Consider the following 42533-nt stretch of genomic DNA (forward strand, 5'->3'; position numbering starts at 1 on the left):
CGTTACTCACAATGAATCGACAGCCTCTTTAAGTCCGTTAGGCTGGAGGCAGCACGCCTGTCGAACTGCCGAATGTCGAGCTGCCGAAAGCCGAATGTCGAATGCCGCATACCACATACCACATGCCACATACCACATACCACATACCACATACCACATACCACATACCACATACCGAATAACATTGGAGTATGTTAAGCCGTTCAGTACAGTCGCTACTTCGTCGTCCCCTTGAAGCCCAACGTCAAAATCTCGGCGGGTTTGACAGGGACCATAATGATGCCATCCGCCGCATCGAGACCTTCCAGCCGCTCCTCCAGGACGTTGCTCCGGTACCAGTCCTCGGCATCGCCAGCCTGGATAACGAGCGTCTGCGGTTGAAGCGTCGCATTGTACCATCTGGCGATCGTATCGCCGCGCTCTTCGTTGGCTTTGAAGGCGGTCAGCACCAACTTCTCGCCCGACCAGTTCAGCCAGGAGTGCCCGGCAGGCAGTTGGCCGGCTTGCACGGCAACTTGCCGCATCGTCCACGGGGTATGGAGCGTGGCAGCTTCGATGGCGGCTACATGCCGGTTCTTGCCACCCGCATAAGGAATCAGCAGCAGCTCCGCGCTTTGTTCGCCCAGACATTGCGCGCCAGGTGTCGGGAATACGCCCCAGTCGCCTAGCTCGCCAACCGAGCGAAGCAGCGTCATGGCAATCGTGTTGCGGCCGTCCCGCAGCAGCTCGTATTCGTTTAACCCTTTGTGGGCAACCGCGAGCCCTGCCTCCGGCTCGTCGATCGCGACGAAGGCTTGGTTATGCTGGCAATTGCTCGGATTGCTCCATATCGCCGAAGGTTCGTTGTCGCGCATGGCCGTTTCGTAGATGGAATCCGCGTGATGCACCTCGGACGTCAGATCGGTCGGGAACAACATGCGCAGGCGATGGTCGCGCGCCTGGTTGTTATAGCTGACCTGGATGGACAGCCCTTTGGCGCTTTTGTCCAGCGTCAGCTTCGTCGCGATAACAAGCGGGACTGTCGCGGCAGTACGTTGCGCCTGGCGTTCCTGAATCGGAACCATCGTCGCCGTCTCGCGGGACAGCAAGTCGTCGGCGCCGGCCGGAATCGCCCAGCGATGCACGATTTCGTATACCGTACGCAAGGAAGAATGCTCCAGTCTTACGATATCCGCCCGGAGCCCTTTGGTCGTCAGAGGGATATCGTTTTGAGGCTGCCTGAAAATATATTCGTTGCCGATATCCCCGACGTTCTCGAATATGCCCAGATCCCGGTATATTTTCCCGTTCTCTTTGTCGAGCAGCTCGAAAGTGCCGTCCTCCTGGATCGTGATCTTCAAATGTTCGTTGTCCATCGTGTTCGCCGCCGGTTCGGAAGCCGCGGAGATCGTCGCATAGGCGCTTGGCTGCCGTTCCTTCTTGATCCATGCAAAGGTGCCGTAGCCAAGAGCGGGGATATCCTTTGCCTCCAATGTAATGCGGAAACAACGCGCCATATAAGGCTGGCGGAAACGATTATCCGGCAAATCGTAGCCAAAACGGACGCCAAGGTCTTCGATGCTCGCGTCCACCGCGTTGCCGCTTGCGTCTATTACGGAGCCGAGAGGGAGTGGAACGGTTTCCAGACGATTTGCGATCTCCGCCGGCGACGGCTCGTACAGCGCCTCCCTCTGCAGCTCGAGCTCGACGCTGACAAGGCCGGAGCGTTGCCAGCCGGAAGTGTTAAAGACGACGAAAGGAACGGCATCCTCTTCGTTCGCGAACGCCGATGTATCGATGGCGCCGGCGACGGCCATCGCGCTTTCTTCCGCAAGACCTTCGGACATATGACGGCTTTTGGCGAACCGGGCCATCATCTCGTCATGCACCTCGTCCACGCTGCAGCCGCAGATGCTGTCATGCGGATGGTTCTGCATGAGCGTCTTCCAATTGTAGGTGAGCAAATGATGGGGGTACTTGGCGCCGACGGATTGGGCCATCACGGCTAAAGGTTCGACGGCTTTCTCCAGCAAAGCTTGGCAGTGCTGGTTGGCTTGTTTGATATACACGCGTGCGGAAGCGGTATTGACCAGCGTTCCCCAGCCGTCCGTCTGCTGGCTCCGAAGCTCTCCGCGCACGGTAGCCAGAGTGTCGGGGGCCGTTTCCCGGACGGATTCGATGTAATCGTTAAAATTCGAATGAATAAAGTCGTATTCTTTATTAAGATCCCTGGCTGTCCTCAGCGCAGCGGCCAAATCCATCTGAACCGGCTGATGATCGCAGCCGTTCATAAACAGCAGATGGGGCGTGGACGCATATTGCTCCACATTCCGAATGCGGCTTTCCCAATACGGAGCCGCTTCTTCCGGTTCCACCGGAATTTCCATGCCGTTATGATACCAGTTCGCGAACAGGATGCCGAGCACCCGCGAGCCGTCCGGCGATTCCCAGTACATTTCGGAGAAAGGCGACTCATAGGCGGCTTCGCCGACGGAATTGTTTGAGCCGGTCGGCTTTACACCGCGACCGAAGACGGCGTTGTCGATGCCGGCCTGTTGCAGAAGCTGGGGAGCCTGGCCCATATTGCCGAAGGAATCCGGAAAATAGCCGATTTTGGACACGGGACCGTACGTTGCCGCATCTCTATGCCCGATTAAAAGATTCCGCACGTTCGCTTCGCTGCTCGTCAGGAACTCGTCCTGCAAAATGTACCAAGGGCCTTGAATGAGCCGGCCTTCCCGAATATAATGCTCGACCTTGTCGCGAAGCTCCGGCCTGACTTGCAAGTAATCGTCCATGATGATCGTTTGCCCGTCGAGATGGAAGCTCTTGAACTCGGGATCGCGGTCCAGAAGCTCCAGCAAGCTGTCCATCAGCCTGATAAGCTTCAAGTGATGCTTTTCGTACGACATGTACCATTCCCGGTCCCAGTGCGTATGAGAAATAATATGAATTTTCTTTTTCATGGTTTCACGCCCCTTAATATACAAGTATACAACTTGAAGAATGTTGAATATATGACAACTTAAGCTTTATAATAGTTCATAAAGACGTCATTGTAAATAAAAATGTTGATGCATGTTACATTCACTTGTATACTTGTATTGTAAGGGGGAGAGACCATGAGCAGAAATGGCAAAAGCATGCCGATGTATGCGCAGATTCGCGAATATCTACTGGATGGAATCGAGGGCGGGACATGGAGCGGGGAGGAGAAGCTGCCCTCCGAGAACGAGCTTGCCGAGAAATTCGGGGTCAGCCGCATCACGATCAAAAAGGCGCTTGACGGGCTTGTCGAAGAAGGCATCGTCTATCGGATTCAAGGCAAAGGCTCCTTCGTTTCCGAGAACGGCAAACCCCGGCTGTATGCATCCGAGAGACTGCAGCATCGCAAATCCTTCGTTTGGCTGCTCATGCCGAGAGTAAACAACTTGTTTACGAGCAGCATTCTAAGAGGGGTCGAGCGTACCTTGGACGGAGCGGGCTGCAAGCTGATGTTCAGCAGCACGGATGATTCCCCAGAGAAAGAGAAGGAGCTGCTGGCCGAAGCCTTGGAGCTTGGCGTCAGCGGTGTTATCGTCTATCCCGCGGTGGGAGAAGCCTATAACGAGGACATCCTTCGGATGGCGTTATCCCCGTTCCCGGTCGTCATTATCGACCGTTATCTGCGCGGGTTTGAGACGAATTGCGTATGCACGGACAACGTGCAGAGCTCTTACGAGGCCGTAAAGTATTTGCTGGAGCTCGGGCATCGGTCCATCGCTTTCGTTTCGACTCCCGTTGAAGGAACTACCAGTCTGGAGGATCGGTTGACGGGTTACGAGAAGGCGTTGTCGGAGCATCTGATCCCCGTGGACCGGAGTCTGATCGTCGAACCCTTCGATGAGGAGAAGATGGAGCGCTTGCTGAAGGAGCAGCCCCGTATTACGGCCGTGTTCGCATGCAACAACGACATCGGACTGCGGGTCATTAGAGCTGCGGAGAAGGCGGGGAGGAGCATACCGGAGGAACTTTCGGTGCTGTTCTTCGACGACTTTGAAAATTCGGAGTGGTTCCGAATCCCGCCGAGCTGCGTCGTGCAACGGCCGGAAGCTATCGGCCGGGAGGCGGCTTCCATGATGCTCCGGCTGATCGAGAATCCGGGGGCGCCGCGGCAGCGTGTATCCCTGCCCGCGAAGCTGGTCGTCCGGGAGTCTACCTCGGCGCCGCCCGGAACGACAAAAACGACAGTCTGACGGTAGTCGGACTGTCGCTTTTTATTGGACGAATTCGCCCCTAGAATTGAAGGGCAGGAGGAGTCTAGATCTTCAACAAATGAGAGAATTTCTCGTTATCCAGAAAGTTGCCCACGTAGAAATCTCCGAAATCGGCGAATCGCGCGCTAACCTCGTCGAAGCGCATTTCATAGATAAGTTTCTTGAATTGCAGCGCGTCGTCCGAAAATAACGTGACGCCCCACTCCCAGTTGTCGAAACCGACGGAGCCCGTGATGATCTGCTTTACTTTGCCCGCGTATTTGCGGCCGATCATGCCGTGGCTGCGCATCATCGTCTTGCGGTCGTCCATGCTGAGCATATACCAGTTATCATTGCCGTCGCGGCGCTTGTTCATCGGATAGAAGCAGATATGTTTCCACTTCGGAAGGATCGGCTTAAGGCGAGCGACGATTTCCGGATTCTCCAGTGGATCGCTGCCCGGCTGAGCCATATAATTGCTAAGCTCCACGATGCTCACATAAGAGTGTACGGGATAGGTGAAGCTTGCGAACGTTGTTTTATTGAAAGCCGTCTCGAGCTCGTTCAACTCCTCCAGCGTCTCGCGAAGATGCATGATCATAAAGTCCGCCTTCTGGCCGACGATGGAATAAACAGCCGTGCTGCCGTTCTTCTGAGCTTCGACCTCCGCCCATTGCGCGAGGAATCCATGCAGCTCGTCCAGCGCCGTGGCTCGTTCTTGTTCCGTCGCGAGGCGCCATGCGGTCCAGTCGACGCTGCGGAAGTCATGAAGGGCGTACCAGCCCTCTAATGTTTGTGCGGCTTCGCTCATCTTGCGTATTGCTCCTCTCGGATTGCTTGTATTTGGTTGCCCCTATTGTAACGTAACCCGCGGCATGCGAGCAAATGACGGACTTGTGACATTTGGCGGGCGCCAATTGACTTCATATTTAGCATTCATTAAACTGTAAGAGGTATTGTAAGGAATGATTGAAAGGGGTCGTAAGGGCAATGATCGAAGCCATCCAAATTATTATCGCGACGGTGCTGTTTTTCGTTATGATGTTCGGCATCGGATTTATTCTGAATATGCTTCTCAAGACGACGTGGTTTCCAATCGGACTTTTTGTCGTCGTCCTGATCGGACTTGCGATCTGGGCTCCGTGGCCGGATGCGGACAATCCGACGTTTGCAAACATCGGCACTTACACGCTTGTCTATTATATTCCAATAACGGGAGCGCTCATTGGCGCTTATGTAAGCGGCTGGGCGATTCGGGCCCTGCGCAAAGGCGGCTACAAAATGTTTTGACGACAAAATCCCTCATCCGGGGGATTTTTCTATTTTTCAAAGCCGTCCTAAGAATCGACATTTATGCTAGAATGATAGGTAGTACGCAAGGGATGGAGTCGATGCAATGCGCATCCAGAATATATTGCAATTTACGGAACATCATCGCTATTACATATTTCGCGGATTCACGCTCAGCAGCACAGATGACAAAATGTTGTCCCTCATCTATCAGCCTATGGTCGGCGCCTTCGCAATCGCCTTATATAGACAGCTGTATCACGGCGTTCCGGAGGACCGAACCGGCTACTCCCGCCTGGAGCCTCAGCGGCGGCTGTTTCTTGGGCTCGGTCTCGAGATGAACGAGCAGAGCCGCAAGTTCGTGGTCGAACAGACGTCCAGGCTGGAAGCGGTCGGCTTGCTTCAGACATCCAGGCTAGGCGGCTCCGAGTTGGCGGAGGTTGTCTACGAATACGAGCTGGAGCAGCCGTTGTCGCCGATCGAATTTTTCCGCAATATGCATCTCGCGATGCTGCTAAGGGACAAAATCGGCAAATATGCCGTTATCGAGCTTAGGGAGTCGTTCGGAGCGAACGAACCCGACGAGCTGGCCGGCGCGGAGTTAACAAAGGAAAATATATCTGTGCCTTTCTATGAGCTGTTCAAGCTGAATATGCAGTCGTTCGATACGGAGCTGGAACAAGCGCTGACGGAGGTGGCGCCTACACGGCAGGCGGTTAGGTCGGACCCGACTGCCACGGCAGGCATACCTTATGGCGAGCTTATTCTCCACTTCCCCCGCTCTTCCGGCAATCGCGCTTACGTGGAGCGGCTTCGCGGAGATGCGGACGGCATGTCCCAAGTGAACTATGTTGCCTACAAGTATGCGCTGACGGTCGTAAATATATGCCGTCTGCTGGATGAATCCGGCGTTTTCGACGCCGCGGGCAAGCTGAACGTGGACGAGCTGCAGCTCAAGGCGAGCAGTATGTACCGCCAGGATCGGAAGCGCGAGGATGACCGCCAGCGCGTGCTGGCCAAGACGAAGGTGTTCGCGGAGCCCGATCAGGTAGAAGAAGAGGTGGAGGAAGTGGCGGTGGCGGAGCAGGATTATTTGCCCGTGCCGAACGCGCTTGCGGGCCGCTGCGATATTCAGCAGTACAATATGCTGATGCGCAACGAGCCGCATACCCGCTTTATCCGCCGCTTCTTCCCCGGCGCCATTCCCGGCTGGCTGGAGCAAGTGATGGAGCGAATCGATCTGAATTATCGGCTGGCGGAGCCCGTCATTAATGTCCTAATCCATTATGTTATCGGTGGAACGGACGACAGCCGGATTACGAAGGCATTTCTCGATCATGTCGCGTCCAACATGCTGATGAAGGGCGTGGATTCCTTCGAAAAGGCCGTTCAGTACGTGCGTCTGCAGGCCCAACTGGAGCAGGACAAGGAGAAACGCAAGGAAGCAAGCGCTGGTTCGGGCGGGGGTTACGGAGGCGGAAGGGCTGCCGGCAATCGCGGAGGTTCCGGAAGGGCGGGCATCTCGCGCAAGCCGTCTATTCCTATCGTGGGAGAGGCGGAGACGTCGTCCGTTTCGGCCGCGGAGCTGGAGGAGCTTCGCAAGCTGGCTCGCAAGCTGGACGGCAAGGGTTGATTGGAAGCTTGTTGTTTGTTGAACGGGAGACACGAAGGGGGAGAGGAAGATGGAATCGTTAGGCGAATTGCTGAAGTCGTGGCCGGCGGGTCAATCCTTGACGGAGCAAGCGGAGCGCAAGCTTGCGGAGCTGATGCGCGAGCCGCTCATCGGCAAGCTGCTGGACAAGTATCCCGATCTGAACGAGGATGTTCTCCGGTTGAACCTGAACCGCGTCTACCAATACGTGACGGAATACCGGAATTGCTCGAACTGCCCGGGACTCGACCAATGTCCGAACGACTACGAGGGCCATTACACGCTCCTTAGCTCGGAGACGGTGAACGGGCTTACCCAGCTTTACGACCGCAAAGTATCCTGCAAAAAATATTTGGCCCGCCAAACAGAGGATGCAATTCGCAGCCGGATTCGCAGCTTCTACGTAGATGATTCCGCGCTGCGGAGAGGCTACTCCTCAGATGAAATTCTGACGACGGATCTGGAACGCGCCAAGGCGGTCGGCCAGGTTTTGCGTTATATCGACCGGACAAAGGACAGCGGCCTGCAGGAGGAGGGGCTGTATCTCGCCGGACGGTTCGGCACCGGCAAGACTTTCCTGATGTGTTACCTGCTGCAGGAGCTGGCGAAAGCGGGGTATTCCGGCGTTATCGTCTATATGCCGGATTTCGTGGAGGACTTGAAGGCTTTAATGCATGAGCCGGGCAAGCTGAAGGAAACGGTGGAGATGATGAAGGAAACCGATCTGCTTATCTTCGACGACATTGGCGCGGAGAATTTGAATCCATGGGTGCGCGATCATGTGTTAGGCGCGATATTAAATTACCGGATGGAACGGAAGCCGACCTTCTATACGTCTAACTATGATTTGGACGCTTTGGAGCGGCATTTCAGCTTCACGAGCAAGGACGGAGACGAGCTTCACAAGGGACAGCGGCTGATGGATCGCGTTCGTCCTTATGTGGAAGTGGTCATGGTGACGGGAGAGAACAAACGCGGGCGCAAGTAGCTCGCGTTTTTTGCGTAGGAAAATATGCACCCTACCAGACTTGTAAACAAAAGGCTGAAAATAAAATCTAACAGACACCAGCAACTCTATTAGTCCGGATACTTTCGAGTCATGCAGGCGGTATCGCTGGTCCCGGTGTCATTTAGTCTAATTGACTGACATGCTTCATGGAGTCTGCTGGCGACATTTGATCTTTAATAGGTATTGTGACAACGAAGCGCAGTCGCCGGTTCGCGCACCTGTGCATTTTAATAAGGGGTTTTCTGCTGTCTTCGGATGAGCGGAAAACCCTTTGTCTGTTTATTCCTGTTTACTCCATGACCATAATGCTCGAAACAAAAAGATTTTTATCCAAACCTGACATGAAGCGCTTTCTTTTCAGTTTGCAATCAGTGTGCATAGGTAATATGGAGGAGATTGCGATCTGGTTTTTGTCAAAGGAGACGAGTCGATGCTGTTTAAAGTCATAGCTTCATACATGCGTTCGGCGCCACTCCTGTTTGTTGGCATTGCCGCAGGGGGACTGTTTGAACTAACGTTCCACTACTTGTCCGCGCTCAGCTACAAATATTTGATCGACAAAGCGCTGTTGCCGAAGGACGTATCGGTGCTTGCGGTTATCGTCGGCGCGCTGCTCTTGCTTGGACTGCTTAATGTCGTGCTTGGTCTAACAGGCGATTACGCGAAAGCCAAGCTTGGCAGCCGATTGATATTCGATTACCGATTACGGTTATTTCGGCATATTCAGAAGGGGACCGGCCGCTTCTACCAGCGGTTCCCGGTCGGAGATCTGATAGCCCGGTACACGGACGACATCCCGAACATCCATAATGCCGTCATGCAGACGGTCTCGACCGGTTTCGTATCGGCGTTTAGCGTTGCAGCCGGTCTTGCAATTCTGTTCGGGATCGAATGGAGGCTGACGCTCGCCGTAATCGTCGGTTCCGTGCTGCTGGTTCTCCCTTACCGGCTGTTGAAATCCCGTTCGCTTCGTCTCAATATCGCTTATTCGGAGAGGTTAGGACGCTTCAACGGGGCTATCGACGAAAATTTCAAGCTTCATAACGTCATTAAGGGGTTTGATTTGAGAGAGTCAATAAGAGAGAAGGTAGAGGATAATCTGCGCGCTATGTTAGCTATTGGCGTGAGGAGAAGCTTTATCCATGCGAACCTGCAGCGGCTTCCGCTGCTCGCGGTGTCGCTTCTGGGTGCGATCGTGCTTAGCTATGGAGGATATCTGACGTTCGCGGACCAAATCTCGATCGGCTCCTTTATCGCATATAATTCGATCTTTATTACGGTCGGGCAGTCCTTGTTCGGCCTTGCCGCGATCATTCCGTATCTCCTCTCTTCCCATACAAGCTTTCGGAGGTTGCAGGAGGTCATGGATGCGGATCCGGGCGCGATTCCTCGAGGCGCGAGGGAGCTTGCGCCGATAAGCCGGGAGCTTACGCTGAGCGGCGTTACGTTTGGTTATGTCCCCGGCGAACCCGTATTGCGAAACATGGATCTTGCCATTCCGGCAAAGGGGTATACGGCCATCGTTGGCGCCAGCGGCTCCGGCAAAAGCACGATCCTGCAATTGCTGCTTCGGTTCGAGGAGCCCTCGATCGGTCGCGTTCTGTTTGACGGCGTGGATATTCGGGATTGCGACGAGTCGTCGCTGCTGCGGCAAATCGGCGTTGTATTCCAGGATTCGCTGCTGTTTGACGGAACGATCCGCGACAATATCCGCATCGGCAAACCGGAGGCGGTTCAATCGGAGGTCGAGGACGCTGCCCGCGCGGCGGGCATCCACGATACAATTGCCGGATTCCGGGATGGCTACGACACAAACGTGCACGAACAAGGCGGGAATCTGTCCGGCGGACAGAAGCAACGAATCGCGCTTGCCAGGGCGTTAATCCGGCAGCCGGCCGTGTTGCTGCTGGACGAAGCGACGTCGGCTCTGGATGCGGAGACCGAGCAAGCCGTTCGGGCCGCAATCCATGCGTATGCGCGGTACGGCGCCGTCGTATCCGTTACACATCGATTGACCCAAGCCTTAAGCGCCGACCGTATCATCGTGCTGGAACATGGCCGCGTGGCGGAGACGGGAACTCACGAAACTCTTATGGCAGATATGGGGGTCTACCGGCGCGTGTGGGAGCTTCAGAAGGAGGAAGGGAATCGCGGCGCGGAGTCGCGAGAGCACGTTTTGGCTTAAACGATCTGCAAAAATTAGGGGAGTGAACCGCATGTCAACTTGGACGATTGCAGTGACGGAAGCGGAAAGGGAAGAGGCAGCTTTATTTATTTGCAAACATAGCGCCGAGCTCGGTCTGCGATACAACTGGTGCACGATAATGAATTCGTTGGTGTATTGTATCGAAGACAACGGCCTGCTGATCGGCAGGGGACAGGACGGCGGCATCACAGGCGTCCTGGCGCATACCGTCGGAACATTGGAGGACGGCTATAAGGATCGAAGCCGGATCGAGGTTCATCTTCTGTTTGTTGAAGGAGGACGGAGAAAAGGCGCGGCGATACTGCCTGCTGTCCGCTTATTAACCCGAAAGCTGCTTGAGCAGCCGACGGAGGTGAGCGAGATCGTGTTTTTCGCGCCCGCCACGGAAGACAACAGGTGGAGGTTCGGCGGAAGCGCGGAATTAACCAAAACGACTGAACCTCCATGCGGGAGGCTGGACTTTTATACCGTCGCGTTCGACCGTATGCTTAAGCTCGATTATGCGTAAAGCGAGGTGAAACGGCTGCGCCGTCCATTGGCGGCGCAGCCGTTTCACCTTGAAGCAGGTTTTTAATACTGTGCTTCGTCGCGTTCTATCGTGCCTGCCATAGGCGCGTTGCAAGCCGGAGCTCCCATATCGTTCACCACCTTATAAAGTAATTAATAGAAATATATACTATTATTTTAAATTATGCAATACTTATTTGAATATATTAATAAATAATGAAGGAGATTGTCGGATGAAAATAAAAATATGTGAAAATAATACAGACTGGAGTCGATATACAGAGTTTTATTTAATGAATAGACATGATGTTATTGCTGGATACACAGTGAGCAACGCGATGCTCGACGTCAAACATTTCATCAGGCACGGCAGAGGAGCGATTCTTCTGGAGGAGCCGGATGAAATCATCGGGATCGGAAGCTTTGTGCTCGGGCTCGAGGAGCGGAAATTTGACCGCAAAGAAATTGCGGTGCTCGGAAATTGTTATTTCGTGGAGCGGCATCGGAGCACCCGTACATTTATCCGCGGCTTGCAGGTGCTGGCCGAGCAGATCGGCGCGTCGAGCGACGGCGTCCGGGAAGTACGTATTCCGGCATTGGCCGAGAACCGGTATACAAATAAACTTTATAGCAAAATTGCCGATAAAATAGAGACAAGAGATTCGGCCTACGGCCCCGTTAACATGTATGCGACCAGCTTTCCGGCGTTCGTCGCCTATTGCGATCGGTTCCGCTGATATCAAAATTAATGAATCGAGGTTCAGCTACTTTATGAAAAATGTCAAAACAGCGCTCTTTTTACTTGCCACACAATTTTTGTACGTATTCGGCACTATATTTTGGGCGATTTTCGTGCTAATGACGTTGTTGATGATGGACCAGGCGGATGATATCAATACGGTTCAGATGTTGTCGATGATCATGATGTACCTGTTCCCGGCGGCTTCGATCGGAGCGCCTATCGCCAGCTGGATATTCTACCACAAACGTCAATTCGCGAAGGCCGCATGGATCGGCGCGATTCCGCTGCTTTGGGTGTTTCCGTTTTTTGGTTTCTTCGAGTAATCGTATTGGACGGTGAAATTCGAGATGTTACAGAAGCGGCCCGTCAGGCTGGCGGCGCTGATTGCGATTGTTCTCGCGCTGATGGCCTCGATCGCGCTCCCACTCTCCGGGGTGGCAATCGGCGAGGCAGAACCGAGGGCGATAGATGGCGTGCTGGATTTGAGCAAATGGAGCCTGGAGCGGGATGGATCGGTTCGTCTGAACGGCGAGTGGTCCTTGTTCAGGGAACGGCTCGAGACGAAGAAAAGCGGAATAACCGAGGCTAATAACGGCTTGTTGGCGAAAGTGCCCGGGGAATGGACGGCATACGGTCTGCCGGGCCGCGGTTATGCGACATACCGGCTTCAGGTGGCGACTGCAGACATCCAGGGTTCTCTCGGCCTGCATATTCCAGCCATCGCTCCGGCGTACCGGATCTTTGTGGATGACCTGGAGATTGCCCATGCCGGAGCGGTAGCGACGGATAAGGCGGAGACGCGTTCCGCTTACAAGCCGCAGACTGTCATCTTTTCTCCTCCGTCCGAGACGTTTGAGCTGACGATCCAAGTCGCCAATGTGATTTACCCCGAAGGAGGCATCTGGTACAGCATGACGCTCGGCACGGAGCGGGAAATGTTGAGCCGGGAGAAACAAAGCTACTTCGTGGATATGGCCGTATTCGGCGGATGCGCCTTGCTCGGCTTGTATCAAATCTCCGTGTTCCTTCTGCGCCGTTCGGAGCGTTCGACGTTATACTTCGGCATATGCTGCCTGCTCGGCGCGATCCGGCAAGGGGCGGTCGGGGGCATGTACTTGGTCGAGTTATTTCCGGATATCCCCATTCGGATGATTATTCAATTGGAGTATTTGACTTATTACGGCGGGGTTACGATGGCTCTATGGTTCGTGAGAGAGCTGTATCCCCGGGAGTTCGGCGGCAGGCTGATCAAGCTGCTTGCCTGGATCGGCGCAGGGTTCATCGGGACGGTGATCCTGCTCCCCGCAGAGACGTACACAGGCTTGATCGGGTATTTCAAAGCGCTCTCGTTATTCGCGCTTGCCTCCATTCTTTTTGGCTTCGCGCTGGCGTTATGGCGGGGGCGGGCGGGAGCGCTGCTGCAGTTGACGGGCTGGCTCGTTTTCGTCGCGGCGGCGGCGCATGATATTTTGTACAGCAACGGCCTGATCATCTGGACCGATATGCAGCTCGTACCTTACGGGTTCATCCTGCTGGTATTTATCGAGGCGCTGGAGCTGGCCAGACGATTTACAAACGCTTATAGGACGATCGGGATGATGTCGGACGAGCTGATCGCGACGGATCGCATGAAGGATGAATTTTTGGCCAACACCTCGCATGAACTCAAGACGCCGCTTCACGGCATTTTGAACTTGTCCCAAGCGTTGTCGGAAGGCAAATCGGGGGCGATTAACGCCGTCCAGCAAGAACAACTGGAGGTGATCGTGTCGGTCGCCCGCAGAATGTCCAATTTAATTAATGATATTTTGGATCTGTCCTTGCTCAAAAATAACGGCATCCGATTGTCGAGAAGAGCTGTCGACGTTCGCGCGGCGGTGTCCGCCCAAGAGGAGGTATTTCGCCATTACATCGGGCAGAAGCCCGTCCGGCTAAGGCTCGAATGGCCGAATTCGCTTCCCGATGCATTTGCGGACGAGAACCGCCTTCTGCAGATCGTGTACAATCTGATTGGAAACGCGATTAAATTTACGAAAGAAGGAGAAGTGGTCGTATCCGGATGGGCGGACGGAGGGATGCTTCATATCGCCGTCGCCGACTCGGGAATCGGCATTCCGGCGGATAAGCTGGAGACGATCTTCCGCTCCTTTGAGCAGGTGGGCACTTCCGTTGCCAAGGAATACGGCGGAACCGGACTCGGGCTCGGCATTGCCAAGCGGCTGGTCGAGCTGCACGGAGGCCGCATATCGGTCACGTCCCGCGTCGGCGAAGGCTCCGTCTTTGCGTTCACCCTCCCGATCGCGGACAGAAACGCAAAAGTTTCGTCAACCGAGGCAGCCCTCCGCGCTTCCCATACCGGCGGAAGCACGCGTTTGCATGCGGGCTCGGCCGAAGTCGCGGCGTCTTCCGCTACGCCTTCCGAAGCGTCGCGCGCGCCGGCGTTATCGGGGGCGGCGCGTCTCCCCGTTCGCGCCGAGGGAGAGGCGCCGAGCGCGAGCGAAAGCGGTCGTCATTCCGCAGAGGCTATTCTTGCCGTCGACGACGATCCGGTGAACCTCAAAGTGTTGCGGACGTTGCTGGCGGATGAACCTTACGAGGTGTTGACGGCGGAAAACGGACCGGAGGCATTGGAGCTCCTGGAGAAGATGGGGAGGCGGATTCGTCTCGTCATCCTGGACGTTATGATGCCGGGATTATCAGGTTACGAAACCTGCCGCCGCATCAGGGAGACATTCGCGTTGTCCGAGCTTCCGATATTGTTAACGACGGTAAGGAACGACCCGGAAGATCTCATGTGCGGCTTCGAAGCGGGGGCGAACGACTTCTTGCCGAAGCCCTTTCACCCGCATGAATTGCGGGCCAGGGCGCGCACCCTGCTGGAGATGAGATGTTCGGCGGAAGAAGCGGTCCGTTCGGAGATGGCATTTTTGCAAGCGCAGATCAAACCCCATTTTCTATATAACGCGCTCAACACGATCATCTCTTTGTCGCTGGACGAACCGAAGACGTCTCAAAATTTGCTGATTCATCTTAGCCGTTACTTGCGAGGCAGCTTCGACTTCCGCAACAAACAAAAGCTCGTGCCGCTCCGCAAGGAGCTGGAGCTGACGGAGGCCTACATGCAGATCGAACGAGCGAGATTCGGCGAAAGGCTTACTGTCGTTTACGATGTGGAGGACGAAGCGGCATGCCTGCTCCCTCCGACGACCTTGCAGCCGCTTGTCGAAAATGCCGTCCGGCACGGCGTCACGAAACGGGCCGCAGGCGGCACGATTGCCGTTGCGGTCAAGGTCGAAGGAGAGGAAACGGTCATTACCGTCGAAGACGACGGGATCGGGATGGCCGAGTCCAAAGCGTCTTCGGTTCTGCTCGCGAAAGAACCGGAAGGAGAGAGCGGCGTTGGCTTGCGCAACATTCATAAGCGGCTGCTTCAGTTGTACGGAAGAGGACTCGATATCGACAGCAGAGCGGGCGCGGGCACAAAGGTAACGCTTCGCGTACCGACGGTCGGCAAAGATAATAGAGAGAGTTGAGGAGGGGCCGCATTGATCCGGGTAATTGCCGTAGATGACGAACAGCCTGCTTTGCGAAGAGTAGGACAATTGCTGGAGGGAAGGGCGGATGTGCAAGTGGCGGGCTTGTTCGCGGGCTCTGCGCCGTTCCTTGATTATGTGCTGGCGTCGCCGGACACCATCGACTTGGCGTTGCTCGATATCGAGATGCCGGAGCTAAGCGGGGTGGAGCTCGCCAGGAAGCTGCGAGACATAAACCCGGACATTCACGTCGCGTTCCTGACCGCGTACGAGGAATATGCGAGGGATGCTATCGACGTCGAGGCGCTCGATTACTTGCTCAAGCCGATTACGGAAGCCGATTTGGACAGAACGCTTAAGCGGGCCGGGAAACGGATGCAAGGACGCCGGGCCGATAGCGCTTCGCCAGAGCGGCCGAGTCTCGCCGTACGAAGCTTCGGTCCTTTCTCCGTGACGACGGAGAAGGGGGAACGGGTGAGGTTCCGCAATTCCAAGGGGCGGGAGCTTCTGGCGCATTTGCATCATGCCAGAGGAAGGACGCTGAGCAAGTCGCAGATCCTGGATAGCCTCTGGTACGGGCAGGACGTGGAGCGGACGCAAGTGAACCTTCATACCACCGTCTACCAGCTGCGAAAAGACCTTGAAGCTTGCGGGCTGGAGGGCACAATCGAGCTGGCGAAAACATCCGGGGGCAGCTACTGCCTGCAATGGCCGGAGGCTATCGAAGACGATGTCGTTCTCTATGAGCAGGCATGCCGGGAATACAAGGAGACCCGATCCTTGCCGCCGCTCGTTCGCGCTATCGGACTGTACGGAGAAGGTTTCCTGGCAGGCAGCGGTTATGGCTGGGCCGCCCCCCGGCAAACCGAGCTTGAGCTCGGCTTCGCGACGCTTCTGGAAGCGCTGGCGGACGTATACGTATCCCAGTCGCGTTACGAGATCGCGCTTAGCCCCATGCAGCGGCTGGTGCAGCTTCAGCCGCTCGACGAGAGGCTGCATGCAAAGATGATCGCCCTTCTGCTGCTGGCGGGCAGGGAAGGGGAAGCACGGAGATATAGCAAGCTCGTGATCGATCTTATCGATGATTCGGAGCAGTCGGCTCTGTTGGACTTCGCGCGGCTGTCGGCGGATCCGTTCTCCTTGTTCCGGTAATGGATATGCATCTTTCGAGGGCTGCAGCCTGCGGAGATGCTCTTTTTTTCGCGAATTCCGATGTAACCTGACATGAAGCACTTCCTTTTCGATATAGTTGAATAAGAAATTTTTCCCGGTTCGTTTAATGAGGGATAATCGTCTAAAGGGACATGTTTGCACATTTTCTCATATTGGAAGAAAGTCTAAAATTGTTATGTAAGCGATTCAAATCCTTATGTATCAAGGGATTTCGGGTTTATAAGAATATCTTATGAACCTTGGTTTCTTTGCAAATAAATGGTTGACAGTGTACGGAGACGGCTGGTAATATTCTTTCATAACCAACTAAACGGGTAGGAATAATGGATAAATGACCGGACGAACCGGAGTTTACACTTCCCTACGCAAACTAAATGAATAGGGGTGTTCGTCTATGAAAAACAAATTTTCGCGCATCAGATCTATCGTCCTTATCTTGGTCATTTCCACTTTACTTGCCGCTTGCGGCGCACAAAACAACGGTAACGGCGGAGCGAGCCCATCGCCTACGAACGCGCCTTCGGACGGTTCGGCCGCGGCACCGGAAGCAAGCAAAGAACCTCTTCCTCCGGTTAAATTATTGAACGTATCCTATGATCCGACTCGTGAATTCTATGTGGAATACAACAAAGCATTCGCGGCGCATTGGCTGGCCGAAAAAAATCAAAAGGTCGAAATCGATCAATCGCATGGCGGTTCCGGCAAACAAGCAAGAGCGGTCATCGACGGTTTGAAAGCGGACGTTGTGACGCTGGCGCTGGGCTACGACATTGATGCGATCGTAGAAGAAGGAAAATTATTGGACGAAGAATGGCAGAAGCAATTCGATCTCAACAGCTCGCCGTACACGTCGACGATCGTATTCCTCGTTCGCAAAGGCAATCCGAAAGGCATCAAAGAGTGGGGCGACTTGATTAAGGAGGGCGTCGAAGTTATTACGCCAAACCCCAAGACATCCGGCGGCGCGCGCTGGAACTACCTCGCAGCCTGGGGTTATGCACTGAAACAGAACAATAACGATGAAGCGGCAGCAAAACAATTCGTATCGGATCTGTTCAAAAACGTGCCTGTTCTGGATACCGGCGCTCGCGGTTCGACAACAACTTTCGTAGAACGCGGAATCGGCGACGTGCTGCTGGCATGGGAGAATGAAGCATATCTGTCGATCAACGAGTTGGGGCCGGACAAATTCGACATCGTATACCCTTCGCTCAGCATTCTTGCGGAACCTCCTGTAGCGATCGTCGACAAAGTCGTAGACAACCACGGCACAAGAGAAGTGGCGGAAGCTTATCTGCAATACCTGTATTCGGATGAGGGGCAGAAGCTGGCGGGCAAAAACTACTACCGTCCGACAAATCCGGAGATTGCGAAGGAGTTTAGCGAGCAATTTCCAAGCCTTGAGCTGCTGACGATCGCCGATTTCGGAGGCTGGCAGGAAGCGCAGACGAAACACTTCTCGGACGACGGCATCTTCGACCAAATTTATACGCCAGGTTCTTAAGGCATGAACGTTCTCTCTCATAGGATCGGAGCTGATTTCTCATGAAAGGTTCCAAGGCCCGCAGGGCGCTTCCGGGGTTCGGACTGTCGCTGGGCTTCACGCTCTTCTACATTAGTCTTATCGTTCTTATCCCGCTTGCGGCGGTGTTCTTCAAGACGTTCGAGCTCTCCTGGGCCGAACTGTGGAGCACGATTACGAATCCAAGGGTTCTGGCGTCGTATCGAATCAGCTTCACGACGGCGCTGTGGGCGGGATTGATCAACGCGGTGTTCGGCCTTCTGGTCGCATGGGTGCTCGTGAGGTATCCGTTCCCGGGCAAAAGGTTCATCGACAGTCTTGTCGATATTCCTTTCGCTCTGCCGACGGCGGTAGCGGGCATCGCGCTCACAACGATTTACGCGAAAACGGGTTGGGTAGGTTCGCTGCTTGAGCCGCTGGGCATCAAAGTCGCGTACACTCAGCTAGGCATCATTATCGCGCTTGTGTTCATCGGCTTGCCGTTCGTCGTCCGGACGGTTCAGCCGGTGCTCCAGGACCTGGAGAAGGAAACGGAGGAAGCGGCGGTTATGCTTGGCGCTTATAGACGGCGCACGTTCTTCAAAGTCGTGCTGCCTGAGCTTATGCCGGCGCTCCTGACCGGATTCGCTCTCGCCTTCGCGAGGGGAATCGGCGAATACGGCTCGGTCGTCTTCATCTCCGGCAACATGCCGATGAGGACGGAGATTGCTCCGCTTCTTATCATGACCAAGCTGGAGCAATACGACTACGCGGGCGCTACCGCCATCGCGGCGGTTATGCTGACCGTATCCTTTATCCTGCTGCTTATCATCAACCTGCTGCAATGGCGGATGAGCAGACGCGCCATACCGGATTAAGCTGCATGCTTGATTGCAGTTATAGCCCGACCATCATTATGAAATAGGATGCAAAGGAGCTGATTCGGATGGCTGGCGCCATTACCGTCTATGGAAACAAAGAAACGGCCCAAAGGCCGAAACACATAACAGAACCCAAATATGTGCAGTGGATTCTGATCGCGATCGCGCTGCTATTTTTGGGACTCGTCGTCCTGCTGCCGCTCGTATCCGTCTTCGTGGAAGGTTTTAGAAAAGGCGCGGACTTGTATTTCAAAGGACTGACGGAGCCCGATACGCTTTCGGCGCTTAAGCTGACGCTTATCGTAGCCGCCATAGCGGTACCTCTGAATACGGTGTTCGGCGTTGCCGCGGCTTGGGCGATCAGCAAGTTCCAGTTCAAGGGGAAAAACTTCTTGATTACTCTGATCGATCTGCCGTTCGCGGTGTCCCCCGTTATTGCCGGCCTAATCTACGTGCTCATGTTCGGAGCGCAGGGTTATTTCGGTCCCTGGCTCGATGATCGCGGTATACAAATCGTATTCGCTGTACCGGGCATCGTGCTTGCCACCATTTTCGTGACTGTGCCTTTCGTCGCTAGAGAGCTAATACCGCTTATGCAGGCCCAGGGAGTACAGCAGGAAGAGGCGGCGGCAAGCCTGGGCGCGAAGGGAGGCTCCATCTTTTGGCGGGTGACGCTGCCGAATATCAAGTGGGGTTTGATCTACGGCATTATCCTATGTAATGCCAGGGCAATGGGAGAGTTCGGAGCCGTCTCCGTCGTATCGGGACATATCCGGGGACAGACGAACACGCTGCCGCTGCACGTGGAGATTCTGTACAACGAATATCAATTCTCCGCGTCGTTCGCGGTCGCATCGCTGCTCGTGATGCTTGCCGTGATTACGCTGATCGTGAAAGGGATTGTCGAGTGGAAGTCGGGGGCATCGCATGCCGGCAACCATTAAAGTTGAATGTTAACGCTCAAATTGTGGCAGGAAAATCAATGATGGAGGGGATTGTAATGGCAAAGCCGCTTGAAGTCGATGAGGTGTGGCAAGAAAGAATCTTGGAGCAGGTGAACGGTCTCGAGTACGGTCAGGTGGTTATTACGGTCCATGACGGAAAAATCGTTCAGATCGACCGTACGGAGAGGAAAAGGTACGACGCTCCGGCATCAAGGGGAACCGCCGCGGAAGCCGGGGGCCAGGATCAGCTGGCTGCGGGAAACAGAACGCGCGGCAAATCCGGAAAGCCCGGCGAAACGTTAAGAGCCGTTCAATAACATAGCGCAAGCAAGGAAACACGCCTCCCCGGAGGCGTGTTTATTCGTTAGCGGCCTTGCAAGATTCGCTCAATATATGTACTTACGACTTCGTCGTAATTCGGGTAAGGGTAGCCGAATCGCCTGGACTGCGTCGCGGAATATGACCGGAACAGGTCGAAGCAGCTATGCAAGGAACGTCGCACGCTCTCCGCATCATCCAGCCGATAAGTCGATAACAGAATAAGCCAATGTTCGTTCGGAAGATAACGGTCGATGAACTTGTAGTTTTTCCCCACGCTGAATCCGTAACCGTGCTCCGCGCCGATTTCCCATGACATCATCCTTAGCAGGTTGGGACGTGCGACCTCGTTCAGATGGTCGATCGCGAACAGCAATTCTCCTCTTGCAAGTCCCTTTGCCACATAGGTCGATACCATCCAAAATTCATTGCAGCAGTCGTCAAACTCCCTCGCCGTCGGCTGGCGAAGCCAATATTGCCGGTCGGTTGCGGCTAGACCCGGCGGACTAATCCCATCCTTGTCAAGCAGGATTTCCACTAACCCGTCGCATTCCTCAAAATAACGATCTGCTTCGTTTACGGGTATTAGCGTCAGGTCTACTTTGTTGCCATCTTCCATCAGCATGATGTAGGAAAACCATGTGCCAAGCTCGGAGGGAAACAGCTCCATGTCTTCCGGCTTTTGCATCATGGAGCGTTTGCCGAAAGCATCCAGCCAGTCATCGCTGGATTTGTAAGCATTCATGTCCGTCACGAAATAAGTGATGTCGTAATCCTGATAATCGTCCGGCGCGATGTTGACGTTCGTCCTGGAACCTTCCAGGACGGCCAGCCGAATGCGGGAGTCGTTGCCGGCGAAATCGACGAAGATCTGCATCATCTCAAGCGTGGTTCGCATAAGCGCAGTTCAAACCTCCTTCACTCCATATAAGGAAATAACGACAAGAGCCGTATCCGCCTATGCAGGCGGTTACGGCTCCCCATGACGTCATCCGAAATTAGGAAATGACGAATTTCACAATAACGGCAACGGCGAAAACAACGACCATGAAACCAAGCATACCGCCGAATCCAAACACTACATCCATCAAATCGTCACGCGGTTCTTCATTAACATGCTCGCGCGGATCTCTGACATTTTCCATCCGTAACGTCCCCCTTCAAAGCTGCACGTCCCACTTATCGTCGTAAGACTCCGCTTATGACTACATACTGATAATAGTATACCCAAAACTTCGAATGATTGTAAAGGACATCCGCGACAATAATAACGCAAATTTGCCCGGAAATATGCTAAAATGTGTACAGGTGTTCGGTTGGCGGGAGGAGGATACAAGCATGGATATAACAGGAGAACAAAATTCGGTCAGGCCCGAGGCAGTATTGGAGGCCATTCGCAACAAGCTGGCGCTGCTGCCCGACAAACCCGGCTGTTACCTGATGAAGAACAGAGACGGAGTCATCATTTACGTAGGCAAGGCCAAGGTGCTAAAGAACAGGGTCCGCTCCTACTTTATCGGGAGCCATAACGGCAAGACGCAGCGGCTCGTATCCGAGATTTACGATTTTGAATTTATTATTACGGGCAGCAACATGGAGGCGCTCATTCTGGAGTGCAACCTGATCAAGCAGCATCATCCGCGTTATAACGTCCTGCTCAAGGACGACAAGACGTTTCCTTATATCAAAATTACGAACGAAGCGCACCCGAAGCTGGAAGTGACGAGGCGCATCGTTAAGGATAAAGGCAAATATTTCGGCCCATATCCCAATGCGTTCGCGGCCCAGCAGACCAAGAAGCTGCTGGATCGGCTGTATCCGCTTCGCAAATGCAAGACGCTTCCAGACAAAGTATGTCTGTACTACCATTTAGGGCAATGCATCGCCCCTTGCGAGTATAAAATCGAGAAGGCGACGTACGAAACGATGATCGGCGAGATTACACGCTTTTTGGGTGGCGGGCATGATGCCGTCAAAGAAGAGCTGCAGCGCAAGATGGCGGAGGCTGCGGAGGCGCTGGAATTCGAGCGCGCCAAAGAATACCGGGATCAGCTCATCGCAATAGAAGCGGTTATGGAAAAACAGAAAATTACGATGTCCGATTCCATGGACCGCGACATCTTTGGATATGCCGTGGACAAAGGCTGGATGGCTGTTCAAATTTTGTACATGCGCAATGGCAAGCTGATCGAGCGGCATGGTACGACCTTCCCTTATTATGGGGAAGAATACGACGATTTTATGACGTTCGTTACGCAATATTACAGCGACAATCCCGCATTGCCGAAGCAAATTCTGCTGCCGCTGCCGCCGGAGACCGACAAGGAGGGAGAGGAACTGGTTATCTCCTCCCTGGGAAGCTGGCTGAAGGTGAAGGTGCTTATGCCGCAACGGGGCAAGAAAAGCGAAGTCGTGGGCATGGCTCAGGACAACGCGCGCAATAGTCTCGACGAGAAATTCCGGCTTATTGAACGCGACGAGGAGCGAAGCGTCAAGGCGTCCCAATCGCTTGGCGGCTGGCTTGGCCTTGATGAGATTCGCCGGATCGAAGCGTTCGATAACTCCAACATTCAAGGGACGAATCCCGTCTCCGCGATGGTTGTGTTTACGGACGGCAAGCCGGACCGCAAGGAGTACCGCAAATACAAGGTAAAGACCGTCGTCGGCTCGGACGATTACGAGACGATGCGGGAGGTAATTCGCCGCAGGTACGAACGAGTGCTGAAGGAAGGATTAACGCGACCGGATCTCATCGTAGTGGACGGAGGCAAGGGGCAGATCTCGGCGGCGCTAGACGTGCTGGAAAACGAACTGGGTCTGTACATCCCCGTATGCGGCCTTGTAAAGGATGCCAAACATAAGACGGCGCAGCTGATGACCGGGGATCCCGCAGAGATTGTGCCTCTGCCCCGGGACAGCCAGGAATTTTACCTGCTGCAGCGGATTCAGGACGAGGTGCATCGATTCGCGATTACGTTCCACCGCGAGCAGCGCGCGAAGTCCATGGTCGAGTCGCGTTTGGATGCCATACCGGGCATCGGGGAGAAACGCAGAAAGCAGCTTCTAAAGCATTTCGGGTCGCTCAAAAAAATAAAAGAGGCCTCAGTCGAAGACTTCAGGCCTCTCTCGATCGGCGACAAGCTCGCCGGCGACATTATTGCGGCTCTAAGGGACGAACCGTCGACATAATCGACGGATTCGTCCTTTTTTTGCGCCTATCCCAAAACCGGAGCACGTAAGCGATCAATACCGGCAACAGGACGAAGAAAATCGCGGATGTAATATTCGCCGCCCCGCCCACCATGATGAGCGAGCTGCCGACGGCTATGCTGTTGAAGATGGCATGCGTGAACATCGCCGTAATAAAGCCGTAACGGACGAAAATAAAGCTGAACAGAAGTCCGACGACCATAAGCTCGAACAGGCGGGTCGTGGAAGGGTAGAACGGATACAGGACATGCCCCAGCGACCAGAACAAAGTCGGAAGTATCGCAGCCGCGAACGTGTTTCGGAACCACTTGCGGAACAGGCCGATGCCAAAGAATCGGAACACGGCTTCTTCGGATATTGCCGCAGCCCAGGCCAGCACGGGCATAAGCCAGAGCACGCTGAAGTTGTAGGGAGACATCGTGACGTCGCTTGTGCCCCATGTCCCGATGAGAACCTCCAGCAAACGGAAAAGGAGCGGCTGTATGCCAAGCAGAATAATCGCGAACAAGTAAGACAGTCCCATGCTCTTCCATACGTAGTCGCCATAACCCGGCTGGCCGAGTCGCGGCCAGAGCTGCCGTCCTTGCGCCTTCCATAGTCCGTCGCCGGCGACGATGGAGAGATAAACGGAAGCCGCCATCGGGATGGAGACGAGCACGGTAATGACCATTGTGACCAGCAGGATGCTGTCATCGAACGGCGCTTCGCCTTGTGACGCGATTAATCCGTCAATGACGCCTACATTCATAATCACGTATGCAATGGTGAAGATGACTGTTAGCACCCAGCCATATTTGAACGAGGTGAATTTGCGGTAAAGAATGGCGTATACGATTGCCAATATGCCGAGAATGACGCTCATCAGCGCGTAGCCGATCCCCGTCAGCCAGCCGGCAAGTTTATCTTGGCCGCTCACATAAGACTTATAGCTTGCCGGAACTTCGAAGGTTGGTTTATATTTCGTGATGATCGGCTCTCCGTCGACGGACTGCACCTTAAACGACACGTGTAGATCGGCTTCGCCTACAATGGAAGGATCGCCGTTCGCCGTTAAGCTCCATTCGCCTTTATTGTTTAAGGTTAAGTCGGATGGGGAGCTCCCCGGCAATGGTTTGTTTTGCAAATACTGTTGCAGCAACTCGCGTTGCTCCTGTTCGGCAACGGTATCGCCTTCCCTGAGATTAAAGTTCCAGGCGACTACACTGCCGGTATACATATTGAGATACACAAATCCGGTACCCTTACGGTCCGCGAAACGCAAGTTAACCTGGAACGTGTCGGTCGGGAAGTTGACGCCGTATTCTTTTTCGAATTTCTGAGACAGCTTTTCTTTGGACAGATAACCGCTGAACAGCTTATCGGATTGATGGACAGCCTTTTCGTCGCGCACATCATAACCGGTGGACTCTTCGGCGAACGAGACTGCCCTCTCGAGCACGATTTCCTTATCGACAACCTTGCCTCCGTAGGGATGATCCTGGACCGAGACGATCATAGGGACGATTTCCAGCAGCGTAAACAGGATTCCGCATATAATAGCGGCGATTCCGTAACGCTTCCACTCTTTGCGAGTAATCATTTCAGTCATGTTTCACCTCTGGTAGGATTATGATTCCGTTCTTTTTCCTTCATTACCATATCATATCTTTGGGTATTAGTTCCAACGACGCACCTTCTTGTCGATCTCATCATAAGATTGGCGGCAGACGCCTTATGAACCTTCACTCATATGGAAATAACTAAATGGAAGGATGCTGGGCGTAAACGGCCGAGATTTCGTTAATGCACAGCTTGACCGACGGACTTAGTACGCCGGGATCGACATGGATGAGCGAGGTTGTCCGCTTCGCCTCCTCCAGCTCCCTGATCGGCATGACGATCAGATCGTTATCCTCCAGCAGCTGCTGCCTCATGTACGATTTCGGAAGCAGTGTAGCAGCGCGGCAAGTATGGAGGAGCCGAAGGATCGCTTCGAACGAATCGATTTCCATGCGTACATCCGGTGATATTCGATGGGATTCGAACAGCTCATCCGTTAATATACGATACCAGGTGCCTTTCGAGAACAGAATCATGGGCAATCCGTTTAGATCATCCATGCCAAGCTCGCCTTTGTCCGTGATGACATGATTGCGGGGGAGCACGAGCAGCAGATGATCGTCGAATAGCGAGACGCAGCGAATGGATGGATCGTCGATTCGCGAGGCGACGATTCCGATATCGACCTTATGTTCGCGGACGTAGGACACAATCTCGTGAGTCTTGCCGGTAATGGCTTTAATGTCGAATTCGGGATGCGTGGATGTCAGCCGCTGGATCAGGTCCGGCAGCGTCGTCTGCAAGGTGGTCAAGCTTGCGCCGATCGTTAGCGAGGTTCGGCCCGTCGCCGTATATTCGGACACGTTGTGCAGATAAGTGCGGTGAAGCTGCTGCAGCTCCAGCGCGTATTCGTACGTCAGCTGTCCGATTCGAGTCAATTCGAGCCGCTTGCCGATGCGGCGGAACAGCTTGGCTCCGATCTCATCCTCCATCTTGGCTATCTTGCGGGAGAGCGCGGGCTGCGACAAATTGAGCTGCGCCGATGCTTTGTTCATGCTGGAATGCTCCACGATGACACGGAACACGTCTATTTCTTCGTACACGCGTAAGGCCCCCTTTGAGGAATACCTCTTATGTCGTTAGGTTATAAGAGTTTATAATAAATATGCAATTCCATTATAAGTTGAAAAGGAGTAGGATGGAAGTGTGGCAAATGTGTGTCGACTTTTGTTGACGGGGGTACGAGCGGGCGTTACAATGTAGAATGGTTTGTTTAATTAATGTAATGGGTACACCTACAGTTTTGAAAGGAGAAGGAAACATGAAAGGAAATTCGTATTTCTCGCGCAAGCTGCACTCGCTACTCGGCATCATTCCGCTGGGCGGGTTCATTGTTGTGCACGGACTCACGAATTATCAAGCGTTCGAGCGTGGACCGGAGGGCTTTGACAAAGGCGTTACACTGATCAACAGCTTGCCTTTGCTGCCGTTGCTTGAGATATTCGTGATCTATCTACCGTTGTTGTTCCACGGTATCTACGGTCTGTACGTTGCCTACCAGTCGAACTCCAACACGGGACGGTTCAAGTATGGCCGCAACTGGGCGTTCACGGCTCAGCGCGTAACGGGCGTGATCACGTTTGTATTCGTTTTCTGGCACGTCTATCAGACCCGCATGCAAGTGTATCTCGGCAATATCACGCACGAGGAGCTTGGCTCCACCATGAATAAGATTGCAACGGATCCAACTTATTTCGTGCTGTATTTGATCGGCGTTCTTGCTGCCGTATTCCACTTCAGCAACGGCCTGTGGGCATTTCTGATCAGCTGGGGCATTACGATCGGACCGAAGGCGCAGCGCATTTCTTCCTACATTTGCATGGGCGTGTTCGTAGTCGTATCTGCCCTGTTCATTCTTTCGCTGGTAGCGTTCATGGGCGACGAGTTCAAAGAAGCTGCTAATGCGGCTCTGACATGGACGAATATCGGTTAGTATCGAAGACAAGGAGCGAAGCGTAATGGCAAAAAATAAAATCATCGTTGTCGGCGGCGGCCTGGCCGGCTTGATGGCAACGATCAAAGCAGCGGAAGCGGGCATTCACGTAGACCTGTTCTCCCTTGTGCCGGTCAAGCGTTCCCACTCCGTGTGCGCGCAAGGCGGCATTAACGGCGCCGTTAACACCAAGGGCGAAGGCGACTCTCCATGGGAGCACTTCGACGATACCGTATACGGCGGCGACTTTCTGGCGAACCAGCCTCCCGTTAAGGCGATGTGCGAGGCAGCGCCCGGCATTATCCACTTGATGGACCGGATGGGCGTTATGTTTAGCCGAACATCCGAAGGCCTTCTCGATTTCCGTCGCTTCGGCGGCACGCAATATCACCGTACGGCATTTGCCGGGGCTACAACGGGACAACAGCTGCTCTACGCGCTCGACGAGCAAGTGCGCCGCTGGGAATCCGCGGGTCTGGTCAACAAGTTCGAACACTTCGAGTTCCTCGGCGCCGTTCTTGACGACGATGGCGTATGCCGCGGCGTATCCGCTCAGGACCTCCGTTCGATGGATATTGTAACGGTACGCGCAGACGCGGTTATTCTCGCATCCGGCGGCCCGGGCATCATTTTTGGCAAGACGACGAACTCCGTTATCAACACGGGTACGGCCGCAAGTGCCGTCTATCAACAAGGCGTCAAGTATGCGAACGGCGAATTCATCCAAATTCACCCTACGGCTATTCCCGGCGACGACAAGCTTCGTCTCATGTCGGAATCCGCGCGCGGCGAAGGCGGACGGATCTGGACGTATAAAGACGGCAAGCCTTGGTATTTCCTTGAAGACAAATATCCGGCTTACGGCAACCTGGTGCCGCGTGATATCGCGACTCGCGAAATTTTCTCGGTTTGCGTAGATCAGAAGCTCGGCATTAACGGCGAGAACATGGTCTATCTTGATCTGTCTCACAAGGATCCGAAGGAGCTGGACGTAAAGCTGGGCGGCATCATCGAAATTTACGAGAAGTTTATGGGCGACGACCCGCGCAAAATTCCGATGAAGATCTTCCCTGCGGTTCACTACTCCATGGGCGGCATGTGGGTCGACTACAACCAAATGACCAACATTCCCGGTCTGTTCGCAGCCGGCGAGTGCGACTATCAATACCACGGCGCGAACCGTCTCGGCGCGAACTCCTTGTTGTCCGCGATCTTTGGCGGCATGGTGGCCGGACCGAAAGCGGTGGAATATATCAAAGGCCTCAAGAAATCGGCTGAAGATATTTCCTCTTCCGTATTCGATCGCGACACGAAACTTCATGCCGACAAGTACAATCGCATTCTCGGCATGAGCGGCACGGAGAACGCATATGTCATCCACAAAGAGCTGGGCGAATGGATGACGAACAATATGACGGTTGTGCGCTTCAACGACAAGCTGGAAGCGACGATCGGCAAAATCAAGGAACTCAAGCAGCGCTACCAGAACATCAACATTAACGATACGGCGCAATGGAACAACGCAGGCGTGGCGTTTACGCGTCAGCTGTGGAATATGATCGAGCTGTCCGAAGCGATGACGCTTGGAGCGCTTATGCGGAACGAAAGCCGCGGAGCCCATTACAAGCCGGACTTCCCGGAACGCGACGACGATCAGTTCATGAAGTCGACGATCGCCGACTGGACGCCGGACGGACCGAAGATCTCCTACGAGGACATTGACGTCAGCCTGATTGCACCGCGCAAACGCGACTATTCGACCGATAAGAAAAAAGACTGATAAGAAGAAAGGAGAATAACGATGGCCGAAACGACTGTAGCATCCAAAACCGTCAAGTTTATTATTTCCCGCCAGGATACGCCGGAATCCAAGCCGTACACGCAAGAGTTCGAGCTGCCCTATCGCCCGAACATGAACGTCATCAGCGGCTTGATGGAAATTCAACGTAATCCTACGACTGCGGACGGCGTCAAAACTTCGCCGGTATGCTGGGAATCCAACTGTCTGGAAGAAGTGTGCGGCGCTTGCTCCATGGTCATCAACGGCAAGCCGCGCCAAGCGTGCAGCGCCTTGATCGATCAGCTGGAACAGCCCGTTCGTCTGGAGCCTATGCGCACCTTCCCGGTTGTACGCGACCTCGTCATCAACCGTGAACGTATGTTCAACGCCTTGAAAAAGGTTAAAGCATGGATTCCGATCGACGGAACGTACGATCTGGGTCCCGGTCCGCGCATGGCGGAATCGAAGCGCCAATGGGCGTACGAGCTGTCGAAATGCATGACTTGCGGCGTTTGCCTGGAGTCTTGCCCGAACGTCAATGATCGGAACAGCTTTATCGGTCCGGCAGCCATCTCGCAGGTTCGCCTGTTCAACGCTCACCCGACGGGCGAGATGAACAAGCACGAACGTCTGGACGCGTTGATGACGGACGGAGGCATTGAAGGCTGCGGCAACTCGCAGAACTGCGTGCGTTCCTGTCCGAAGGGCATTCCGCTGACGACTTCCATCGCGGCGATGAACAAAGACACCACCACGCATCTCTTTAAGAAATGGCTTGGCATGTAATCTAGCCTTCATACAAAAGCGGAGCTCTTAAGCACGAGCTGCCGGATCACAAGCCTCGCATGCGGATACCCGCTGCGGGGCTCTTTCGGATGAGCCGATATCTCTATTTGATATTGATAACTATTATCAATTGTTGATTTCATCATAATAAAAACCGACCCTGTTGTCAATCGGGAACCGAAGGTTTACAAACTGTTTACTCAAATTTGAGGTTGAAAATAGCTCAAATTTGAGTATAATTACGAAAGGATAATCAAGAGATAACGATGAAGGAAAGGTGAGAGGATGGACGCAAACAAAAGCAATACGAAACTGGTCGTAGCCGGCCTGATGTTAGGCCTGTTTATGGCATCGCTGGACCAGACGATCGTCTCTACCGCGATGGCGACGATTATCAAGCAGCTAGGCGGCTTTGAATATTTTATATGGGTATATTCGGCTTACATGATCGCGATGGTCGTGGCGACGCCGATCTTCGGGAAGTTATCGGATATGTACGGGCGGCGCAAGTTCTTCCTGCTTGGTTTGGGACTGTTCGTGGCAGGTTCCATTCTGTGCGGAATGGCGATGAACATGGAGCAGCTCATTATTTTCCGCGCGATTCAAGGGATTGGCGGCGGAGCCGTCATGCCGATCGTGTTTACGATTATTTTCGAGATGTTCCCCGCGGAAAAACGCGGCAAAATGATGGGATTATTCGGCGCCGTGTTTGGCATATCGAGCGTATTCGGTCCCATTATGGGCGGGGCGATAACGGATAACTTCAGCTGGCGCTGGATTTTCTACATTAACGTGCCTATCGGCCTGCTCGCGTTCGCGTTTATACTTAAGGCGTACCACGAGACCAAATCATCGAAAAAACAGCATATCGACTGGGCGGGAGCGATTCTGCTCACCATATCCATTTTGCTGCTCATGTTCGGACTGGAGCTCGGAGGGACGGAAGGCTGGGCTTGGGGTTCGCTGCAAACGATCGGGTTGTTTGCGGGCGCGGGCGTGTTGCTTGCGCTGTTCTTGTACGCGGAGACCAAGGCCAAGGATCCCATCGTCAACCTTGGCTTGTTCGGAAGGCGGGTCTTTACCAGCAGCATGATGATCAGCTTGCTTTATGGCGGTGTCATGATCGCAGGAGCGACGTATATCCCGATTTTTATTCAAGGGGTATTTAACAAATCTGCTACGGAAACAAGCACCGTTCTGATTCCGATGATGCTGGCGGTCGTATTGAGCAGCCAGATCGGCGGGCGCGTGGCTGACAAATTCAAGTTTCGCAACGTAATGGTCATCTCCGGCTTGACGCTTCTTGCAGGCACGTTGCTGCTCGGGTACGGAATGGATGCGGGGACGAGCAGAGGCGTTATCACCATGTATATGATCGTCGTAGGTCTGGGCATGGGCGTATCTTTCTCGCTGCTCAATATATCGGCGCTAAGCTCCGTGCCGCCGCAATCCAAGGGATCGGCAACCTCCCTGATTACCTTCTTCCGGACGATCGGCTCTGCTCTTGGCATCACCGTATTCGGCGTTATCCAGAAGCTGAGCTTCCAATCGGGTTTGCAAGAGGTGCCGAATATTAGCCCCGAGATCGCCGAACAGATCAAAGGCGGTCAAGCGCTGCTGGATCCTGTGGTTCAGAGCCAGATGGGGCTCAGCCAAGAGATCGTGGCCTCCTTGCTTGGCAAGCTCGCCGATTCCATCGTCCATGTGTTCCAATGGTCTGTTATTTTGCCTATCGCCGCGCTGGTATTCGCGATTTTAATGGGAAGCGCCAGATCGCAAGCTGCGCCGTCCCCATCCACATCCGGCCAAGAGGGCGGCGGACGTCCGCCGAAACCATCGCTGCGCAGAGGGTAAGGGCATGTCGGTAAAGCTGCTCGTGCTGGGACTAATGATGGAACGGGATCGTCATCCCTACGATATTCGACAGACGATCAAAGCGCGGAATTGGCATGTCACCTTTAACGTGCGCGACGGATCGTTGTATTATGCCGTCGACCAGTTATGCCAAGAGGGCTCTATCGAAGCGGTGGAGATCGTGCAAGCACCCGGCCAAAACAGACCGGACAAAACGATTTACCGGATTACCGACAAAGGCCGTGAGACTCTGGTGAAGCTGCTTAACAAGCAGTTGGGGGAGACGGCCTTCCCTCAGCATCCAGTGCTCTCTGCACTGCCGTTTATACGGCACAGCGATCATACAGAAGCGCTTCGTTGCTTGGAGACGCAGCTGGAGGCGTGTAAAGAAAGAATTTCGATGATGGAGGCCGTTCAGCAGCTCAAGGCTGGGACGCTGCCGCGCGGTTCTGTCCATCTGCTTCGAGGTATTCTGAAGTTAAGTCTGGCCGAGAAGGAATGGCTGGAGGAAGTTATTGCAGAGGCCAAGAATGGCAGGCTATTCGAGCCGAAGCCTCCAAGCCCGGATTCCTGACCGTAATAAAAACGAAAAAACCGCCGGGGACATTGTCCTTGGCGGTTAAAGCGTACAAAGATTTTACATCCATTGCTCGCCCCAAGCTTGAATCGATTCGATGACGGGCTGCAGGTCGCGGCCCTTGGCCGTCAGCTCGTATTCGATCCTTACCGGCATCTCCGGATACACATGGCGGTTTACGATGCCGAGCGTTTCCAGCTCCTTCATTCGATCGGTCAACATTTTATCGCTCATCTCGGGAATTTGCTCTTTCATGTCCTTGAATCGTTTCGGACCGCCCAGCAATACCCGTATAATTCGTCCTGTCCACTTCTTGCCTAACAAATCGGCCGCTGCTTCGTATCTTGGGCACATTGTCGAATAATCCACCGAAATCACCCCGCTTTTTGTAACTCCTATTGTATCATATATACGAACAAAAAGTAAGTGCCATCAAATTCCGCCGCCGATAGCGGTCCATAACGATGGTGGCATAATCCACGCTTCGAAATTTGTTACACAATTGAAATCTTGCTGTGACACGCCCATTACATGCCGGGGGTATTATAGTTGCAAGACCCCCTTTTCATATATCAATTTGGACCTGCCGCTGGCGGGTCCGCTTTTTTTTGCCCATATGCGAGCCATCCCATGCTCTCGAAAAAGCCGAATGCACAAGGCAATGCCCTTGCATCCGGCTTGTTAATCGTCCATTCCTTTATTAAAGAGGAACCGCGACGGGCTTGCGTTTTCTGTAGAACAGCCACTGCTTGAAGCCGATCTCCTTCAGCCGTTTTGCCACAAGATCCCATTCGTCGCCGACCCGGCTTGGAACGTGGGCATCGGAGCCGAACGTTACGCCTACGCCGAAGTGCAGCGCACGCTCCAGGATTTCGTCGGAAGGATACCATCCGCCGACATCTTTGGTGCTTCCCGATGTATTGATCTCGATGGAAACGCCGCATTCTCCAATCGTCTTCAAGCAATCATCGATGGCATCGTGGGCGGGGATATGGGAGAAGTCGGGGTAATATCCCTTCATTGCGTCAATATGGCCCAAAATGTCGAACATGCCGCTTCGGGCGGATTGGCTGATCAGATCGTAATAGCTTGTTTTCTCCGCGACGTGCATGGACTGGCGAAGGTTGTTCCAGCGATTGCGGTTGAAGATGCTGACGCCTCCGACCTGATGTACCGAGCCGATCAAGTAGTCGAAGGGGACTCCGTCGTACGCTCTTCGATAATCATCCGCGAATTCCGGGAAGAAGTCAGATTCCATCCCGAGCAGCACTTCGATCCGTCCCTCGTATTTATGCTTGAGCCGCAGCACTTCGTCCACATAATTCGCGAAGTCGCTTCTGGCCATTGCAATGCCGGGAGACGGCTGATCTTCTTCGTGATAGAAGTAAGGAGAATGATCCGATATGCCGATTACCTGCAAGCCGGCTTCGATGCCGGCCAGAATATAGTCCTCGATATTGCCGTCTGCGTGTCCGCATCTAATATGATGGGTATGTAGATCGAATTTCACAGATATCACTCCTACTCGCTGCTGATGAATTGATGTTCCGGCATGCCTCTCAGATCACTCAAGAATTGCATCATGGCGGTATTTAAATATTTGCCCGACTTGTAGACGACTCCTACTGGATGCGTTGTCTCGAGCTCGTGAACCTTGATGAGCTTGAGCGTGCCGCGCTTCAGTTCCGATGGGATGGACAGCTTCGATACGATCGCGGCGCCGAGATCGATCTCGACCATTCGCTTGATCTCTTCGCTGCTCGACAGCTCCATGACAATATTGGGCACGATGTTGTACTTGCGGAAGATTGCATCCACAAACCGCCGTCCGAGCGTATCCGGCGCCAGCATAATCATGGGTATGTCCTTAAGCTTGTCGACCGTTGTATGAGTTAGAGTGCTCATGGGATGATCAGGCGATACGACGAGCTCGAAAGTGTCGTAATAAAGAACGGAGGAAGCAACACTTGGCGTTTTCTCCGTCAGATAAGTAATTCCTACGTCAACGGATCCGTTCTCCACGCTGGCCATGACCTGTGAGGAAGGCATTGTATGAATGGTTGTCTTGATCTGCGGATATTGGTTCTGGAAGTACGATAAGACGCGTGGCAATATTTGAATGGCGATGGATGATGTGGTGCCTAACGTAATATGGCCCTGAGGCGTCTGATTGAGATCATCGAGCTTCTGTTTAAGCTCCTCGACGATGTCCAGTATGCGCTCGGCATGCTCCAGGAATACTTGTCCGTGATCCGTAAGCGTTACGGGCTGATTACGATCGATCAAAATCGTCTTGAATTCGTCCTCCAGACTTTTGATTTGCGCTGATACTGCAGGCTGAGTCAAATTAAGCAGTTCCCCTGCCTTGCGAAAGCTCATTGTCTTGGATATGGTTAGCAAGGTTTCCAGCTGACTCATGTTCATGTCCAGTTGATTCCCCCTTTCGACATTGCCGAATGTCACTGGGCATAATTATCTATTATAACTTACAACCGCGGATTTCGGCAAAAGGGGAAATGATCCTTAAACCGAGGTGAAACGTTCGGCGCTATCCTTGGCGGCGGTTCAGTAAGTTGAATACCGGGAAAAATAAAAAACTCCAGCAGCAGTGCTGCTAGAGCCATTCTTTTTTGCGGAAGATGAAGTACATGCTGCATCCCAGCAGGAGCATAATGCCAAGAAGGACATAGGCGCCGTAACGATAATGGATGCCCGGTATCGCGTCGAAGTTCATCCCGTAGATGCCAGTCAGGAAAGTAAGGGGCATAAAGATGGTCGTAATCGCTGTAAACACGCGCATGATCTCGTTCGCCCTGCTGGATAGACTGGACTGATACGCCTCGCGCAAGTTGCCCATCAGGTCGCGATAGGTTTCGAACGACTCCGCGATCTTTAGCGAATTCTCGTATACGTCTCTGAAGTACTTCTGCAACTGGTCGTCGATCAGCTTCAATTCTTTTTTGTTGAGCGTAAAGATGACCTCGCGCTGAGGACCCAGCACCTTCTTTACCCAAAGGATTTCACCGCGCAGACCGATAATTTCGTTAAGATGCGACTTCTTGGTATGCATCAGAATATCTTCCTCTAACGTTTCGATCCGGTTATCGATACGGTCGCCGACAGAGAAGTAGCTGTCGACAACAAGGTCGACCAGGTAGTACAGGAACTGATCCGGGCGACAGACCTCCTGCTCCCATAAAATCGGCTTTACTGTACGGAGCTCGTTGATTTTTTGCTTCGTGACCGTAATGATATAATGTTGGCCCAGGAAGATGTTAAGAGCGCGCAGGAAAATTTCTTCATCGTCAAATCGGATGCTGTTAATAACAATAAAATAATGAGTTTCGTATATTTCGATCTTGGGACGCTGCTCCTCTTCTTGCAGGCAATCCTCGACAGCGAGGTCGTGCATGCCGAACAGGGGCTGCAGGACGGCAAGATCCTCTACGTCGGCGTCGATCCAAAAAAATCCTTCCGAAGGCGCGACGAGCGTTTCTTCAATATTGTCGACGGTTGTGAACACGCCGTTTTTTACATGTCTGATTTTCATCGTCTGTTACTCCTCTCGTGTGGCAGGAGGCAGGCTGGCGCCAAAGAGAGGGCTGCGGCACTTCATTACGCCTTACATTCCGGGATATATGAGATCAAGTCGGAGCGTATGGGTAATCGAAGGGGCATTGCTTCGCTTGGGACATCCAGCCGGCTTCCTTGCTGGGGTTCGGTTCGGGCTCTGGTCTATCGCCTTCCATAATCGCCATACACTCCTTTATTTTGTCGAATACAGGTCCAATTCTTGTCTAGTATACTCCGGTGGGAAGACAACATTCAAGGATTAATAATGCCTTAACAATAGCGCCTATGCCGAGGAAAGACTTACCGAATACCAGCATATGCAAAAGAGGCTCTTGACGGGAATAACGGAATGCATTAAAGTGTAAGTTAATTAAGCAAGCAACAATTGAATAGACTACTTTCTTATCAAGAGCAGGCGGAGGGACCAGCCCGATGAAGCCCGGCAACCGGCGTAATAGCACGGTGCTAATTCTTGCGGAGACGTAATGTTTCTGAGAGATGAGAAAGGGAGACGGCTTCTTTACCGAGCAGACGACCTTTTCTCACGCAGAAGGGGTCTTTTTTGTTGCTCGCACACCAAGGAGGAATCAATATGCCGATTAAAGTGCCGGATCACTTGCCAGCAAAGGAAATACTGAACAACGAGAACATCTTCGTCATGGACGAGAGCGTGGCTTACCACCAGGATATTCGTCCACTTCGAATCGCGATATTGAACCTCATGCCGACCAAGGAAACGACAGAGACGCAGCTGCTTCGCCTAATCGGCAACACGCCGCTTCAAGTCGAGGTTGTGCTTCTCCATCCCCGTACGCATACTTCGAAGAACACGTCGGCAGAGCATCTGCAGTCGTTCTACAAAACGTTCGACGAAATTGCGCATTATTATTTCGACGGCATGATCATCACGGGCGCTCCGGTAGAGCATCTGCCGTTCGAGGAAGTGAACTACTGGGAAGAATTAAAGGAAATCATGGAGTGGACCAAAACCCATGTCACATCGACATTTCATATCTGTTGGGCCTCGCAGGCGGGCTTGTACCATCACTTCGGAGTGCCGAAGTACAATCTTGATGCCAAAATATTCGGCGTCTTCCCGCACACCGTCGAAAAACGCAACGTGTCGCTGTTGAGAGGGTTTGACGAGTTGTTCTACGTTCCGCAATCGCGCCATACGGAGGTTCGCCGCGAAGATATCGAAGCCGTCGAAAAGCTGGAGATTCTGTCGGAATCCGAAGAATCCGGCATCTATATCGTCGCCTCGCGCGACGGCCGCCAAATTTTCGTAACGGGTCACTCCGAATACGATCCGAATTCGTTGAAATTCGAATACGATCGCGACGTGGCAAAGGGCATGGACATCGAGCTGCCGCGCAATTATTTCCCGGGCGATAATCCGGACCGGGTGCCATTGTCGACATGGAGGGCTCACGCGAATCTGCTCTTCTCCAACTGGTTGAACTATTACGTATACCAGCAGACGCCTTACGAGCTGGGCGCGGGCATCTGAGATTTTAAGCGCAAAGAAGATCATTCTTTTTGGCGATAAAAACAATCTTGCTTTCGAAGCGGCTTAGCTTCAAAGCTAAGCCGCTCATTTTCGAGAGGCAGGGGTAGAGGTACCTCAATTCGATATGTAAGGGAGTTGCGACGTACAGATGAAAATCGAAAGTCAATTGGCGCAAATCGGCTCCATCAAGGAGCCTGTAACGGGAGCGGTCAGCTTTCCCGTCTATCAATCCACGGCATTTCGCCATCCGCAATTGGGGCAAAGCACGGGCTTCGACTATTCCCGCACGAAAAACCCGACGCGTTCGGTGCTGGAGGAAGCGGCAGCTCAGCTGGAATCCGGAGATGCGGCATTCGCCTGCAGCTCCGGCATGGCGGCTTTGCAGACGATCTTCGCTTACTTTAGTCAGGGCGATCATCTGATCGTATCGCTAGACCTGTATGGCGGAACGTACCGTTTGCTCGAGAGAGTTATGAAGCGATTTGGCGTCACGGCATCCTATGTCGACACGAACGATATCGACGGCATGTCTTCTCTGCTGCAAGAAAACACGAAGGCGGTCTTGATCGAGACGCCGACCAATCCGCTCATGATGATTACGGACCTAGAGCGGGTGTGCAACTGGGCGAAGTCAAAAGGACTGTTGACCATTGTGGACAATACGCTGCTAACGCCTTACTTGCAACGCCCAATCGAGCTTGGCGCGGACATTGTCGTACATAGCGCGACCAAATATCTCGGCGGACATAACGACGTTCTGGCGGGACTGATCGTGACGAAGGGCGAGGAGCTGTCGAAGGAGATGGCCATTCTTCACAACTCCATCGGAGCCGTATTGGGGCCTCAGGATTCCTGGCTGCTAATGAGAGGCATGAAGACGCTCGCTCTGCGGATGGAACGCCATCAATTCAACGCGACGAAAATTTCTGAATACCTGATCGAGCATCCGGCGATCGAGGAAGTGTATTATCCGGCGTTGAAGCATCATCCCGGACATGACGTTCAAAATCGCCAGTCCTCCGGCAACACCGGCATCTTCTCGTTCCGTCTGAAGGACGCACGGTATGTCGAGCCGATCCTCCGCCATATCAAGCTGATCGCGTTCGCGGAGAGCCTGGGCGGCGTGGAATCGCTGATGACGTACCCGGCTATGCAGACGCATGCGGACATTCCCGAAGAAATACGCAAGGCTGTCGGCGTTGACGACAGACTCCTTCGTTTCTCCGTCGGCATCGAGCACGTCGAGGATCTCATTGCCGACCTGTCGCAGGCGCTCGACGCGGCGAAGCTGGAGATCGAGGAGCAATAGAGGACCGAAAGTGGAGCCTCATAGTAGCAATAGTGGGGCAATAGAGAGCCACAATGGTGCAAATGCAGGATATACACTACTGGACAAGCTCTCTTATATGAACTTTTAAAAAGTATATGAAGCCGCCCTTCCGGGCGGCTTTTGTTATGCAACATTTCGAAGGTGGATAACGAACGGTGTTACACCTATAGAATATGGACCGGCCCAGAATCTAACGGACCCATAGAGGCTATAGATTCATTGTGAGTAACTGAGCTGAACGTTCTGCTTTCGCTAACGGACCTCAGCGCCTCTATTTGCAGCATTTTCGCGGTATTGAAAATCTAACGGACTCAGATGACGCTATTTGGTGCATTTCCGCCCATTCTATGCGGTTTTGACGGAAGTAAGGTCGTCTGTGTCCGTTACAATTTGAACAGGCCCCATTTTTGCGAAATAGCGACTGTGGTGTCCTTTACGGTCAACCTTTACTTAACTGTGCTGCCGTCCACAATGAATCGACAGGGGATCGAACACCCGTCAGAGTGATTTTTATTTTTGGGAAAGCTGGAAGGGGCTCAGGGTTGCCTACGAGGACTGGGGACCGAGATTTACGGTGAAACGACTTGACGTAAGGGAAGCGGTCAAGCTAGCCTGATAATAGACGAAAGTTAGCAATGACTTCGAGAATGATTGGATAAAGGAGAGGATAGCGATGGCGATCAGTCCTGCCGCGACCAAGGTTGGTTTTGTCGGAACGGGCGTTATGGGCAGCAGCATGGCGAAACATCTGCTGAACGGAGGTTACGAGGTTCATATTTATACGAGAACGAAGGAGAAGGCGGCAGAGCTGCTGGAACTGGGCATGGTTTGGCATGATTCGCCGGGCGAGCTGGCTTCGGTTTGCGGCGCCATTATTACGATCGTCGGTTATCCGAGCGACGTTGAGGATATTTACTTGAGCGAAGGCGGCATTATCGGATCGGCCAAGCCGGGCACCTACTTGATCGATATGACGACCTCCAGCCCCGCGCTTGCCGTTCGCATTCACGAAGCTGCGGCCGCTGCAGGTCAACATTCCCTCGACGCTCCCGTTTCGGGCGGCGATATCGGCGCGCGCAACGCGGCGCTGTCGATCATGGTGGGAGGTGACGAGGCCGCCTTTACGGAGGTGCAGCCGCTTCTGTCGCTCATGGGCAAAAACATCGTGCTGCAAGGAGGCCCCGGAGCGGGCCAGCATACGAAGATGGTCAATCAGATCGCGATCGCTTCCAATATGATCGGCGTCTGCGAGGCGCTTGTATACGCCAAACACGCGGGCCTGAATTTGGAGAGCGTGCTTCGCAGCATCGAATCCGGAGCGGCGGGCAGCTGGTCGCTCTCGAATTTGGCTCCGCGCGTCATTGCCGGCAATTTCGAGCCGGGTTTCTTTGTAAAACATTTTATTAAGGATATGGGGATCGCGCTGGACGCTGCGGCGGAGATGGGCATCGAGCTTCCGGGATTGTCGCTGGCAAAGGAACTCTATGGACGTCTGGCGGATGCCGGACTTGCGGACAAGGGGACGCATGCGTTGTACCTGGCTTGGGACTGACAATAATCAGGGTGAACCGGGAAGAAGCAGCTGCCGATACGCGCTTTAATCAAGCGTGGCGAAGATTGATACTGGCTGCGATCGAAAGCGCCAAGCGTCAAGCAAGGTGAGCTTGTCGACGTTGCTCGTCAGGCAAGGAGCATAAGAAACGGGAGAGTGTTGAGATGAAGGTACTGCTGGCTTTTGATTCGTTCAAGGGGAGCTTAAGCTCGCTGGATGCGGGAACCATCGCGGCCGAAGCCATTCGGGAGATCAATCCCGACGCGGAATGCGACGTCATTCCATTAGCGGATGGCGGCGAAGGCACGGTTGAGGCCGTCGCGTATGCCTCAAAGGGCGAGCTCATCAATTTGCGGACATCCGGTCCGCTGAAAGAGTCCGTCAATAGTCCTGTCGCGTTGATTCCCGATAGAGACGGGGAAAGGACGGCTGTGCTGGAATCCGCTTCGATATGCGGACTTACGATGATGCTGGCAGGCAGGCTGGACCCGCTTGCGGCCACTTCGACCGGAATCGGCGAGGTTATTACGGAACTGCTGGACATGGGCATACGGCGCTTTGCGGTCGGGCTGGGCGGCAGCGCTGTCAATGATGGCGGAATGGGTATGCTTGCCGCGCTTGGCGCCGAGTTTCTCGATGCTGAGGGGAACAGATTGAACGGCTCCGGAGGCGACCTGCTGAAGCTGGCGTCCATGTCGCTGGCGGGACTGGACGAACGGTTATCCGATTGCCGGATTACGATCGCAACCGACGTCGATAATCCGTTATGCGGCGAGCTTGGCGCCACGTACATATACGGCAGGCAGAAAGGCGTTACGGAAGAACTGGCGGCTCCGCTGGATCAAGCGATGTTGTTGTACGGCTCTTTGCTGGAAGAGGCGCTTGAGGAACTGCCGTCCTATCAAAGTCGGCATGTGGCAAAGATGCAGCTGCAAGCGGCTTCGCAATCGCAATCAAGCTCGCATTCGCGGACGCTCCTACGGGACAGGCCCGGCGCCGGCGCCGCCGGAGGCCTTGGCTTCGCCCTCATGGCACTCGGGGGAGAAGCGGCAAGCGGCGCGGATTGGATGATGTCCCGAGCGGGGTTCGCGGACAGGGCGAGCGGCGCCGACTGGATCGTAACTGGCGAAGGCAGGAGCGACCGGCAGACGCTGCATGGCAAGCTGCCCATGCGAGTCGCCGAAGCCGCGCGGCAGTCCGGAGCACGCTGTATTCTTATGTCGGGCAGCCTGGGGGACGGTATTTCGGATCTGGCTCCGCACTTCGCGGGCTGCTTCTCCATCGTGAAGGAACCCGCAAAGCTGGAACAATGCATAGAGCAAGCCGGACCTCTGTTAAAGCTGGCGGTCGGAGAGACGTTTCGACTCATTCGCTCCGCGGAAGCAGCTAGGCAATCATAGCTGTTTTGCGGAGGGCAACTAATCCATTCTATTGATTTCTGTCTCTAATTTGTCACGATTGCCTTCGCCCGGAATGATAGCTAGCCCCGCGAATGTGTGGTAGGATTAAGTATTATGACTATCACGGATGGGGGAGATGAAGGCGAATGAGCACAATCGACCGAATATTGGATAAAGCCTTGCGCGGTGAGCGTATCGGTCAGGAGGAAGGCATGGAGCTGCTTGCCTCCGATCAGATCGAGAAGATGGGCCGCGTTGCGAACGAATTAATGTTGAGGCGCCACCCCGAGCCGATAACGACCTTCGTGGTCGGTCGGAACGTTAACTATACGAATGTATGCGATGTTTATTGCCGGTTCTGCGCGTTCTACCGCGCACCGAACTCCAAGGAAGGCTACGTGCTTGACGATGAGGTCATCCTGAACAAAATTCAGGAGACGATCGACGTCGGCGGCACGGAAATTTTGATGCAAGGCGGCACGAATCCTAACCTGCCATTCACTTATTACACCGATCTGCTTCGCAAAATCAAGGCGAGGTTCCCCGACATTACGATGCATTCCTTTTCGCCGGCGGAGATTCAAAAGATGAAGGTGGTGTCCGAAGGGCTGTCGCTTGACGAGGTCGTCGCCCAGCTGCATGCGGCTGGACTGGACTCGCTGCCCGGAGGCGGCGCCGAAATTCTGGATGACCGCACGCGCAGAAAGATCAGTCGGATGAAGGGCTCTTGGACGGATTGGATGGACGTGATGAACTCCGCCCATCGACACGGCATGAATACAACCGCGACGATGGTGTACGGCCTTGGCGAGACGATCGAGGAACGTGCGCTTCATATGATGCGAATCCGGGACGAGCAGGATAAAGTAAAGGCGATGGGTTATCCTTCGCCGGGCTTCCTGGCTTTCATCTCCTGGCCGTTTCAGCCGGATAATACGAATCTCAAGCTCGAGAAGGCGAAGCCGGAGGAATATCTCCGTATAGTGGCGGTAAGCCGCATTATGTTGGACAACATTCCGAACTTCCAATCCTCTTGGGTCACGATGGGGCCGGAGATGGGCAAGCTGTCGTTATCTTACGGGTGCAACGACTTCGGAAGCACGATGATCGAGGAGAATGTTGTATCGGCTGCAGGCACGACACATAAGGTAAACATCGAGCTGATTCTGCAACTGATCCGCGAATCCGGCAAAATCCCGGCGCAGCGCGATACCAAATACAATATTTTGCGCATGTTCCACGAGGCCGACAAGGCCGATAAGGACTTTGTCATGCAAAACTAATATTGGGCCAAGTGAGGGGCATGAACCATGGAGTCAGTATTGTTTATTGCAGGTTGGGCCATAGTTGGCATTTGTATCGGCGGTTTAATCGTAGTTTTGAAATCTAAATTTAAGAAGTAGAGACTTAAGAAATTCAGGCGAAAGCTTAAAACCAGCTAATACCTTGTCAAGACCGTT

General features: G+C 53.7%; 35 protein-coding genes and 1 riboswitch. Of the genes, 25 read left to right on the forward strand and 10 right to left on the reverse strand.

Features of this window, described 5'->3' with window-relative positions:
• Nucleotides 1-215 precede the first annotated feature (215 nt).
• Entirely contained in the window at nt 216-2945 is a 2730-nt protein-coding gene (locus B1748_RS33725) for an alpha-mannosidase (RefSeq protein ID WP_087572362.1), read from the reverse strand.
• Nucleotides 2946-3101: 156 nt separating this feature from the next.
• Here B1748_RS33725 and B1748_RS33730 point away from each other — a divergent pair, with 156 nt between their 5' ends.
• Nucleotides 3102-4214 (forward strand): GntR family transcriptional regulator, encoded by a 1113-nt coding sequence (locus B1748_RS33730; protein ID WP_087572363.1) that lies wholly within the window; start codon nt 3102-3104, stop codon nt 4212-4214.
• A 64-nt stretch (nt 4215-4278) separates the two neighbouring features.
• Here the strand turns inward: B1748_RS33730 and hemQ are convergent, their stop codons facing one another.
• Nucleotides 4279-5025: a hydrogen peroxide-dependent heme synthase gene (gene hemQ, locus B1748_RS33735; protein ID WP_087572364.1), complete on the reverse strand. Its 747-nt coding sequence runs from the start codon at nt 5023-5025 to the stop codon at nt 4279-4281.
• 179 nt (nt 5026-5204) lie between these two features.
• On the opposite strand from hemQ, the gene B1748_RS33740 reads away from it, so the two are divergent.
• From B1748_RS33740 to B1748_RS33800, 13 genes are all read left to right on the forward strand, one after another.
• Nucleotides 5205-5504 carry a YuiB family protein gene (locus B1748_RS33740; protein ID WP_087572365.1) on the forward strand — a complete coding sequence of 100 codons (300 nt, stop codon included), beginning with the start codon at nt 5205-5207 and terminating at the stop codon, nt 5502-5504.
• Between the two features lie 106 nt (nt 5505-5610).
• Complete coding sequence (locus B1748_RS33745) at nt 5611-7137, forward strand: replication initiation and membrane attachment family protein (protein ID WP_087572366.1); 1527 nt, start codon at nt 5611-5613, stop codon at nt 7135-7137.
• Between the two features lie 49 nt (nt 7138-7186).
• A complete protein-coding gene (gene dnaI / locus B1748_RS33750; RefSeq protein ID WP_087572367.1) occupies nt 7187-8143 on the forward strand; it encodes a primosomal protein DnaI in 957 nt (318 codons plus the stop codon).
• Between the two features lie 451 nt (nt 8144-8594).
• Nucleotides 8595-10349, forward strand: a complete 1755-nt coding sequence (locus B1748_RS33755; RefSeq protein WP_087572368.1) for an ABC transporter ATP-binding protein — start codon at nt 8595-8597, stop codon at nt 10347-10349.
• A 31-nt stretch (nt 10350-10380) separates the two neighbouring features.
• Nucleotides 10381-10878, forward strand: a complete 498-nt coding sequence (locus tag B1748_RS33760; RefSeq protein ID WP_087572369.1) for a hypothetical protein — start codon at nt 10381-10383, stop codon at nt 10876-10878.
• A gap of 232 nt (nt 10879-11110) precedes the next feature.
• On the forward strand, nt 11111-11614 hold the full coding sequence (locus tag B1748_RS33765) for a hypothetical protein (RefSeq protein WP_087572370.1): 504 nt from the start codon (nt 11111-11113) through the stop codon (nt 11612-11614).
• Between the two features lie 34 nt (nt 11615-11648).
• Nucleotides 11649-11942 (forward strand): hypothetical protein, encoded by a 294-nt coding sequence (locus B1748_RS33770; RefSeq protein WP_087572371.1) that lies wholly within the window; start codon nt 11649-11651, stop codon nt 11940-11942.
• A gap of 24 nt (nt 11943-11966) precedes the next feature.
• Entirely contained in the window at nt 11967-15152 is a 3186-nt protein-coding gene (locus B1748_RS33775) for an ATP-binding protein (protein ID WP_087572372.1), read from the forward strand.
• Between the two features lie 12 nt (nt 15153-15164).
• Nucleotides 15165-16304 (forward strand): response regulator, encoded by a 1140-nt coding sequence (locus tag B1748_RS33780; protein WP_087572373.1) that lies wholly within the window; start codon nt 15165-15167, stop codon nt 16302-16304.
• Between the two features lie 415 nt (nt 16305-16719).
• A complete protein-coding gene (locus B1748_RS33785) occupies nt 16720-17829 on the forward strand; it encodes a sulfate ABC transporter substrate-binding protein (RefSeq protein WP_087572374.1) in 1110 nt (369 codons plus the stop codon).
• A gap of 41 nt (nt 17830-17870) precedes the next feature.
• Nucleotides 17871-18704, forward strand: a complete 834-nt coding sequence (gene cysT / locus B1748_RS33790) for a sulfate ABC transporter permease subunit CysT (RefSeq protein WP_087572375.1) — start codon at nt 17871-17873, stop codon at nt 18702-18704.
• Between the two features lie 68 nt (nt 18705-18772).
• Nucleotides 18773-19651, forward strand: a complete 879-nt coding sequence (gene cysW / locus B1748_RS33795) for a sulfate ABC transporter permease subunit CysW (RefSeq protein ID WP_087572376.1) — start codon at nt 18773-18775, stop codon at nt 19649-19651.
• A 56-nt stretch (nt 19652-19707) separates the two neighbouring features.
• On the forward strand, nt 19708-19968 hold the full coding sequence (locus B1748_RS33800) for a YezD family protein (RefSeq protein ID WP_087572377.1): 261 nt from the start codon (nt 19708-19710) through the stop codon (nt 19966-19968).
• A gap of 47 nt (nt 19969-20015) precedes the next feature.
• Here B1748_RS33800 and ant(6) read toward each other — a convergent pair whose 3' ends face one another.
• Entirely contained in the window at nt 20016-20867 is an 852-nt protein-coding gene (ant(6), locus tag B1748_RS33805; RefSeq protein ID WP_087572378.1) for an aminoglycoside 6-adenylyltransferase, read from the reverse strand.
• Nucleotides 20868-20967: 100 nt separating this feature from the next.
• A complete protein-coding gene (locus B1748_RS33810; RefSeq protein WP_087572379.1) occupies nt 20968-21114 on the reverse strand; it encodes a YqzM family protein in 147 nt (48 codons plus the stop codon).
• A 193-nt stretch (nt 21115-21307) separates the two neighbouring features.
• On the opposite strand from B1748_RS33810, the gene uvrC reads away from it, so the two are divergent.
• Nucleotides 21308-23158: an excinuclease ABC subunit UvrC gene (uvrC, locus tag B1748_RS33815; protein WP_087572380.1), complete on the forward strand. Its 1851-nt coding sequence runs from the start codon at nt 21308-21310 to the stop codon at nt 23156-23158.
• Here uvrC and B1748_RS33820 read toward each other — a convergent pair.
• On the reverse strand, nt 23124-24767 hold the full coding sequence (locus B1748_RS33820) for a CPBP family intramembrane glutamic endopeptidase (RefSeq protein ID WP_087572381.1): 1644 nt from the start codon (nt 24765-24767) through the stop codon (nt 23124-23126). The genes uvrC and B1748_RS33820 overlap by 35 nt on opposite strands.
• 151 nt (nt 24768-24918) lie before the next feature.
• On the reverse strand, nt 24919-25821 hold the full coding sequence (locus tag B1748_RS33825; protein ID WP_087572382.1) for a LysR family transcriptional regulator: 903 nt from the start codon (nt 25819-25821) through the stop codon (nt 24919-24921).
• A 218-nt stretch (nt 25822-26039) separates the two neighbouring features.
• Between B1748_RS33825 and B1748_RS33830 the strand changes: the two genes are divergently transcribed.
• The 5 genes from B1748_RS33830 (at nt 26040) to B1748_RS33850 (ending at nt 31705) form a co-directional block, all read left to right on the forward strand.
• Nucleotides 26040-26711, forward strand: a complete 672-nt coding sequence (locus B1748_RS33830) for a succinate dehydrogenase cytochrome b558 subunit (protein ID WP_087572383.1) — start codon at nt 26040-26042, stop codon at nt 26709-26711.
• 25 nt (nt 26712-26736) lie between these two features.
• The gene (gene sdhA, locus B1748_RS33835; protein WP_087572384.1) at nt 26737-28491 is read left to right on the forward strand and encodes a succinate dehydrogenase flavoprotein subunit; all 1755 of its coding nucleotides are present in this window, start codon (nt 26737-26739) and stop codon (nt 28489-28491) included.
• A gap of 21 nt (nt 28492-28512) precedes the next feature.
• On the forward strand, nt 28513-29277 hold the full coding sequence (gene sdhB, locus B1748_RS33840; RefSeq protein WP_087572385.1) for a succinate dehydrogenase iron-sulfur subunit: 765 nt from the start codon (nt 28513-28515) through the stop codon (nt 29275-29277).
• A 285-nt stretch (nt 29278-29562) separates the two neighbouring features.
• The gene (locus tag B1748_RS33845) at nt 29563-31131 is read left to right on the forward strand and encodes an MDR family MFS transporter (RefSeq protein WP_087572386.1); all 1569 of its coding nucleotides are present in this window, start codon (nt 29563-29565) and stop codon (nt 31129-31131) included.
• A gap of 4 nt (nt 31132-31135) precedes the next feature.
• Complete coding sequence (locus B1748_RS33850; protein WP_087572387.1) at nt 31136-31705, forward strand: PadR family transcriptional regulator; 570 nt, start codon at nt 31136-31138, stop codon at nt 31703-31705.
• A 63-nt stretch (nt 31706-31768) separates the two neighbouring features.
• Here the strand turns inward: B1748_RS33850 and B1748_RS33855 are convergent, their stop codons facing one another.
• The 4 genes from B1748_RS33855 to corA all read right to left on the reverse strand — a co-directional run bounded on the left by B1748_RS33855 (nt 31769) and on the right by corA (nt 35258).
• A complete protein-coding gene (locus B1748_RS33855) occupies nt 31769-32077 on the reverse strand; it encodes a winged helix-turn-helix transcriptional regulator (RefSeq protein ID WP_087572396.1) in 309 nt (102 codons plus the stop codon).
• Nucleotides 32078-32408: 331 nt separating this feature from the next.
• Nucleotides 32409-33218, reverse strand: coding sequence for a histidinol-phosphatase (locus B1748_RS33860; protein ID WP_087572388.1), 810 nt, complete (start codon nt 33216-33218; stop codon nt 32409-32411).
• 11 nt (nt 33219-33229) lie between these two features.
• Nucleotides 33230-34132 carry a LysR family transcriptional regulator gene (locus tag B1748_RS33865; RefSeq protein WP_087572389.1) on the reverse strand — a complete coding sequence of 301 codons (903 nt, stop codon included), beginning with the start codon at nt 34130-34132 and terminating at the stop codon, nt 33230-33232.
• Nucleotides 34133-34322: 190 nt separating this feature from the next.
• Nucleotides 34323-35258: a magnesium/cobalt transporter CorA gene (gene corA, locus B1748_RS33870; RefSeq protein WP_087572390.1), complete on the reverse strand. Its 936-nt coding sequence runs from the start codon at nt 35256-35258 to the stop codon at nt 34323-34325.
• Between the two features lie 422 nt (nt 35259-35680).
• Nucleotides 35681-35786, forward strand: a riboswitch (SAM riboswitch).
• Nucleotides 35787-35873: 87 nt separating this feature from the next.
• On the opposite strand from corA, the gene metA reads away from it, so the two are divergent.
• The 5 genes from metA to mqnC all read left to right on the forward strand — a co-directional run bounded on the left by metA (nt 35874) and on the right by mqnC (nt 42356).
• A complete protein-coding gene (metA, locus tag B1748_RS33875; RefSeq protein WP_087572391.1) occupies nt 35874-36791 on the forward strand; it encodes a homoserine O-acetyltransferase MetA in 918 nt (305 codons plus the stop codon).
• Between the two features lie 148 nt (nt 36792-36939).
• Complete coding sequence (locus B1748_RS33880; RefSeq protein ID WP_087572392.1) at nt 36940-38100, forward strand: aminotransferase class I/II-fold pyridoxal phosphate-dependent enzyme; 1161 nt, start codon at nt 36940-36942, stop codon at nt 38098-38100.
• Nucleotides 38101-38776: 676 nt separating this feature from the next.
• Entirely contained in the window at nt 38777-39673 is an 897-nt protein-coding gene (locus tag B1748_RS33885) for an NAD(P)-dependent oxidoreductase (protein ID WP_483874421.1), read from the forward strand.
• A gap of 164 nt (nt 39674-39837) precedes the next feature.
• A complete protein-coding gene (locus B1748_RS33890; protein ID WP_087572394.1) occupies nt 39838-41073 on the forward strand; it encodes a glycerate kinase in 1236 nt (411 codons plus the stop codon).
• A gap of 146 nt (nt 41074-41219) precedes the next feature.
• On the forward strand, nt 41220-42356 hold the full coding sequence (mqnC, locus tag B1748_RS33895) for a cyclic dehypoxanthinyl futalosine synthase (RefSeq protein ID WP_087572395.1): 1137 nt from the start codon (nt 41220-41222) through the stop codon (nt 42354-42356).
• Nucleotides 42357-42533 lie beyond the last annotated feature (177 nt).

This window comes from Paenibacillus sp. MY03, assembly GCF_002165585.1.
In the GTDB taxonomy this organism is placed as follows: domain Bacteria; phylum Bacillota; class Bacilli; order Paenibacillales; family Paenibacillaceae; genus Pristimantibacillus; species Pristimantibacillus agaridevorans.

Coding starts and splice junctions, on each gene's coding strand:
- uvrC (WP_087572380.1), top strand. CDS start 21,308: ATGGATATAACAGGAGAACAAAATTCGGTCAGGCCCGAGGCAGTATTG.
- sdhB (WP_087572385.1), top strand. CDS start 28,513: ATGGCCGAAACGACTGTAGCATCCAAAACCGTCAAGTTTATTATTTCC.
- cysW (WP_087572376.1), top strand. CDS start 18,773: ATGGCTGGCGCCATTACCGTCTATGGAAACAAAGAAACGGCCCAAAGG.
- B1748_RS33775 (WP_087572372.1), top strand. CDS start 11,967: ATGTTACAGAAGCGGCCCGTCAGGCTGGCGGCGCTGATTGCGATTGTT.
- metA (WP_087572391.1), top strand. CDS start 35,874: ATGCCGATTAAAGTGCCGGATCACTTGCCAGCAAAGGAAATACTGAAC.
- B1748_RS33800 (WP_087572377.1), top strand. CDS start 19,708: ATGGCAAAGCCGCTTGAAGTCGATGAGGTGTGGCAAGAAAGAATCTTG.
- B1748_RS33770 (WP_087572371.1), top strand. CDS start 11,649: ATGAAAAATGTCAAAACAGCGCTCTTTTTACTTGCCACACAATTTTTG.
- hemQ (WP_087572364.1), bottom strand. CDS start 5,025: ATGAGCGAAGCCGCACAAACATTAGAGGGCTGGTACGCCCTTCATGAC.
- B1748_RS33765 (WP_087572370.1), top strand. CDS start 11,111: ATGAAAATAAAAATATGTGAAAATAATACAGACTGGAGTCGATATACA.
- B1748_RS33725 (WP_087572362.1), bottom strand. CDS start 2,945: ATGAAAAAGAAAATTCATATTATTTCTCATACGCACTGGGACCGGGAA.
- B1748_RS33830 (WP_087572383.1), top strand. CDS start 26,040: ATGAAAGGAAATTCGTATTTCTCGCGCAAGCTGCACTCGCTACTCGGC.
- B1748_RS33745 (WP_087572366.1), top strand. CDS start 5,611: ATGCGCATCCAGAATATATTGCAATTTACGGAACATCATCGCTATTAC.
- B1748_RS33810 (WP_087572379.1), bottom strand. CDS start 21,114: ATGGAAAATGTCAGAGATCCGCGCGAGCATGTTAATGAAGAACCGCGT.
- B1748_RS33850 (WP_087572387.1), top strand. CDS start 31,136: ATGTCGGTAAAGCTGCTCGTGCTGGGACTAATGATGGAACGGGATCGT.
- B1748_RS33880 (WP_087572392.1), top strand. CDS start 36,940: ATGAAAATCGAAAGTCAATTGGCGCAAATCGGCTCCATCAAGGAGCCT.
- B1748_RS33820 (WP_087572381.1), bottom strand. CDS start 24,767: ATGACTGAAATGATTACTCGCAAAGAGTGGAAGCGTTACGGAATCGCC.
- B1748_RS33845 (WP_087572386.1), top strand. CDS start 29,563: ATGGACGCAAACAAAAGCAATACGAAACTGGTCGTAGCCGGCCTGATG.
- B1748_RS33760 (WP_087572369.1), top strand. CDS start 10,381: ATGTCAACTTGGACGATTGCAGTGACGGAAGCGGAAAGGGAAGAGGCA.
- corA (WP_087572390.1), bottom strand. CDS start 35,258: ATGAAAATCAGACATGTAAAAAACGGCGTGTTCACAACCGTCGACAAT.
- B1748_RS33730 (WP_087572363.1), top strand. CDS start 3,102: ATGAGCAGAAATGGCAAAAGCATGCCGATGTATGCGCAGATTCGCGAA.
- B1748_RS33865 (WP_087572389.1), bottom strand. CDS start 34,132: ATGAACATGAGTCAGCTGGAAACCTTGCTAACCATATCCAAGACAATG.
- B1748_RS33890 (WP_087572394.1), top strand. CDS start 39,838: ATGAAGGTACTGCTGGCTTTTGATTCGTTCAAGGGGAGCTTAAGCTCG.
- B1748_RS33755 (WP_087572368.1), top strand. CDS start 8,595: ATGCTGTTTAAAGTCATAGCTTCATACATGCGTTCGGCGCCACTCCTG.
- cysT (WP_087572375.1), top strand. CDS start 17,871: ATGAAAGGTTCCAAGGCCCGCAGGGCGCTTCCGGGGTTCGGACTGTCG.
- mqnC (WP_087572395.1), top strand. CDS start 41,220: ATGAGCACAATCGACCGAATATTGGATAAAGCCTTGCGCGGTGAGCGT.
- dnaI (WP_087572367.1), top strand. CDS start 7,187: ATGGAATCGTTAGGCGAATTGCTGAAGTCGTGGCCGGCGGGTCAATCC.
- sdhA (WP_087572384.1), top strand. CDS start 26,737: ATGGCAAAAAATAAAATCATCGTTGTCGGCGGCGGCCTGGCCGGCTTG.
- B1748_RS33740 (WP_087572365.1), top strand. CDS start 5,205: ATGATCGAAGCCATCCAAATTATTATCGCGACGGTGCTGTTTTTCGTT.
- B1748_RS33785 (WP_087572374.1), top strand. CDS start 16,720: ATGAAAAACAAATTTTCGCGCATCAGATCTATCGTCCTTATCTTGGTC.